This window comes from Streptomyces sp. NPDC048278 (assembly GCF_040652195.1).
GTDB lineage: Bacteria > Actinomycetota > Actinomycetes > Streptomycetales > Streptomycetaceae > Streptomyces.
Window position 1 is genome coordinate 172,368 of the sequence record NZ_JBEZLP010000005.1, and the last position, 45,350, is coordinate 217,717.

At 71.4% G+C, this 45,350-nt stretch carries 38 protein-coding genes and 2 pseudogenes (1 of these 40 only partly in view); 15 read left to right on the plus strand and 25 right to left on the minus strand.

The annotated features are described in order from the left end of the window. On the minus strand, window positions 1-647 hold the 5' end (the start) of the coding sequence (locus AB0D74_RS11540) for an ammonium transporter (protein WP_362583491.1). The gene continues 694 nt to the left of window position 1, outside the view; 647 of the gene's 1,341 nt are visible here — the first part of the coding sequence; the start codon lies at window positions 645-647; its stop codon lies off the left edge, out of view. Between the two features lie 405 nt (window positions 648-1,052). Next, complete coding sequence (locus tag AB0D74_RS11545) at window positions 1,053-2,537, minus strand: hypothetical protein (protein ID WP_362583494.1); 1,485 nt, start codon at window positions 2,535-2,537, stop codon at window positions 1,053-1,055. A gap of 457 nt (window positions 2,538-2,994) precedes the next feature. Here AB0D74_RS11545 and AB0D74_RS11550 point away from each other — a divergent pair, with 457 nt between their 5' ends. Beyond that, window positions 2,995-3,651, plus strand: a complete 657-nt coding sequence (locus AB0D74_RS11550; RefSeq protein WP_362583497.1) for a bifunctional DNA primase/polymerase — start codon at window positions 2,995-2,997, stop codon at window positions 3,649-3,651. A 104-nt stretch (window positions 3,652-3,755) separates the two neighbouring features. Here AB0D74_RS11550 and ftsY read toward each other — a convergent pair whose 3' ends face one another. Next, the gene (gene ftsY / locus AB0D74_RS11555; RefSeq protein ID WP_362583500.1) at window positions 3,756-4,958 is read right to left on the minus strand and encodes a signal recognition particle-docking protein FtsY; all 1,203 of its coding nucleotides are present in this window, start codon (window positions 4,956-4,958) and stop codon (window positions 3,756-3,758) included. Window positions 4,959-5,086: 128 nt separating this feature from the next. Here ftsY and AB0D74_RS11560 point away from each other — a divergent pair, with 128 nt between their 5' ends. Beyond that, window positions 5,087-6,559: a cytosine permease gene (locus AB0D74_RS11560; protein ID WP_362583503.1), complete on the plus strand. Its 1,473-nt coding sequence runs from the start codon at window positions 5,087-5,089 to the stop codon at window positions 6,557-6,559. A gap of 61 nt (window positions 6,560-6,620) precedes the next feature. Continuing rightward, window positions 6,621-7,592 (plus strand): LLM class flavin-dependent oxidoreductase, encoded by a 972-nt coding sequence (locus AB0D74_RS11565; RefSeq protein WP_362583506.1) that lies wholly within the window; start codon window positions 6,621-6,623, stop codon window positions 7,590-7,592. Between the two features lie 329 nt (window positions 7,593-7,921). Here AB0D74_RS11565 and AB0D74_RS11570 read toward each other — a convergent pair whose 3' ends face one another. The 4 genes from AB0D74_RS11570 to AB0D74_RS11585 all read right to left on the minus strand — a co-directional run bounded on the left by AB0D74_RS11570 (window position 7,922) and on the right by AB0D74_RS11585 (window position 14,455). Next, the gene (locus AB0D74_RS11570) at window positions 7,922-9,340 is read right to left on the minus strand and encodes a sugar porter family MFS transporter (protein WP_362583509.1); all 1,419 of its coding nucleotides are present in this window, start codon (window positions 9,338-9,340) and stop codon (window positions 7,922-7,924) included. 293 nt (window positions 9,341-9,633) lie between these two features. Then, entirely contained in the window at window positions 9,634-13,329 is a 3,696-nt protein-coding gene (locus AB0D74_RS11575) for an AAA family ATPase (RefSeq protein ID WP_362583513.1), read from the minus strand. Window positions 13,330-13,586: 257 nt separating this feature from the next. Continuing rightward, on the minus strand, window positions 13,587-13,790 hold the full coding sequence (locus tag AB0D74_RS11580; RefSeq protein ID WP_089099736.1) for a hypothetical protein: 204 nt from the start codon (window positions 13,788-13,790) through the stop codon (window positions 13,587-13,589). A gap of 383 nt (window positions 13,791-14,173) precedes the next feature. Further along, a complete protein-coding gene (locus tag AB0D74_RS11585; protein ID WP_362583518.1) occupies window positions 14,174-14,455 on the minus strand; it encodes an acylphosphatase in 282 nt (93 codons plus the stop codon). A gap of 190 nt (window positions 14,456-14,645) precedes the next feature. On the opposite strand from AB0D74_RS11585, the gene AB0D74_RS11590 reads away from it, so the two are divergent. Next, window positions 14,646-15,779, plus strand: coding sequence for a CAP domain-containing protein (locus AB0D74_RS11590; protein ID WP_362583522.1), 1,134 nt, complete (start codon window positions 14,646-14,648; stop codon window positions 15,777-15,779). 70 nt (window positions 15,780-15,849) lie between these two features. Next, window positions 15,850-16,251: a helix-turn-helix domain-containing protein gene (locus tag AB0D74_RS11595; protein WP_362583525.1), complete on the plus strand. Its 402-nt coding sequence runs from the start codon at window positions 15,850-15,852 to the stop codon at window positions 16,249-16,251. On the opposite strand, the gene mutM is transcribed toward AB0D74_RS11595, so the two are convergent. The 8 genes from mutM to AB0D74_RS11635 form a co-directional block, all read right to left on the minus strand. Beyond that, a complete protein-coding gene (gene mutM, locus AB0D74_RS11600; protein ID WP_362583528.1) occupies window positions 16,224-17,084 on the minus strand; it encodes a bifunctional DNA-formamidopyrimidine glycosylase/DNA-(apurinic or apyrimidinic site) lyase in 861 nt (286 codons plus the stop codon). The genes AB0D74_RS11595 and mutM overlap by 28 nt on opposite strands. 296 nt (window positions 17,085-17,380) lie before the next feature. Beyond that, on the minus strand, window positions 17,381-18,235 hold the full coding sequence (gene rnc, locus AB0D74_RS11605; protein WP_362583531.1) for a ribonuclease III: 855 nt from the start codon (window positions 18,233-18,235) through the stop codon (window positions 17,381-17,383). 8 nt (window positions 18,236-18,243) lie between these two features. Then, window positions 18,244-18,417: a 50S ribosomal protein L32 gene (rpmF, locus tag AB0D74_RS11610; RefSeq protein ID WP_007493396.1), complete on the minus strand. Its 174-nt coding sequence runs from the start codon at window positions 18,415-18,417 to the stop codon at window positions 18,244-18,246. Between the two features lie 2 nt (window positions 18,418-18,419). Further along, window positions 18,420-19,070: a YceD family protein gene (locus AB0D74_RS11615; protein WP_362583535.1), complete on the minus strand. Its 651-nt coding sequence runs from the start codon at window positions 19,068-19,070 to the stop codon at window positions 18,420-18,422. Between the two features lie 131 nt (window positions 19,071-19,201). Next, complete coding sequence (locus tag AB0D74_RS11620) at window positions 19,202-20,314, minus strand: ATP synthase F0 subunit B (protein WP_362583538.1); 1,113 nt, start codon at window positions 20,312-20,314, stop codon at window positions 19,202-19,204. A gap of 57 nt (window positions 20,315-20,371) precedes the next feature. Beyond that, window positions 20,372-20,851: a pantetheine-phosphate adenylyltransferase gene (gene coaD / locus AB0D74_RS11625; protein WP_362583540.1), complete on the minus strand. Its 480-nt coding sequence runs from the start codon at window positions 20,849-20,851 to the stop codon at window positions 20,372-20,374. Window positions 20,852-20,877: 26 nt separating this feature from the next. Beyond that, window positions 20,878-21,465 carry a 16S rRNA (guanine(966)-N(2))-methyltransferase RsmD gene (gene rsmD, locus AB0D74_RS11630; RefSeq protein WP_362583543.1) on the minus strand — a complete coding sequence of 196 codons (588 nt, stop codon included), beginning with the start codon at window positions 21,463-21,465 and terminating at the stop codon, window positions 20,878-20,880. A 124-nt stretch (window positions 21,466-21,589) separates the two neighbouring features. After that, window positions 21,590-24,829 (minus strand): helicase-related protein, encoded by a 3,240-nt coding sequence (locus AB0D74_RS11635; protein ID WP_362583546.1) that lies wholly within the window; start codon window positions 24,827-24,829, stop codon window positions 21,590-21,592. A 169-nt stretch (window positions 24,830-24,998) separates the two neighbouring features. On the opposite strand from AB0D74_RS11635, the gene AB0D74_RS11640 reads away from it, so the two are divergent. Both AB0D74_RS11640 and AB0D74_RS11645 read left to right on the plus strand, forming a co-directional pair. Then, on the plus strand, window positions 24,999-26,825 hold the full coding sequence (locus AB0D74_RS11640; protein WP_362583549.1) for an HSP90 family protein: 1,827 nt from the start codon (window positions 24,999-25,001) through the stop codon (window positions 26,823-26,825). Beyond that, window positions 26,822-29,731, plus strand: a complete 2,910-nt coding sequence (locus tag AB0D74_RS11645) for a tetratricopeptide repeat protein (protein ID WP_362584219.1) — start codon at window positions 26,822-26,824, stop codon at window positions 29,729-29,731. Before AB0D74_RS11640 ends, AB0D74_RS11645 begins: the two co-directional genes overlap by 4 nt. 40 nt (window positions 29,732-29,771) lie before the next feature. Here AB0D74_RS11645 and AB0D74_RS11650 read toward each other — a convergent pair whose 3' ends face one another. Continuing rightward, complete coding sequence (locus AB0D74_RS11650) at window positions 29,772-31,448, minus strand: DAK2 domain-containing protein (protein WP_362583552.1); 1,677 nt, start codon at window positions 31,446-31,448, stop codon at window positions 29,772-29,774. 258 nt (window positions 31,449-31,706) lie between these two features. Between AB0D74_RS11650 and rpmB the strand changes: the two genes are divergently transcribed. From rpmB to AB0D74_RS11665, 3 genes and pseudogenes are all read left to right on the plus strand, one after another. Continuing rightward, entirely contained in the window at window positions 31,707-31,892 is a 186-nt protein-coding gene (gene rpmB / locus AB0D74_RS11655) for a 50S ribosomal protein L28 (RefSeq protein WP_004924906.1), read from the plus strand. Window positions 31,893-32,047: 155 nt separating this feature from the next. Continuing rightward, window positions 32,048-32,758 (plus strand): annotated as a pseudogene (locus AB0D74_RS11660) (AfsR/SARP family transcriptional regulator); the annotation flags it as partial. Further along, window positions 32,759-33,856: pseudogene (locus AB0D74_RS11665) on the plus strand (FAD-dependent oxidoreductase); the annotation flags it as partial. Here the strand turns inward: AB0D74_RS11665 and thiD are convergent. Further along, window positions 33,819-34,634 (minus strand): bifunctional hydroxymethylpyrimidine kinase/phosphomethylpyrimidine kinase, encoded by an 816-nt coding sequence (gene thiD, locus AB0D74_RS11670; protein WP_362583557.1) that lies wholly within the window; start codon window positions 34,632-34,634, stop codon window positions 33,819-33,821. The pseudogene AB0D74_RS11665 and the gene thiD overlap by 38 nt on opposite strands. Continuing rightward, window positions 34,631-35,596: a thiamine-phosphate kinase gene (locus AB0D74_RS11675; RefSeq protein WP_362583560.1), complete on the minus strand. Its 966-nt coding sequence runs from the start codon at window positions 35,594-35,596 to the stop codon at window positions 34,631-34,633. The genes thiD and AB0D74_RS11675 overlap by 4 nt, the downstream gene beginning before the upstream one ends. 206 nt (window positions 35,597-35,802) lie before the next feature. Here AB0D74_RS11675 and AB0D74_RS11680 point away from each other — a divergent pair, with 206 nt between their 5' ends. Continuing rightward, window positions 35,803-36,036, plus strand: coding sequence for an Lrp/AsnC ligand binding domain-containing protein (locus AB0D74_RS11680; protein ID WP_093498875.1), 234 nt, complete (start codon window positions 35,803-35,805; stop codon window positions 36,034-36,036). A gap of 20 nt (window positions 36,037-36,056) precedes the next feature. Continuing rightward, window positions 36,057-36,545 (plus strand): DUF3515 domain-containing protein, encoded by a 489-nt coding sequence (locus AB0D74_RS11685; protein ID WP_362583564.1) that lies wholly within the window; start codon window positions 36,057-36,059, stop codon window positions 36,543-36,545. 133 nt (window positions 36,546-36,678) lie between these two features. On the opposite strand, the gene AB0D74_RS11690 is transcribed toward AB0D74_RS11685, so the two are convergent. From AB0D74_RS11690 to AB0D74_RS11700, 3 genes are read right to left on the minus strand one after another with little or no spacing between them, the layout of a single operon-like run. Next, window positions 36,679-37,836, minus strand: a complete 1,158-nt coding sequence (locus AB0D74_RS11690; protein WP_362583567.1) for a D-alanine--D-alanine ligase family protein — start codon at window positions 37,834-37,836, stop codon at window positions 36,679-36,681. A gap of 59 nt (window positions 37,837-37,895) precedes the next feature. Beyond that, the gene (locus AB0D74_RS11695; RefSeq protein WP_362583570.1) at window positions 37,896-38,906 is read right to left on the minus strand and encodes an NAD(P)H-dependent glycerol-3-phosphate dehydrogenase; all 1,011 of its coding nucleotides are present in this window, start codon (window positions 38,904-38,906) and stop codon (window positions 37,896-37,898) included. Continuing rightward, entirely contained in the window at window positions 38,903-39,667 is a 765-nt protein-coding gene (locus AB0D74_RS11700) for a 1-acyl-sn-glycerol-3-phosphate acyltransferase (RefSeq protein ID WP_362583573.1), read from the minus strand. Before AB0D74_RS11700 ends, AB0D74_RS11695 begins: the two co-directional genes overlap by 4 nt. A gap of 155 nt (window positions 39,668-39,822) precedes the next feature. Between AB0D74_RS11700 and cofC the strand changes: the two genes are divergently transcribed. Next, a complete protein-coding gene (cofC, locus tag AB0D74_RS11705) occupies window positions 39,823-40,461 on the plus strand; it encodes a 2-phospho-L-lactate guanylyltransferase (protein ID WP_362583577.1) in 639 nt (212 codons plus the stop codon). Between the two features lie 9 nt (window positions 40,462-40,470). Continuing rightward, window positions 40,471-40,674, plus strand: coding sequence for a hypothetical protein (locus AB0D74_RS11710; protein ID WP_362583580.1), 204 nt, complete (start codon window positions 40,471-40,473; stop codon window positions 40,672-40,674). 164 nt (window positions 40,675-40,838) lie between these two features. Here the strand turns inward: AB0D74_RS11710 and AB0D74_RS11715 are convergent, their stop codons facing one another. The 4 genes from AB0D74_RS11715 to leuC form a co-directional block, all read right to left on the minus strand. Further along, window positions 40,839-41,468 carry an HU family DNA-binding protein gene (locus tag AB0D74_RS11715; protein WP_362583583.1) on the minus strand — a complete coding sequence of 210 codons (630 nt, stop codon included), beginning with the start codon at window positions 41,466-41,468 and terminating at the stop codon, window positions 40,839-40,841. A 140-nt stretch (window positions 41,469-41,608) separates the two neighbouring features. Then, window positions 41,609-41,839 (minus strand): hypothetical protein, encoded by a 231-nt coding sequence (locus AB0D74_RS11720; protein ID WP_362583586.1) that lies wholly within the window; start codon window positions 41,837-41,839, stop codon window positions 41,609-41,611. Window positions 41,840-42,125: 286 nt separating this feature from the next. Beyond that, window positions 42,126-42,719: a 3-isopropylmalate dehydratase small subunit gene (leuD, locus tag AB0D74_RS11725; protein WP_362583589.1), complete on the minus strand. Its 594-nt coding sequence runs from the start codon at window positions 42,717-42,719 to the stop codon at window positions 42,126-42,128. Between the two features lie 6 nt (window positions 42,720-42,725). After that, window positions 42,726-44,156: a 3-isopropylmalate dehydratase large subunit gene (gene leuC, locus AB0D74_RS11730; RefSeq protein WP_362583592.1), complete on the minus strand. Its 1,431-nt coding sequence runs from the start codon at window positions 44,154-44,156 to the stop codon at window positions 42,726-42,728. A gap of 205 nt (window positions 44,157-44,361) precedes the next feature. Between leuC and ndgR the strand changes: the two genes are divergently transcribed. Further along, complete coding sequence (ndgR, locus tag AB0D74_RS11735) at window positions 44,362-45,078, plus strand: IclR family transcriptional regulator NdgR (protein WP_089098541.1); 717 nt, start codon at window positions 44,362-44,364, stop codon at window positions 45,076-45,078. Window positions 45,079-45,350 lie beyond the last annotated feature (272 nt).

A 45,350-nucleotide genomic window follows, 5' to 3' on the forward strand; every position in this document is an offset into this window, starting at 1 on the left:
AGCATGACCAGCGGGAGGCTGTGCGGGCGCATCGGGTCCTTCTTGAAGCCGACGCGCTTGCCGATGACCAGGATGACGCCGAGGGCGCCGGCACCGGCGTTGATGTGGACCGCGGTACCACCGGCGAAGTCGATCACGCCGAGCTTGTAGGCCCAGCCGTCGGCGCCCCAGACCCAGTGGGCGACCGGGACGTAGACGATCGTCAGCCACAGGGCGACGAAGAGCGCCCAGGCCGAGAACTTGACGCGGTCGGCGATGGCCCCGCTTATCAGGGCCGGGGTGATGACCGCGAACATCATCTGGAAGACCATGAAGACGAAGATCGGGATGGTGTAGCCGTCCCAGAGCTCCGTCAGGCCGACGTTGCTCATGCCGAGCCAGTCGGAGTTGAAGCCGATGAAGCCGTTGCTGGAGCCGAAGGCCAGGGAGAAGCCGTAGAGCACCCACAGGATGGTGACGATCCCGATGCTGACGAAGCTCATCATCAGCATGTTCAGGGTGCTCTTGACGCGGACCATGCCTCCGTAGAAGAAGGCGAGTCCCGGCGTCATGAGCAGCACCAGGGCGGAGCAGATGAGCATGAAGCCTGTGTTCGCGGAGGACAGCTTGGGTGCCTCCGCGGCAAGCGTGATGGCGGCTGGTGCCATCGGCGTCTCCTCGTCGGTTGTACGGCCCCGTGCGGGTCGGAGCGTGAGCGGTCCGGTCAAGCGGGGGGTGGGCCGGTTATGCGCCATGAGATTGGCGCAGCGCGGTTTCGGTCGTTGCCCCTCGTTGTTTCGCCGGAGTGACGAAGGCGCCGCGCGTGTTACGCCTGGATGAACTACCGGATTCCGGGCTCGCTGATCGTTATCGTGACGCAACCATTGCGAGATCAAGCGCAACCATCAATTGAGGACCCCTACGGCGACCAGCCACGTCCGCGAGAGCGGCGCCGGTTTAGGCGCAAAAAGGAGAGCCGGCCGCGGTCGGCCTTCCGATGACCTGGCGTGGGGGAGCCGAGTCGGGCAGTTCGGGAGGGCCGGCCGCGGCCGGGGTCTGGGAGGTACCGGGGATCAGACCGCCTCGGCGGTCTCCGGGAGGTCGACGGCGAGCTGTTCGGTGAGGTCGATGACCGCGGCGAGGTCGCCGTGGTCACGGACGGCCGAGTCGACCGTCTTTCGAATACGAGTGTTGACGCGCTCGGAGCGCACCTTCTTGGCGATGCCCATGGCCTCGGAGGCCAGAACCGTGCTCTGCTCGGGTTCGCCGCGCAGCAGGTGCACGGTGGCCATGCCGATGAGGTTGAGCGCGTACGACCGCTGGTGCTCGGTGTCCTTCGCGAACAGTTCGACGGCCTTCTGCATCAGCGGCTCGGCCAGCGAGGCGTAGGTCGGGCTGCGGCCCGCGACATAGGCGAGGTCGCGGAAGGAGTGGCTGTTCTCGCCGTAGAGCTCGGCCTCGGAGAAGAAGCGGATCCAGTCGGGATCCGGCTCGTCCCACTCGTCGGCCTCGGCGAAGGTGTCCTCGGCCATCCGGACCGCGCGCTTGCACTTGCCGGGCTGGCCCATGTTGGCGTAGGCGCGGGCCTCCATCGCATACAGCATCGACTGGGTGCGCGGGCTCGCGCAGTCCCGGCTGCCGTACTGGGCGAGGTGGATCAGCTCCAGGGCGTCGTCGGGCCGGCCGAGGTGGATCATCTGGCGGCTCATGCTGGAGAGGACGTACGAGCCGAGCGGCTTGTCGCCGGCCTCCTTGGCCGCGTGCAGGGCGAGCACGAAGTACTTCTGGGCGGTGGGCTGGAGACCGACGTCGTACGACATCCACCCGGCCAGCTCGGCGAGTTCGGCGGCGACCTTGAAGAGCTTGCGGGCGGTGGCCTCGGGCTGGGGCTCCTGGAGGAGGTCGGTGACCTCGTGCAGCTGGCCGACGACCGCCTTGCGGCGCAGCCCGCCGCCGCACTGGGCGTCCCACTGGCGGAACATCTCCGTGGTGGACTCCAGGAGGGCCAGCTCGGGCTGGGAGATGCGGCCCGGGCGGCGGGGGTCGGCGGCCGGCTCGGAGGCCTGCTGCGGGCCGCCCGGCGAGGGGACCAGCCAGCGCTGCATGGGTTCGATGAGGGACGGGCCCGCCGACAGCACCAGCGAGGTTCCGAGGAAGCCGCGCCGCGCCAGCATGAGGTCGCTGCGCGAGAACTCGCTGAGCAGGGCCACCGTCTGCGGGCCCGTCCAGGGCAGGTCGACGCCGGTCGCGGAGGGCGACTGGCGGGCGGCCCGCAGACCGAGGTCCTCGACCGAGACGACACAGCCGAACCGCTCGGAGAACAGCTCGGAGAGGATCCGGGGGATCGGCTCGCGCGGGTTCTCCCCGTCGAGCCAGCGGCGCACCCTGGACGTGTCCGTGGAGATGTGGTTGGCGCCCAACTGGCGTGCTCTGCGGTTCACCTGCCGCGCCAGCTCGCCCTTCGACCAGCCGCTGCGCACGAACCACGAGTTGAGCAGCTCGTTGGGGCGCTTGTCGGTACTGGTCGCGGTCGCCCCGCTTCCGCCGTTGCCGCCCACTGGAACGCCCCCATCCCTGAGACCACTTGATGCCGGATGCGCCAAGCCCTATCAGAATGCCGGTAAATACGGCTGCCCGTCCGGTAGTTCTCACCCTTCGAACGGGATCCCGAGTTGCCTCCGGCATACCCACGAGTGCAAGTGCCCCCAGGCCTCGTGCACTCAAAGTAATCCTACGATCACTGCTCCAGCCACGGCGATCCCGGAAACGCCACCATTCGCCACCCCTTCGAATGAACTCACGATGCCCTTGGCGCGATTCACTTGACATAGGACGGCCAGGAGTAGGCGGAGCGGTGTACTCAGGGGCGCACATGCCCAGGTGCACCACCCGGAGAGCTTCGGAGCGCTGCCGTGACCTTGCGGTCCGGAGGGAAGGCGGAGCCGTAGCGTCACGTTCCGTTTCCGTCTCGTTCCGTGTCGTAACCACCGGCGCGGCGGACCCGTTGGAGGGGGCATGGGCTTCACGATCGGCGGCATTCGCGAGATCCGCTCCGGCACGCGCCGGCGGGGTCGTTCATCGGACTGCACCGCCGTCGCCGAGTTCACCGGACTGTGGGGCTGGGACGTGGTCCCGGGCGCCCGGGCCGCGGCCGGGGCGTGCTCCTGCGGACACGCCGACTGTCCCGCGCCGGGAGCGCATCCGCTGGACTTCGCGCCCCAGGTGCCCGCGGGCGCCACGCTCGACGAGGTCACCAAGGCCTGGGGCGAGTTCCCCGGCGCGGCCGTGATGCTGCCGGTCGGCTCCGCGTTCGACGTGATCGAGGTCGCCGAGCCCGCCGGGCGCCGCGCCCTGGTCCGCCTGGAGCGGATGGGCCTCCCGCTCGGCCCGGTCACCGCCACCCCGGACGGCCGCGCCCAGTTCCTGGTCGCCCCCGGCGCCACCGCCGAACTCCCCGGACTGCTCTACCGCATGGGCTGGGACGACCCGACCTCCCTGGACCTGCGCGGCCTCGGCACGGGCACGCACATCACCGCCCCGCCGTCCGACCGGGGCGGCCTGGGCCCGGTGCGCTGGCTGCGCCCGCCGGCCCTGGACTCGGCGACGAGGCCGCCGGCGGCGAGGCTGCTGCTGGGGACCCTGGCCTACGTGGCCCACCGGTCGCGGGCGTAGCCGCGGCGGACCCGGACGGCCCGTACGCCGAAGCGCCCGCCCCCGGGACCGGATCCGGGGAACGGGCGCTTCTCACGAAGGCGGGTGGATCCACCCGGCTAAGGTCAGTCACCGATAAGGGCATCCACGAACGCTTCCGGCTCGAACGGCGCCAGGTCGTCCGCGCCCTCGCCCAGGCCGATCAGCTTGACCGGGACGCCCAGTTCGCGCTGGACCGCGATCACGATGCCGCCCTTGGCGGTGCCGTCCAGCTTGGTGAGGACGATGCCGGTGATGTCGACGACCTCGGCGAAGACCCGGGCCTGGACGAGGCCGTTCTGCCCGGTGGTGGCGTCGAGGACGAGCAGCACCTCGTCCAGCGGGGCGTGCTTCTCGACGACGCGCTTGACCTTGCCGAGCTCGTCCATGAGCCCGGTCTTGGTATGAAGACGCCCGGCGGTGTCGATCAGCACGACATCCACCCCCATCTCCTTGCCCTCCTTCACCGCGTCGAAGGCGACGGAGGCGGGGTCACCGGCCTCCGGGCCGCGCACGGTGTAGGCGCCGACCCGCTCGCCCCAGGTCTGGAGCTGGTCGGCGGCGGCGGCCCGGAAGGTGTCGGCGGCGCCGAGGACGACCGTACGGCCGTCGGCGACGAGGACGCGGGCGAGCTTGCCGGTGGTGGTGGTCTTGCCGGTGCCGTTGACGCCGACGACCATCACGATGCCCGGCTTGCGCTCGGCGGGCTCGGTCTTCACCTCGCGGTCGGCGTCGGTGCCGACCAGCTTGAGGAGCTCCTCCCGCAGCAGGGCGCGCAGTTCCCCGGGGGTGCGGGTGCCGAGCACCTTGACGCGCTCGCGCAGCCGGTCGACCAGCTCGGTGGTGGGCTGCACGCCGACGTCGGCGGTGAGCAGGATGTCCTCGATCTCCTCCCAGGTCTCGTCGTCGAGGTGCTCGCGCGAGAGCAGCGTGAGCAGCCCCTTGCCGAGGGCGGTCTGCGAGCGGGAGAGCCGGGCGCGCAGCCGGACCAGCCGGCCGGCGGTGGGCTCGGGGATCTCGATCTCGGGCGCTTCGACCGCGGGGGGCTCTTCGACGGCGACGGAAGCCGAGCCGTCGGGAAGGTCGACCTCCTCTATCGTCCGGCGCGGTTCGTCGCGCGGCGTCTCGGCCTCGTCGCCGACGTGCGGCTCGGCCGGGGGCGCGGTGATGTCGGGCGCGGCGGGGGGCGGCGGGGGCAGCGACTTCTTGCGCCGGCTGCCGACGACGAGCCCGCCGAGCGCACCGAGCACGACCACGGCGATGACTACAGCAAGGATGACGGTTTCCATAACCCGTCCAGTATCCATCCCTCCCCCGCGGCCGACTTTGCTCCCTCGCGCGGGAGTTTCTGGATGATCCTCCGAATACGGATGCCCCTTTTGATGGCATTAGCCGGTTTCACGTACGATGACTGCCTATGAGCACCACCGCCCACCACGACGGCCCGCTCGAACATCTCGAAGAGTCGCTGGAGCACCACGGCCTCGAAACCCGGGGCATCGAACCGGTCCCGGACTCCGAGCGCACCGGCACACCCCGCGGTCTGCTCCCCACCTGGATCGCCGCCAACATCACCGTCCTGCTGGTGACCGTGGGCGCGAGCCTCGCCGTGTCGTTCGGGCTGAACTTCTGGCAGTCCCTGGTGGTCGGCGTCGCGGCGCCGGTCGTGTCGTACGGCCTGGTCGGCCTCGTCGGCATCGCCGGGAAGCGTGGCGGCGCACCGGGCATGGCGCTCTCCCGGGCGGTCTTCGGCCAGCGCGGCAACCTGCTGCCCGGGGCGCTGATCTGGGTCGCGCGCTGGGGCTGGGAGACGATCAACGCGGTGACCGGCTCCTACGCCGCGCTGACCGTCCTCCACATCCTGTTCGGGATCGGGAGCAGCACCGCCCTGGTCGTCGTCACGCTCCTCCTCTTCGTGATCGCCACGTTCGCGATCTCCGGCATGGGCATCAGGGCGGTGCGGTACTGCAGCCGGTGGGCGACCTGGCTGTTCGGCGGCTTCTCGCTGCTGGTGCTCGGGCGCCTGGTCGCGGTGACGGACTGGGCCCGGGTGTTCGGGCAGCCCGCCGGTCCCACGGCCGCGATGGTCGCCGGGGCCGGGCTGATCGCGGCCGGCGGGATGAGCTGGGCGCCGGCCGCGCCGGACTTCACACGGTATCTGCCGGGTACGGCGTCCTCGGCGGCGATCGTACGCAACACGGTCGGCGGTGCCGGGATCGTCGTACTCCCCCTGGTCCTGACGGGCGCGGTGACGGCGTCCGGTACCCCGGACCTCGCCAGGGCGGCCGACCCGGTCTCCTTCCTCGGCGCGATCCTGCCGCTCTGGCTGGGGGTCCCCTACCTGCTCATCGCCCTGGTCGGGATGGTGCTGATCAACGCGATGTCGATGTACTCGGCGGGCTTCACCGCGCAGACGCTCGGCTTCCGGGTGCCCCGCCCCTGGGCGGTCTCCGTCAACGCGGTCATCTCGCTGGCCCTCGCGGCCGTCCTGATGCTGGCGGCCACCTCCTTCATGGCCTCCTTCACCGCCTTCCTGTCGCTGCTGGCGGTGGCGTTCTCGGCGTGGGTGGGGGTGTTCGGGACCGACATGCTCCGCCGCCGGGAGTACGACGCCGCGGCCCTCCTCGACACCACGCGCACCAGCGCCTACTGGTACCGGGCGGGCTTCTCCCCCGCCGCCGTCGCGGCCTGGGCGCTCGGCCTGGCGGCCGGGCTGCTTTGCACCACCTGCGACTGGTTCACCGGGCCGCTCGCCACGAACAACCCCGTCGGCCGGTACGGCCTCGGCTGGATCGCCACGATCGCCGTGTCGGGCCTGCTCTACGCGGTGCTGCCGAAGCCGGCGGTGGTACCGGCGGCGGCCGGGAAGCCCGCACCCCTGGCTGTCTGACGCACCGTCAGCTACTGTCCCCGCACACCCGCCCGGCCAGCCAAGGTGAAGGGGAACTCCCATGCCCGTCTCGGTCGTCCGCTTCAACCTCGTCGAGCCCGGCGCCTCCCCGGCCAGTCTGGGCGCCCGGTACCGAGCGGCCCTCGACATGGCCGCGTACGCCGACGAGCACGGGGTCACCACCGTGCAGACCGAGGAGCACCACGGCGTCGGCAACAACTGGCTGCCGTCGCCGTTCGCCTTCGCGGGCGCGGTGTTCGGGGCGACCCGGACCATCGCGGTGACCGTGTCGGCGGTGATCGGCCCGCTGCACGACCCGCTGCGGCTCGCGGAGGACATCGCGGTCCTCGACCTGCTCAGCGGGGGCCGGCTGGTGACGGTCGCCGGGATCGGCTACCGGCCCGAGGAGTACGCCCTGTTCGACGTGGACTGGAAGCGGCGCGGGCGGCTCCAGGACGAGTTCCTTGAGACGCTGCTGAAGGCGTGGACCGGGGAGGAGTTCGAGTACCGGGGCCGTACGGTACGGGTCACCCCGCGCCCGCTCACCGACCCCCACCCGCTCCTCCTGGTCGGCGGTTCCTCCAGGGCCGCCGCCCGCCGCGCCGCCCGCCTCGGCCTGCCGTTCTTCCCGAGCGCGCACCTGCCGGAGCTGGAGGCGTACTACAAGGAGCGGCTCACCGAGTACGGCACGGAGGGCTGGACGATGATGCCCACGGCCGAGACACCGCTGCTGCACATCGCCGAGGACCCGGACCGGGCGTGGGCGGAGTACGGCGAGCACTTCCTGCACGAGGCCCTGACGTACGCGTCCTGGCAGTCCGGGGAGATCCACTCGGCGGTGCGCTCGGGGGCGACGACGGTGGCGGAACTCCGCGCGGAGGGCGTCTACCGCATCCTCACGCCGGAGGAGTGCGTGTCGGCGGGGCTGGACAACCTGGTGCTGCACCCGCTGGCCGGCGGGATGCCGGTGGCCGAGGGGTGGCGGAGCCTGCGGTTGTTCGCGGAGACCGTGCTCCCGGCGCTGGCGGCGTAGCGGGGGCGAGGCGTGCCGACGGCGGGTGCGGGAGGATTCGGCACCGCCGGGCACCGCCGGACACCGCCGGGCAGCGCCGTCGCGGCCGGTCGCCGTTGCGGCGGGGAAAAAGGTGCGGCAGAGGTCAGGACCGGGGACCGGGGATTCTGCGCCGGATCGCGATGCGGGGTGCACGGCGGCCGGGTGGACCGAGGAGCGTCGGAGCCGGCGGGCGCATGCGAACCGTCGCCCCGCCCGGGCAGTGACCGGGCGGGGCGACGGAGGGTACGAGGAGAGGGGCAGCGGGGACTTGGCCCTTCTCCCCGAGTTCGGGGGGCTCCCGGTACGGGTCAGCCCATCTCCTCCAGGGACTTGCCCTTCGTCTCCTTGACGTACTTGAGGACGAACGGGATGGAGAGGGCCGCGAAGACCGTGTAGATCACGTAGGTGCCGGAGAGGTTCCAGTCGGCCAGCGACGGGAAGCTCGCGGTGATCGCCCAGTTGGCGATCCACTGCGCGGCGGCGGCCACGCCCAGGGCGGCGGCGCGGATCTTGTTCGGGAACATCTCGCCGAGCATGACCCAGACGACCACACCCCAGGACAGGGCGAAGAAGAGGACGAAGATGTGCGCGGCGATCAGGGCGGTCCAGCCCTGCGCGGACGGGAGCTTGCCGTCGACCAGGTGGTAGGAGAAGGCCCAGGCCTCCAGCGCCAGGCCGACGACCATGCCGACCGAACCGATGAGGGCCAGCGGCTTGCGGCCGATGCGGTCCACGAAGATCATCGCGATCACGGTGCCGATGATGTTGATGATCGACGTCGTGAAGGAGTAGAAGAACGAGTCCGTCGGGTCGACACCGACCGACTGCCACAGCGTCGAGGAGTAGTAGAACGCGACGTTGATGCCGACGAACTGCTGGAAGACGGAGAGGCCGATACCGACCCAGACGATCGGCTTGAAGAAGAAGGAGCCGCCGAGCAGGTCCTTGAACGTGGACTTGTGCTCGCTCTTCATGGCGTGCTCGATCTCGGCGACCCGGGCGTCCAGGTCGGCGCTCTCGCCCTCGACCTCGGCGAGGATCGCGCGGGCGCGGTCACGCTTGCCGACGGAGAGCAGGAAGCGCGGGGACTCCGGGATCGCGAGAGAGAGCAGGCCGTACAGGACGGCCGGGACCACCATGACGCCGAGCATGACCTGCCAGGCCTCCAGGCCCATCAGCTTGCCGCGCTGGTCGCCGCCGGCGGCGTTCAGCAGACCCCAGTTGACCAGCTGCGAGATGGCGATGCCGACGACGATCGCGGCCTGCTGGAAGGAGCCGAGACGGCCGCGGTAGGCCGGCGGGGCGACCTCGGCGATGTAGGCGGGGCCGATGACGGAGGCCATGCCGATGGCGAAGCCGCCGATGATCCGCCAGAAGGCGAAGTCCCAGAGGGCGAAGGGCAGCGCAGAGCCGACGGCGCTGACGGTGAACAGCACGGCGGCGATCTGCATGCAGCGGATGCGGCCGATGCGGTCGGCTATCCGGCCGGCGGTCGCGGCGCCGATGGCGCAGCCGATCAGGGCGATGGCGATGACCTGGGCGAGAGCCGCGGACCCGATGTCGTAGCGGTCCCGGATGGCCTCGACGGCACCGTTGATGACGGAGCTGTCGTAGCCGAAGAGGAAACCGCCCATCGCAGCCGCCGCCGCGATGAAGATGACATGCCCGAGGTGATCGGGGTGAGCCGTCCCGGCTCCTGACTGGGGTGCCTGCGCAGTGCTGGTCACAAGAAACTCCTCGGGCCACCGGCAACGTCGCCGGGGGTGGGGGGTGAGCCCTCCCAGGTCTAAGTGGCGCACATCCGCACACCACTCACACCTGAAGGTAAAAGCAACGTTGCAGAGACTATGCCTTCAAGTTTCGAAGTCAATAGGCGGTGGAGTGTGAAGTTGTAGATACCACGCAATGAAGATGCGTTCACTTCTTGAAGAGTAGGAGGAGATGATCTAGCCAGGGGCGCGAGGAACTGCGCGACCAGCCACGACGCACCCGCACCCGCAGATGTCGGCGGGACCCGGCGTCAGCGCAGCCGCTGGCTGATGACCTTCGACACACCGTCGCCCTGCATGGACACGCCGTACAGCGCGTCGGCGACCTCCATCGTCCGCTTCTGGTGCGTGATCACGATGAGCTGGGACGACTCCTGGAGCTCCTGCATGATGCGGATCAGCCGTTGCAGGTTGGTGTCGTCGAGGGCCGCCTCGACCTCGTCCATGACGTAGAACGGGCTGGGGCGGGCCTTGAAGATCGACACCAGCATCGCGACGGCGGTCAGCGAGCGTTCGCCACCCGACAGCAGGGAGAGCCGCTTGACCTTCTTGCCCGGCGGCCGGGCCTCGACGTCCACACCCGTGGTGAGCATGTTGTCGGGGTCGGTGAGGATCAGCCGGCCCTCGCCGCCCGGGAAGAGGCGGCTGAAGACGCCCTCGAACTCGCGGGCCGTGTCCCGGTAGGCCTCCGTGAAGACCTGCTCGACCCGCTCGTCGACCTCCTTCACGACCTGGAGCAGATCGGTGCGGGTCTTCTTCAGGTCCTCCAGCTGCTCGCTGAGGAACTTGTGCCGTTCTTCGAGGGCCGCGAACTCCTCCAGAGCCAGCGGGTTGACCTTGCCGAGCTGCTGGTAGGCCCGCTCGGCCGCCTTGAGCCGGCGCTCCTGCTCGGCCCGGTGGAAGGACTTCGGCTGGTTGCGCGGGTGCTCGGGGTCGTCCGGCAGCACCTCGCCCTCGGCGGGGGGCGAGGGCGGCACCAGCTGGTGCGGGCCGTACTCCTCGACGAGTCCCGCCGGTTCGACACCGAGCTCCTCCAGCGCCTTGGTCTCCAGCTGCTCGATCCGCAGCCGCTTCTCGGCGCCGAGTACCTCGCCCCGGTGAACTGAATCCGTGAGTTTGTCGAGTTCTGCCTTGAGGTCGCGGCCGGTGGTGCGGGCGGCGGTCAGTTCCTGCTCGCGACGGGCCTTCGCAGCCTCGGCGGCGGCGCGTTCCCGCTCCGCCCGGCCGACCGAGACCTCGACGTGCGCGAGCAGCTGCCGGGCGCCGGCGGCGACGGCCTCGGCGACCGCCGCCTCGTGGCGCAGCCGGGCGCGGCGCTGCTCGGCACGCGCGCGTGCCTCGCGTTCCGCGCGGGCGGCGCGGTCGAGGGAGTCGGCGCGGCCGGCGAGCCCCTTGACCCGCTCCTCGTGGGTACGGACCTGGAGGCGGGCCTCCATCTCGGTCTGGCGGGCGTTGGCGCCGTCGGCGGCGAGGCGGTCGCGCGCCGAGGTGTCGGGCTCCTCCTCGACGGGCATCTCCTCGGCCACGGCGAGCCGTTCGGCGAGGATCTCGACCTCTTCGAGAGCCTTGTCGAGGGAGTCCTGGGCGCGGGCGGCGGCGGCCGTGGATCGTTCCGCCTCGCCTGCCGCGCCGCGCGCCTGTCCGGCCAGGCGGCCGAGCTGCTGGGCCACGGCCGACTTCTCGCGGTCCGCGGCGCGGCGCCGTTCGCCGAGTTCCTCGACGAGGGCCGCGCACGTCTTGCGGTGCGCCTGGGCCGACTCCTGTGTGCCGGAGAGTTCCTCGCAGCGGACGGCGAGTTCCTCCAGCTCGGCGGCGGCCTCGTCGACGGAGGCCTGCACTTCCAGCAGGCTGGGGGCGCCGGCGGAGCCGCCGTGGGCGAAGTGGGCGCCGAGGAGGTCGCCTTCGGCGGTCACCGCGGTGAGGTGGGGGTGGCGGTAGACCAGGTCCTCGGCGGCTTCGAGGGTGTCGACGACGACGATGCCGGCGAGGAGGCGCCGTACGGCGGGCATCAGGTCGGCGGGGCCGCGGACGAGATCTGCGGCGAAGTTCCCTGACGGGGGGGCCGTGGGGGGTCGGCGGTCGGGTGCGGGTGCGTGGGGGCCGGCCTCTGCGCAGTTCCCCGCGCCCCTGTCGGGCGCAGCCCCGGCTTCGGCGCCTTCGACCACAGGTGCATCGTGGCTGGTCGCGCCGTTCCCCGCGCCCCTTTGGGGCGCGGCATACATCTCCGGGGATCCCGCCAGGAGTAGGGGGGCTCGGCCGCCGTCCTGTTTGCGGAGGAGGCGGATGGCGTCGGCCGCCGAAGCCGGGGTGGTCACCGCGATCGCGTCCGCGGCCGTGCCGAAGGCTGCGGCCAGGGCGATCTCGTGGCCCGGGGTCACGGTGAGGAGTTCCGCGGCCGGGCCCAGGATGCCGGTGAGGCGGTCCCGGGCGCCGAGCAGTATTCCGGTGCCGTCCTTGCGGCGCAGGCCCAGTGCCAGCGCCTCGTGCCGGGCCTGGGTCGCGGCCCGCTTGCGTTCCGCCGCCGTGACGGCCTCGCGGGCCGCGGTCAGGGCCGCCTCCGCCTCGGCGAGCCGGTGCTTGGCCTGGTCGTGCCGGCCGGCGAGTTCCTCGTCGCCTGCGTCGAGGCCGTCGACCTCCGCCTTCAGCGCCTCGTACTCCTCCTGCGCGGCGACCGCCCGTTCCTGGGCCTCGTCGCGGGCGGCGGCCAGCCGGTCGATCTCGGCCTGGGCGGACCCGGCACGGGAGCGAGCCGCGCCCACCTGGCCGTTCAGCCGGGCGAGGCTCTCGCGGCGGTCGGCGATGGAGCGGGCCACGTCCTTCAGGCGCCGCTCTTCGAGGGCCAGTTCGCGCTCCAGCTCGGCGCGGTGCGCGACGGTGTCGTCGAGGGCGTGCTGGGCCGCCTCCAGGGAGGCCTCCAGCTCGGCCTCCTGTTCACGGATGCGGTGGGCCTCGCGCTCCATGTCCTCGGGGTCACGGCCGCGCCGTTCCTCGGGGGGCGCGGAGGTGGCGCTCTTGACCCGGGCGTCGGCCAGCGAAGTGGTGCCGCGGACCCGCTCGGCGAGCTGGGAGAGCTCGTACCAGGTCTGCTGGGCCCGTTGCAGGCGCGGGGTGAGCTGCCGTACCTCGTCCTCCAGGAGCGCCTCGCGCTGGAGGGCCTTCTTCAGCTCCTGCTCGGCGGCTTCCTTGCGTTCCTTGAGGGCGGCCTCGTCGGCGACCTCGGTCTGGAGCGCGTTGCGGAGCCGTACGAGGTCGTCGGCGAGCAGGCGCAGCCGGGCGTCGCGGAGGTCCGCCTGGATGACGGCGGCCCGGCGGGCGACCGCGGCCTGGCGGCCCAGCGGCTTGAGCTGGCGGCGGAGTTCGTCGGTCAGGTCCTGCACGCGCGCGAGGTTGGCCTGCATCGCGTCCAGCTTGCGCAGCGCCTTCTCCTTGCGCTTGCGGTGCTTGAGGACGCCGGCCGCCTCCTCGATGAAGGCGCGGCGGCCCATCGGGTCGGCGTGCAGGACGGAGTCGAGCTGGCCCTGGCCGACGATGACGTGCATCTCGCGGCCGATGCCGGAGTCGGAGAGGAGTTCCTGGATGTCCAGGAGGCGACACGTGTCGCCGTTGATCTGGTACTCGCTGCCGCCGTTGCGGAACATGATCCGCGTGATGGTGACCTCGGCGTACTCGATGGGCAGCGCGCCGTCGGAGTTGTCGATGGTCAGGGACACCTCGGCGCGGCCCAGCGGCGGGCGGCCGGTGGTGCCGGCGAAGATGACGTCCTCCATCTTGCCGCCGCGCAGCGACTTGGCGCTGTGCTCGCCCATGACCCAGGTGAGCGCGTCCACCACATTGGACTTGCCCGAGCCGTTCGGACCGACGACGCACGTGATCCCCGGCTCGAACCGGAGCGTGGTCGCCGAGGCGAACGACTTGAACCCGCGGAGGGTCAGGGCCTTGAGGTGCACGCCGTCGGACTCTACCCGGCGCCGCTACCGCACTCCACGACCCCTCGCAACCTCGCGGTTTCGCGTATGAACATGCAGGGCACACCAGACGTTAAAGAAGGTGAAAGGATGCGCGGAGCTGGATCGGGGCGGGGCGCGGGGGCGCAGGGAGTACAAGAAAGAAGGGACGCCGAGGCGTCCCTTGCAAATCTTGACAACTTAAGCGGTTGAAAGGGCTGCCCAACCGCCGCATGTGCTGTTGTGGAGCGATGCAGCGATCAGGTGAGCGCAGGCTCCGCCTGGTGTGCGTCGATGCTCTCCATGATCCTGTCGGGAGAAGCGGCAGCCGTCAGCTCGTCGTTCTCGGCCTGGATCCGTACCAGCTCGGATTCGAGGTCCTGGACTCGCTGCTGGAGCCGTCGCATCTCGGCGAGGAGTCGCGGGTCGGAGCCGCCGACGTAACCGAGAAGCGCCTTTGCCATGATGGATGGTCCTCCACACTGAGTGACCGACCGAAGCGGTGTGGGTCGTGAGGGATTCGCACCCGCGGTGCTTGACACATCCGAGTGTTGCTCGACTGTTGCGCCATGCCAAACAGCTAAGGTGCGCGGGGCTTTCAGCGTCTCACCAAAAAGTTTGACGGTCAACACGATCACACCCCGTATTGGCGGGTGAACCCGTCGTCGGGCGGCCCTGGCCGGGCGGCGCTGCGACTCCCGCGGGGCCCTCGGGGCGTGGCGATCATCTGTAAGTGCGGAGCCTGCCACGACGCGCGGTTCTTGGCAACCACCAGGCCATTTCTGCTCGGGGCACATGCCGGTGGCACATCGCTCCGCTTCTTCCTGCACGGCTTTACAGAGCGGGCTCAGCGGATGGCGAAGCCGTCGTAACCGCCCCGGGGTGTGTCCCAGATCTCGGTGACACCCTCTACCCGCCCGGGCGTGTCCTCGCCCTGGAGCCAGTCGAGCAGCCCTTCGCAGCCCGCCCGGGGGCCCTCCGCGACCACCTGGACCCGGCCGTCGCCCAGATTGAGAGCAAAGCCACTCAGGTCCCCGATCTCCAGCGCCTTGGCCCGCGTGAACCAGCGGAAACCCACACCCTGCACACGTCCACGCACCCAGGCGACCAGTCGCACATCCTCGCTCATGGATGCAACCTAACCGCCCAATGTCCCACGGGACCCCTCCTCCCCCAGCAGTATGGGGTACCGTCCCCACCCAATGAATCTCATATGAAACTCACTCGATCGAGTGAGCCTGGTCGACCAGAAGGAGTCACTGGCCACGCCGGCCCCTGGTCGACCGCGACCGCGAGGACGAGGGAAGAGGGCAAGGACAATGGGACGCCACCGACGCCACGCCGCCGGCCGCGCCACCACGAGCCGCGCCACGGGGGTCACGGAGCGCGACGACTCGTACCCGGGCGGCCACGACCCGCAGGACTCGTACGCGGGCCTCCGCTACGGCACGGGCACGGCCGCCTACCTGCGCCAGGAGCAGGAACACGCGGAGTACGCAGAGTACGCAGAGTACGCGGACACCGACGCGCGCAGCTCGGCCTACCTGTTCGCGACCGAGGACGACTACGCCCGCTTCATGAACACCGCCGAGTTCCCGGCCGAGGAGTTCGCCCCGGCCGGCGGCTCCCCCTCGGGCGGCGGGCACCGGCGGCGCAAGAAGAGCGGACGGCCCGTGGCCACGGGTCTGCTCGGGGTCTCGGCGGCCGTCGCCATCGGCACGGTCGCGGTGGCCACCGGCATGGTGCCCGGCCTGGAGAACTACAAGCTCGGCGGCAACAGCAGCACGACCGGCGGCGAGCGGGTGCAGGCCGACGGCGAGCCCAGCAACACGGCCGCCGAGCAGGGCGGCACCTCGGGCAGCGCCGAGAGCCGCGACGCCGGCTCCTCGACCAGCCGTGACACCCAGCGCTCCGCCTCCCCGACGCCGTCGGCGTCCACCTCGCCCGCCCCGGCGAAGACGGCGACCGAGAAGCCGACGCCCACCGCCACGGCGTCCACGGAGCCGAAGGCCACGCCGAGCAAGACGGCCACCAAGGCGCCGGTGAAGACCGCCGCGCCGATCACCTCCTCCGAGGAGGCGGTCGTCGAGGCCGAGGTACTGAAGCTGGTGAACGAGGAGCGGGCCAAGGTCGGCTGCAGTGCCCTCTCGGCGAACTCCTCGCTGACCAAGCTGGCCACGGCGTTCAGCGACGACATGGCCGCGCGGGACTTCTTCGACCACACCGACCCGGACGGCAGGACGCCGTGGGACCGGGCCGCGGCGGCCGGCATAGCCAATCTCGGCGGCGAGAACATAGCCCGCGGCCAGGCCACCGCGCAGGCCGTCATGGACGCCTGGATGAACAGCGAGGGCCATCGCGCCAACATCCTGAACTGCGACTTCAAGACCCTCGGGGTCGGCGTGCACTTCGGCGAGGGCGGGCCGTGGTGGACGCAGGACTTCGGCTACTGACCCGACCAGCCCACTAACCACTGGTTAGCGCACCCTGTCGGTTAGCGCTGCGCTCCCGTACGCTTGACGCATGACCATCACCCAGGACGGCGCCGTGGAGCAGCAGCCTCCGTACGACGTCTTCGCCCGGGCCTGTCCCTCGCGCACCACCCTTGAGCACGTCATGGGCCGCTGGGGCGGGCTCACCCTGAGCGCGCTGTACGACGGGTCGTTCCGGTTCAACGAGCTGCGCCGGCGCGTGGACGGCGTCAGCGAGAAGATGCTCTCCCAGACGCTCCAGGCCCTGGAGCGGGACGGCCTGGTGCACCGCGAGGCCCAGCCGACCAACCCGCCGCGCGTCGACTACGAACTGACCCCGCTCGGCCGCGGGGTCGCCGAGCGCCTGCTGGCCGTCGTCCACTTCGTGGAGGGCCGGATGGACGAGGTACTGACCGCCCGCCGGCGCTACGACGAGACCCGCGGCACCCGCTGACACTGCGGGCAGAAGTAGCTGGACCGGTTCATCCAGGGCCGCCTGCGCATCGGCGTACCGCACCGCCGGCAGGGCAGCCCCTCTCTGCCGTAGGCGTCCAGCGAGCGGTCGAAGTACCCCGACTCGCCGTTGACGTTGACGTACAGGCTGTCGAAGCTGGTGCCGCCGACGGCGAGGGCCGCGTTCATCACGTCCCGTACGTGGCCGAGGAGTTCGGCGGTGCGCGGGCGGGTGAAGCCGGCCGTCGGCCGCTCGTAGTGGACGCGGGCGCGCCAGAGGGCCTCGTCCGCGTAGATGTTGCCGACTCCGCTGATCAGCGACTGGTCGAGCAGCGCCCGCTTGATGGTGGTCCGCTTCCGGCGCAGCGCCTGGTGGAAGGCCTCGTCGTCGAAGAGCGGGTCGAGGGGGTCGCGGGCGATGTGCGCGATGACGTCGGGGAGCCCGTCGGGCGTGTTGTCGTGCAGCGACAGTCCGCCGAAGGTGCGCTGGTCGACGAAGCGGAGCTCGGTGTCGACCTCGTCCGCGAACCTGACACGGATGCGCAGGTGCTTCTCGTCCGGTGCCTCGTGCGGCTGGACCAGCAGCTGGCCGCTCATGCCGAGGTGCGCGAGGACCGACTGGCCGGTGTCCTCCAGCGGCAGCCACAGGTACTTGCCGCGCCGGCTCGGGGTGCCGACGCGCTGGCCCTTGAGCCGGTGCGTGAAGTCGTCGGCGCCGGTGAGGTGCCGTCGTACCGCACGCGGGTGCAGGACCTCGGCCTCGGCCACGACCCGATGGGCGACCCACCGCTCCAGGCCGCGCCGTACGACCTCCACCTCGGGCAGTTCAGGCACTTCTCTCCTTCGCTCGCTTTCCGGGTCCGGGCATCGCCGCCGGATCCGGGAACGGTTACCGGCAGCCTAGTCCGGTCCTGGGGTCAGTCCGCCGGGGCGTCGGGCACCGCCCGGCCGTCGGCCGTGAGTCCCCTGGTCAACAGCGCCTCGGCCTCCTCCGCACGGCCCTGGGCACGGAGGACGTCGACGAGGTCCCACAGTGCGTGGTGGACGGCCGCGCGAGCGCGCAGTGCGTCTGCATACCCGCGCGCCCCGGTCTCATGGGTGTGAGACCGGGGCGCGGGCTGCTCTGTTCGTCAGGCGGAGGCGGCGGACGACGGGGGGCCGTCGTCCTCCTCGGCTTCGGCTCGGGCGGCCTGCTCGGCCGCCTTGGCCTCGGCGCGTTCGTCCGCCGCGGCGCGGATGGCGCGCCAGGCGGATTCGGCGGCCTGCTGCTCCGCCTCCTTCTTGCTGCGGCCGGTGCCGGTGCCGTACGAGACGCCTCCGACGCGGGCGGCAGCAGTGAAGGTCTTCTCGTGGTCGGGGCCGGTCTCCGTGACGAGGTACTCGGGCACGCCGAGGCTCTCCGTCGCGGTGAGCTCCTGGAGACTGGTCTTCCAGTCCAGGCCGGCTCCGAGGTTCGAGGACTTCTCGATCAGCGGGTCGAAGAGCCGGTGCACCAGCTCGGACGCCGAGTCGAGGCCCTGGTCGAGATAGACCGCGCCGATCACCGCTTCCAGGGTGTCGGCGAGGATGGACGCCTTGTCCCGGCCGCCCGTGCCCTCTTCACCGCGGCCGAGCCGGATGAAGGAGCCCAGGTCGAGACCGCGGCCCACTTCCGCGAGCGCACGCGAGTTCACCACCGCGGCCCGGAGCTTGGCCAGCTGGCCCTCGGGCAGGTCGGGGTGGGTGGTGTACAGCGTGTCCGTGACGACGAGACCGAGGACGGAGTCACCGAGGAACTCCAGCCGCTCGTTCGTCGGCAGGCCGCCGTTCTCGTACGCGTAGGAACGGTGGGTCAGCGCACGCACCAGAAGGGCGGACTCGAGCTTGTACCCGAGCCGCCCTTCCAGAAGCGTGTGGGACGAGGCCGTGCTGTCCGTCTTCTTCTTGGCGGTTGGGTCCGCCTTGGGCTCATCGCCCTTCTTGGGACTGGACACAGTGCCTCTCACCTGGCCGCTCAGACTTCGAGGACCTGGCGCTTGTTGTAGGTGCCGCAAGACGGGCACGCGATGTGCTGCAGCTTGGGCTCGTGGCAGCGCTCGCACGCAACCAGGGTGGGGACCGCAGCCTTCCACTGCGACCGGCGGTGGCGCGTGTTGCTGCGCGACATCTTCCGCTTCGGAACAGCCACGGCTACTTCTCCTGCTTCTCGTCGACGCCCGCTTCCGCGTCAGCGCCGGACATCTCGTCCTTCTCGCCGTCCTTGGTGGAACCGGCGAGTCCCTGCAAAGCCGCCCAACGGATGTCGACGGCGTCATGGTGGTGGTCCGGGTCGTCCGCGAGCCGGGCTCCGCACTCGGAGCACAGACCCAGGCAGTCGTCCTGGCACACCGGCTGCATCGGCAGTGCGAGCACCACCGCATCACGCAGCACTGGTTCGAGGTCGAACAGGCCGTCCTCGATGAAGAACCTGTCCTCGTCGTCCTCGGCGTCGTCGCCCGGTTCCGCGATCACGCGGCCCCGGTCGTCGGCGTCAGGGTACGAGAACAGTTCCTGGAAGTCCGCTTCGAGCTCCTGCCCGACCGGCTCCAGACACCTTACGCACTCCCCCTCGGCCTGTGCACGGGCGGTGCCGGTGACGAGCACACCTTCCATGACCGACTCGAGCCGGAGTTCGAGCTCCACCGGGGCGCCCTGCGGCACTCCGATGACCCCCTTGATCCCGAAGTCCTCGGGAGCGTCGATCGTGCGGGTCAGGCGCTGCAGGGCACCAGGACGCCGGCCCAGCTCGTGTGTGTCGAACACGAACGGGTTGCGGTGGTCGAGGCGCGCGTGAGGAGCCATTCCTGCTTTCGATCTTCGAGTTCAGAGGGACGCCGTCCGGAGATCCCCCGGGCAGCGTTGATCGCGGACGTAGACGCGACCGAAGAGCCAGGATACTGGACCTTTCGCTGTCGGCCCAATCCGGCCGGTTGCTACAGGCCCCGGCCCTGCTCGTAGGCCCGCAGCTGCTCCGGCGTGATCATGCTGGTGTCGAAGAGGCTGGTCTCGTCGAGGGCGTACGACTGGTGCTGCTGATGCTGCTGCTGGGCCGCCTGCTGGGGGTCGTAGACGGGCTGCTGGCCGGTGTCGTAGCCCTGGTAGGCGGCGGCGTACGGATCGGCCTGCTGGTAGCCGTAGGGGTCCTGCTGGTAGCCGTACGCGTCCTGCTGGGCGTAGACGGGCTGCTGCTGGGGGTAACCGTACGGATCCTGCGCCACCGGCTGCTGCATGGGCTGCTGGTCGTACTGCGGCTGCTGCTGGGGCTGGGCGGCGGCGGGCTGCTCGGCCTGGGCCGCCTGGGCGGCCCGTTCGTCCTGGTCGGCGAGGGCCGCGAGGTCGGCCAGGTAGTCGGCGTCGCTGGAGTGCTGGAACGTCGTGTTGTCGTCGGCCAGGGCGCCGAGGGCGTCGGAGGCGATCCGGCCGTGCAGCTTGGCGCGGCCCTTGCCGACCGCCTCCAGGGTCTTGGCGAGCACCGCCTCGAAGGCGCCGAGCTTGACGTCCACGTAGGCGTCGGCGTCCCGGCGCAGGGTCTCGGGGTCGTGGCTGCGCTCGGGGGCGTCGTCCTCCTCCGGGTCCACATACCCCTGCTCGTCCGGGCCGGGGCCGGTGCCGAGCAGCTTCTCCCGGCCGCGGCCGACCGAGCCGAGGGTCTTGGTGAGGACGACCTCGAAGTTGGCGAGCTTGGAGTCGACGTAGTCGTCGGCGTCGGCGCGGACCTCCTCGGCCTCCTGCCGGGCCTCGGTGAGGATCCGGTCGGCCTCGGCCTGCGAACGGCGGGCCACCTCGGTGTCGGAGATCAGCGAGCCGCGCTCGGCGTGCGCGGTCTCGATGATCCGCTCGGCCTCCATGCGGGCCTGCTCGACCATCTGGTCCCGGCCGCCGATCAGCTCCTCGGCCTGCGCGAGCGAGCCGGGCAGCGCCTGGCGCAGCTCTTCGAGCATCGCGAGCAGTTCGGCACGGTTGACCACGCACGACGCCGACATCGGCATGGACCGGGCGCCGGAGACCGTGCCCACGATCTCGTCGAGCTTCTTCTGCACGTCCACCTGTGCTCGCCACTCTCTACAGCTGGGTTGGAGACGGACGGGACGACTGTAGCCCCATCAGTCCTTGCCGAGGCGCTTGTTGAGGGCCTCCAGAACGGCCGGCGGCACCAGGTGGGCGATGTCGCCGCCCCACTGGGCCACCTCCTTGACCAGCGAGGAGGAGAGGAAACTGTAGGTCGGGTTGGTCGGCACGAACAGCGTCTCGACACCCGACAGACCGTTGTTCATCTGGGCCATCTGCAACTCGTAGTCGAAGTCGCTGACCGCCCGGAGGCCCTTGACGATGGCCGGGATGTCGCGCTGCTTGCAGAAGTCGACGAGAAGGCCGTGAAACGCCTCGACCCGGACGTTGCCGTAGTCGGCGGTGACCGTGCGGATCAGGTCGATCCGCTCGTCGATCTCGAAGAGGCCCTTCTTGGACTTGTTGATCATCACCGCGACGTAGACCTCGTCGTAGAGACGGGACGCACGGGAAATGATGTCGAGGTGTCCGTTGGTGATCGGGTCGAACGACCCGGGACAGACGGCGCGGCGCACTTGAGATCCCTCGCTCTCCGGTCCGGTCATCGTGCGTCTTCGCACGTAGCGGCGGCGCGACCGTACCAAAACGTTCCCTCGCCGTAGCGACGGGACCGGAGGCCTTCGAAGCCGGTCGGCCAGTTGAAAACGCCACCTCTGGTGCTGCGCTCCACGGTGACGAGAGCGTCCGGCGCGAGCCAGCCCTGCGAGTGGAGTGTGAGGAGAATCTCCCGAAGATCGTGATCTGTGACCGCGTAGGGCGGGTCGAGGAAGACGATGTCGTACGGCTGGGCGGGGGCCGGTGACTGGATGATCTGCTCGGCCCTGCCGGCTCTCACCTCGGCGCCGGGCAGACCCAGGCTCTTCACGTTGTCCCGTACGACGCGGGCGGCTCTGGCGTCGGCCTCCACGAGGAGGGTGTGGCCGGCACCGCGGGAGAGCGCCTCCAGGCCCACGGCGCCCGAACCGGCGTAGAGGTCGAGGACGCGTTCGCCGTCCAGGGGGCCGCCGAGGAGGGACTGCCAGGTGGAGAAGAGGCCTTCGCGTGCGCGGTCGGAGGTGGGCCGGGTTCCTGTGCCGGGCGGCACGGAGAGGCGCCGTCCGCCTGCCTGGCCGGCGATCACGCGGGTCATGTTGAATCCTCGGTCCGGGGTGGTTACGGATTCAGTCTGGCAGTAGGTGCGTGGGGGCTGCTCGCGCCCGCGCGGCGGAGCCGCACATGGACACAGCCCCGCGCCTCTGACGGGGCGCTTCCGCTCAGCCCTTTTCCAGGTACTGCTCTCTCTCCTCGTCCAGGAGGGCGTCCAGGGCCGTTCGCAGACCCGGGAGGTCGGTCAGCTCGGGGTCCTTGGCCACCAGGGCCGTCGCCTCCTCTCTCGCCTCCGCGATGATCTCCTCGTCCTCGATCACGGCGAGGACGCGGAGGCTGGAGCGGGCGCCCGACTGGGCCTGGCCCAGTACGTCGCCCTCTCTGCGCTGCTCCAGATCGATCCTCGACAGCTCGAAGCCGTCCAGGGTCGAGGCCACGGCCGTGAGGCGCTGGCGGGCCGCGCTCGCCTCCGGCATCTCCGTGACCAGGAGGCAGAGGCCGGGGGCGGAGCCTCGGCCCACCCGGCCGCGCAGCTGGTGGAGCTGGGAGACGCCGAAGCGGTCGGCGTCCATGATCACCATGGCGGTGGCGTTGGGGACGTTGACGCCGACCTCGATGACGGTCGTGGCGACCAGGACGTCCGTGTCGCCCGCGGCGAAGCGGCGCATCACCGCGTCCTTGTCGTCGGGGTGCATACGGCCGTGCAGGACCTCCACCCGGAGGCCGCTCAGGGGGCCCTTGGCGAGGTGGTCGGCCACGTCGAGGACGGCCAGCGGGGGGCGTTTCTCCGCCTCGTCCTCGGCGGACTTCTTCGCCTTCTTCGGGTCGGCCGCCTCGTCGGCGTCGTCGCCGATGCGGGGGCAGACGACGTAGGCCTGGTGGCCGTTGCCGACTTCCTCCCGGACCCGTTCCCAGGCGCGGGCGAGGAAGTGGGGCTTGTCGGCGGCGGGGACGACGTGGGTGGCGATCGGGGAGCGGCCGGCCGGGAGCTGGTCCAGGACCGAGGTCTCCAGGTCGCCGAAGACGGTCATCGCGACCGTGCGCGGGATGGGGGTGGCGGTCATGACGAGGAGGTGCGGGGGCTGCTTGCCCTTGCCGCGGAGGGCGTCGCGCTGTTCCACCCCGAAGCGGTGCTGTTCGTCCACCACGACCAGGCCGAGGTCGTGGAACTGGACCTTGTCCTCGATCAGCGCGTGCGTGCCGATGACGATGCCCGCGTCGCCGGTGACCAGGTCCAGCATCGCCTGGCGGCGGGCCGCCGTGCCCATCGAGCCCGTGAGGAGGACGACCTTGGTGGCATGGTCCGCGCCGCCGAGCATGCCGCCCTCGGCCAGCTCGCCCATCATCTCGGTGATCGAGCGGTGGTGCTGCTGGGCGAGCACCTCGGTGGGGGCGAGCATCGCCGCCTGGCCGCCCGCGTCGACCACGGCGAGCATCGCGCGCAGGGCGACCATGGTGTTGTGCGTGACGGTGAAGTTGTCGGTGACGTACGCGTGGCTCGCGTGAGCAACGCTGATGCACTGGACCGGTTTCCGTCCCACGTGTTCCACGGTGCGGATGCCGCGACGGAAGGTGCGGGACTTCGCACGGGGACGTACGCGCTCGGCCTTGCGGGTGAGCCTAAACGGCAGGAAGTCGTCGGGTAGCGCCACCGAGACGTTGAAAGCCGCCTTCTTGGGCAGAACACGCGCCCGGCCCCCCAGGGAGCGGACGAGCCAGGCCACGTCGTCCGCCAACACCGGCGATGCCGAGCACAGGGAAATGCTCATGCCGTTCTGGTCAACCGTACCGTCGGTGTCCATGAGCCCCTGCAGAAGGGCGAGGCGGTTCTTGATCGACGTGTTCTTGAATTCGGCGGGAATGAACTTGCCATGCGACGTCCGTCCCCAAAGGCCGAGGTCACGCAGGATCTGGATGACCGGGTTACGGATCCCACCCGAGCGTTGGGTCAGCTGAACGGTGTAGTCGCACCGAGAACCGGTCACCGGGACGAGCCGACAGTCCGGAGCCACCGCCGCCCCCAAGGCATCGCGGATCTCCGCGTCGGCGGTGGAGAACCGCAGGTTGTGCCGGAACGAGCCGCCGCCCAACAGGAGCCCGAAAAGGTAGGGGTCCAGGGGAAGACCGGAGTCGTCGCCGAGGTCCACGGGGGTCGCCGCCGGGATGTACCACTTGGACGACCCGTTGGCTTTGAACAGGTCGTGACGGATTTCCCGGGTGGTCATCACCTTGGGGGACTGACCACGGTCCCAGCCGCAACTCGTGCCGACGATCCAGAGGTGTTCGTCATCGCATTCCACCGAGCTCCCATCGGAGAGCACGACGCGCCACACGTCCCGCTCCCCTTGTGGAAAGACCCCGTCGACCAGAGCGATCTCTCCTGCGGGCACAACGACCTCGTCGCCCACCTCCAGGTCACCCATCCGACGGAAACCGCGGGGTGTGAGCACAAGCGAGTCCAGGGGTTGAGCTTTCCCGGAACCCACCTCGCCCTGGAGGAGGCGGTGCATCGGGTGTTCGGTGGCGAGGTCGTCGAAGATCTCCTTGGAGACCTTCTGCTGGCCGTCGGTGAGGGTGAAGGGGAGGCGGTCGTCGAAGGCGGTGAGGAGGCCGTCGGGGGACGGTCGGCGGGCGACGGCCGGGAGTTGGGCGTCGGCGTGGCGGCGGCGGGCCAGGGCCACCTGGAGGACGAAGGCCTCGTCCCACTTGAGGCGGTCGCGGGCCGCCGCGATGTCCGCCTTGGTGTGCGGGCGGTGGATCCTGAGGAGGGCCTCGGGGAGGGGGAGCAGGCCGCGGCCCTCGCGGAGGGTCGGGGGGAGGGGGTCGAGGGCCTCCTGGGCACTGGGGAGGACGGTCTGGACCGCCTTGCCGATCTTCCAGGACTCCAGTTTGGCGGTGGCCGGGTAGAGCGGGATGAGGGCTCCTGCCCAGGTCTCGACGGATTCGGACGGGTCCTCGCCGTGGATCAACTCGTAGGCCGGGTGTGCCAGTTGGAGGCGGCGGTTGAAGACCGAGACCTTGCCGGCGAACATCGCGCGAGTGCCCGGCAGGAGTTCCTTGTGCGGTTTGTGCACGCCGGCGCCGAAGAAGACCAGTTGGAGCCGGCCGCTGCCGTCGGTGATCGTGACCTCCAGGCGCTGGCCCTTGCCGCGGGGCGCCTTGGCGGAGGCGAACGTGTGCAGGCGGGCGTCCGCGACCATGGCGACCACCGTGACGTGCTCGTCCATGGGCAGGTCGGCGAGGTGGGTGAGCTGGCCGCGCTCCTCGTATCTGCGCGGGTAGTGGTGCAGGAGGTCGCCGACGGTGTGCAGGCCGAGATGCTCGGCCATCACCTTTGCGGTGGCGGGGCCGAGCACTGACTTCAGCGGTTGTTTCAGTGGTTCTTCCAGTGCGGGCACGAGATCCATTGCACACCACACCACTGACAATGCCGTATATGTCTCGGGAAACCCCTGGTCAGACGGCCGTTTTGAGTCATAGGATGGCGCGCTCCGGCCATCCTTCCGCGGTCACCGCCCCACCAGGGACCGCCCGACCCCGCGCCGACCACGTCTTCCCCCCTCCGGCGCAGCGACGATGGACTCCCAGACCTCACAGTCATCCCAGGCATCACAGTCACCTCATACGTTCCAGGTCGACCTGCGTGGTTTGGTGGACCTGCTCTCCCATCACCTGTACTCCAGCCCCAAGGTCTACCTGCGCGAGCTGCTGCAGAACGCCGTGGACGCGATCACCGCGAGACGGGCCGAGCAGCCCGACGCCCCGGCGCGGGTGCGGCTGTACGCGGACGGCAGCTCCCTCCGGGTGGAGGACAGCGGCGTCGGGCTCACCGAGTCGGACGTGCACAGCCTGCTCGCCACGATCGGGCGCAGCTCCAAGCGGGGGGACGGGCTGCAGGAGGCCCGTTCCGACTTCCTGGGCCAGTTCGGCATCGGGCTGCTGGCCTGTTTCGTGGTCGCCGAGCGGATCCGGGTGGTCAGCCGCAGCGCCCGGACGCCGGACGCGCTGCCCGTGGAGTGGACGGCCCGGGACGACGGGTCGTACACCGTACGGACATTGCCGCCCGAGGCCCGGCCCGAGCCCGGTACCACCGTGCATCTGGTGGCGCGGGCGGGTGCGGCGGAGTGGCTGGACGAGCGGCGGGTGCTCGCGCTGGCGCGGGACTTCGGTTCGCTGCTGCCCTACGACGTCCGGGTGGGCGACGAGGCGGTCACCGACCTGCCGGCGCCCTGGGACCGGCCGTACCCCTCCCCCAGCACCCGGCGGGTGGCGCTGGCCCGGCACTGTCACGAGCTGTTCGGGTTCACGCCGTTGGACTCGATCGCGCTGGACGTGCCGCTGGCCGGGATCCGGGGGGTGGCGTACGTGCTGCCGTCCGCGGTGAGTCCGGCGCAGCGGGCCACGCACCGGGTGCATCTGAAGGGCATGCTGCTCACCGAGCGGGCCGAACAGCTGCTGCCGGACTGGGCGTTCTTCGTACGCTGCGTCCTGGACACGGACAGCCTGCGGCCGACGGCCTCGCGCGAGTCGCTGTACGAGGACGAGACGCTTGCGGCCGTAAGGGAGGCGCTGGGCGAAAGGATTCGGTCCTGGCTGACCGGGCTCGCGGCGGGCGATCCGGAACGGCTCTCCGCGTTCCTGTCCGTGCACCACCTGGGCGTGAAGTCGCTGGCCCGGCACGACAGCGAGATGCTGCGGACGATGCTGCCGTGGCTGCCGTTCGAGACCACCGACGGGCAGCTGTCCCTGGAGGAGTTCGCGCAGCGGCACCCGGTGGTGCACTTCACGCGGACGGTCGAGGAGTACCGGCAGGTCGCGCCGATCGCCTCCGCGCAGGGCGTCGGTGTGGTCAACGGCGGTTACACGTACGACAGCGAGCTGGTCGAGGCGCTGCCGTCGGTGCGGCCAGGGTCGGTGGTCGCGGAGCTGGACGCGGACACCGTGACCGCGCATCTGGACGCGGTGGACCCGGCGGAGGAGCTGGCGGTGGCGGGGTTCCTGGCGGTGGCGCGGGCCAGGCTGGACCCACTGCAATGTGACATCGTGCTGAGGGCCTTCCACCCCCTCTCGGTCCCCGCCCTCCACCTCGACGACCGCGCCGCCCGCCACGAACAGGCCCGTGCCGAGGCCGAGGAGCAGGCCGACGACCTGTGGGCGGGCATCCTCGGCTCGCTGCGCGGCAGCGCGCCCCGGGCCCGGCTGGTGCTCAACCACCTCAACCCGCTGATCCGGCGGATCAGTGCCCTCCGGGATCCGGAGCTGATCGGCACCGCGACCGAGTCGCTCTACGGTCAGGCGCTGCTGATGGCCCAGCGCCCGCTGCGGCCGGCCGACTCGGCGCTGCTCAACCGCTCGTTCATCGGCCTCCTGGAATGGGCCACGCATGGGGAAGACGATCGCTGATGGAGATTGCTGACTTCGACTCGCTGCGCCGGGCGATGGCGGAGAACTCCGAGGAGCCGGAGGGTCCCGCCCGCAACGCGCGCGCGGAGCAGCTGCTGGCGGAGGCCGAGAAGCTGAACGTCCCGCTCGCCGTGGTCGAGGCGCTCGGGCACCAGCTGAAGGTCTACAACTACAGCTCCGAGAAGGACAAGATGTTCGTCCCGTTCGCGCGGCTGCTGCGGATGTGGGACGAGCGGCCCGAGGACTTCGACGAGTACGAGACGCATTCGCTGCACTGGGTCTTCAAGTGGATGACGGCCGGCATGCTCGACCAGCCGCACGTCCCGCTCGCCTCGATCGAGAAGTGGCTGGGCGAGATGGAGCACCGCTACCGGCTGGCCGGGCACTCCGAGCGGGCGGTGCGCAGCGCGGAGTTCAGTGTCGCCGGGCACATAGGTGATCTGCCGCGCGCGGAGCGGGCGTACGCGGCCTGGCTGGCGGCGGACCGGGACCGGATGGCCGACTGCCACGCGTGCGAGCTGCACGGGCAGGGCGGCTGGCAGCTGAAGAACGGCCGGGACGAGGCGGCCCTTGAGCTGTGGGGGCCGGTGCTGGACGGCGAGTACAGCTGTGCCCACGAGCCGCACACCGTGCTCGCCTCCTCCCTGGTCCCGCTGCTGCGCCTTGGCCGGGTCGACGAGGCCCGGGCGCACCATCTGCGCGGTTTCCGGCTGGTGCGCCCCATGGAGAGCATGCGGGGCGCCTACGCGGACCATGTGGAGTTCTGCGCGCTGACCGGCAACGAGGCGCGCGGTCTCGAGCTGCTGGCGGAACGTCCCGCCTACTTCACGGACACCGGTCAGCCGCGCAGCCGGATGGACTTCCTCGCGGTGGTGGCGCTGCTGATGGACCGGCTGACCGGGCTGGGGCTTGGCGGGCAGCGGGTGCCGGGGCCCGCCGGGCGGACGTGGACCGCAGGGGGGCTCGCCGGGCACGCGCGCGCGGAGGCCCTGGAGCTGGCCGCGCGGTTCGACGCCCGTAACGGCACCTCCTACGTCGGCGACCAGCTGCGCGAGCGGATGGCGCAGCAGCCGCTGGTGGACCGGCTGCCGCTGGGCGTGCGGGCGGTGCGGACGGCGCCCGCCGGGCCCCTCGCGCCGGTCGCGCCGGCGCCCGTGCCGGAGCAGGCCGGGCAGCCGTCGTTCCCCGCGCTGCTGGCCGAGGCGCGCCGGCTGTCGGACACGCTCCGGCCGCACGCCCTGGAGGCCTGGGCGGCGGTCGCGGAGGCCGCCGAGGAGACCGAGGTGGACACGTACGTGCGCGCGGAGATCGCCGACCACACGGCGATGGGGCGCGGCCCGGAGGGGGTCGAGCTGTTCGAGCGGGCGGCGGAGCTGTACGCGGAGGCGGGCGACGAGGGCGAGGCGATCGCCGCACGCGCGCGTGCGGCCTACGTCCGCGCGCTCTCCGGGGAGCTGGACGAGGCGCTGGCCGCGCTCGACGAGCCGTACGACCGGATCCTCGCCCTCTACGCGGACGACGCGACCGGGGTGCGGCAGACGGCGTCCGTGCTGATGAGCCGGGCGCGGATCCTGATGCGCCAGGTGCACGAGCGGTCCACGGGCGCCGGGGACGCCGAGCAGGCGGTACGGGAGCTGCTGGCGCTGGTCGGCGGGCGCGGCGGGTCCGACCTGCGGCTGGTGTCCCGGGCGGCCGAGGGGCGGGCGATGCTCGCGGAGCTGGCCGAGCACGCGGGGGACGGGGAGCGGGCGGGCGAGCTGTTCCGGCAGGCGACGGCGCAGTTCGTCGGCGCGGAGCTGCCGTGGTTCGCGGTCGAGTACGAGGTGCGGGTGGCCGCGCTCGCCCATGAGCAGGGCGATCTGGCCGAGGCGGAGCGGGCGCTGCGGGCGGCGCTGGAGCACGGCGGGCCGTACGTGGAGCCGGTCGGGCGGGCGCAGCTGCATCTGCAGCTCGCCGAGGTCCTCGGCGGCCGGGGCGCCGCCGAGGAGGCCGCCGAGCACGCCCTGGAGGCGGCGCACTGGGCCGACGAGGCCGGGCAGAGCGGCACGCTGGGCGCCTGGGCCCGGCACCAGCTGGGCGGCTTCCTGCTGCGGCAGGAGCGGTTCGCGGAGGCCGCCGAGGTGCTGGAGTCGGCGCTGGCCGACCTGAGCGCCGAGACGCACGGCGACGGCGCGGTCGTCCAGACCCAGTGGTGGCTCGGGGACTGCCTGAGCGAGCTGGGCGAGCACCACGCGGCGGCGGAACGGCGGCTGCAGGCGGCCGAGATCGCCCGGCACTGGCCCGAGCAGCACGACCACGCCACCCTCGCCCACCTGGCCGCCGAGTCGCTGGGCAACGCGGGGCTGCCCGCGGAGGCGGACCAGGCCTACGCGCGCGCGGGCGAGTTGTGGCGGGCGATGGGCAACGTGCACTTCCTGGTGCGCTCGCTGCGGGCCCGGGCCTGGCTGGCGTTGCGGACGGAGGCGGGGCCGGAGGGCGCGCGGAAGCTGATGGCGGACGCGGTCCGGGAGTGCGAGGTGGCGCTCGATGCCGTCGGGGACCCGGCCGCGACGGAGCGCCTCGCCGGCGAACTCGGGCACACCCACCGGCAGTTCGGTGACCTGCTGGCCCGTTCCGTGCCGGAGGACGCCGACGATCCGGCGATCCAGGAGGCGTTCGAGGCGGCGCTCGCGCAGATGAAGGCGGCGATCTCGGTGTTCGCCGGGCTGGGCGAGGACGGGCTGCACAGCCGTACCGCCGCGGAGCTGGCCGCGGGCTGGCTGGAGGCCGACCTCAGCAGGCCGGCCGCGGCGGCGGCACGCGCGCGTGCGGTGCTGGACGCCTACGAGGGCGCCGACCCGGCCGACGAGACGGTCCGGGCCCGGCGGGCGGAGGCCCGGCAGCTGCTGGAGCCCACCGAGGAGTGACGGCGGAACGACTAAGGAGTGCGGGTGGCCGGAGCGGCGCTCACTCGACGCCGATGAGGAGGGGCGCCCCCTGCCGGCCGCCCCGGTAGACCACCGTGTCGACGGCGAGGTACGCCTCGCGCACGCGTGCCTCCAGGCGGTCGGCGACGCCGTCGGGGGCCTCGTCGCCGAGGACGAGGGTGACCAGCTCGCCGCCGGCCTGGAGCATGCGGTCCAGGACGGTCTCGGCGGTGGCCGTCACGTCCGAGCCGATCACCGCGACGTCCCCGTCTATGAGCCCCAGTACGTCCCCGGCCTGGCAGATGCCGGCCATGGTCCAGGACTGCCGCTCCGCGACCACGACCTCGGCGTAGCGGGTGGCACCGGCCGCCGAGGTCATCTGGACGACGTCCTCGTCGAAGCGGCGGTCCGGCTGGTGCACCGCGAGCGCGGAGATGCCCTGGACCGCCGAGCGGGTCGGGATGAGGGCGACCCGGATGCCCTCCGCGCGGGCCTGCTCGGCCGCGGCGGCGGCCGTGTGCCGCAGGTCGGCGTCGTTGGGCAGCAGCACCACCTCGCGCGCGTTGGCGCGGCGCACGGCGTCCACCAGTTCCCCGCTGGCCAGCGGCTCCCCCGGGCGCGCGAGCACGGTGGTCGCGCCGGCCTCGGTGTACAGCCCCGCCAGGCCCTCCCCCGGCACGACGGCCACCACGGCCCGCTGCACCCGCTCGCGCGGCGGCCGTGCCCCGCCGGCGTGCACGTCCCCGGCGCCGAAGTGCGTGATCCGGATCCGGTGCGGGCGTCCGGCCTCCACGCCCGCCTCGACGGCGGCACCGGCGTCGTCGACGTGCACGTGGACGTTCCACAGACCGTCGCCGCCGACCACCACCAGGGAGTCGCCGAGGGCGTCGAGCCGGACCCGCAGCCGGTCCACGGCGGTGTCCTCGGCCTCCAGGAGGTAGACGACCTCGAACGCGGGCCCGGCGGCGCGCTCTCCGCGGTTCTCGGCCCGGGCGCCCGAGACGGCGTCCACGCGCGCGTGGCCGACCGGTCCTTCCACGCGCGCGTGCAGGTCGAAAGCGGTGGGCGTCTCCCCCGTGAACGCCTCGACGAGCGCCCCGAGCACCGCGACGAGGCCCCGCCCGCCGGCGTCCACCACGCCGGCCCGCTCCAGCGCGGCCAGCTGTCCCGGAGTCGCCGCGAGCGCCTTGCAGGCTCCTTCGTAGGCGGCCCGCGCGACCGCCCCGCAGTCGCCCTCGGCCGCGTCGGCGGCGTCCGCGGCGGCCGTCGCGACCGACAGCACCGTGCCCTCCACCGGGTGGGCGACGGCCCGGCGGGCGGCGTCGGCGGCGTGCCGCAGGGCGAGCCGCAGCCGGTCCGCGTCGATGTGAGTCGCCTCATCCTCGGTGAGGACGTGGGCCATGCCACGCAGCAACTGCGCCAGGATCGTGCCGGAGTTGCCGCGCGCGCCTATGAGGGCGCCGTGCGCCATCGCGCGGACGGCGTCGGCCAGGGTCGGCACCTCCTCGCCCAGCTCGTAGCCGGCGAAGACGGCCTCCACGGCCCCCGCGGCCGACTCCACCGTCATGTACAGGTTCGTGCCGGTGTCGCCGTCCGCCACCGGGTAGACGTTGATCGCGTCGATCTCCTCGCGCGCCCGCCCGAGCGCCCCGAGCGACAGTCCGCACCAGGTGCGTACCGCGAGAGCATCGAAGAATGTCTGCGGCACCTGCGCCACCTGCGCCTCCTTGAGCCGGCCGAACGTGGACGCAGCGTAGACCCCGGAAGGGTGTCCGCCGGAAGAGGGCCGGGGGCGGGCCCCTGAGCTGCCATGCTAGTTTCGTCTAACGGACGCAGCCGTTGTATGCTGCTCCGGTTGCCCGATCCGATCGGGCCATTCCCTGGCAACGCCACTCAAGATCTCTGATCCCCAGAATCTCGATCCCGGCACGCCGGGATTCAACCGTAAGTGCATCTGAAGTCTTTGGAGTGACCCGTGGCTGCCAACTGCGACGTCTGTGGCAAGGGGCCGGGCTTCGGCAACAACATCTCGCACTCGCACCGCCGTACGCCCCGTCGCTGGAACCCGAACATCCAGCGTGTGCGTACCGTGGTCGGCGGGACGCCGAAGCGCGTGAACGCTTGCACCTCGTGCATCAAGGCCGGCAAGGTCTCGCGCTGACGCACTGTCGCTGAGCGCGCGGCCACCGCTGGTTCGCTGCACAGAGCCGGTCCACCTCCGGGTGGACCGGCTTTTTGCCATGCCCGCGCGCGACCGTGCCGGGCTGTGCCGGAAATTCCGGACCCCGGCAAACCGTGCCCTGACAAGCTGATCCCATGCGCTTCGGCATCCTGGGCCCCCTGGACGTACGCACCGGCGACGGCACCCCCCTCGACCCCGGCGGCCCCCGCCCCCGCGCACTGCTCACCCTGCTGCTCCTGGACGCCGGCCGGCCGGTCTCCGTCCAGCGCCTCACCGACGGTCTGTACGGCGCCGAGCCGCCCGCCGGGGCCGCCAACGCGCTCCAGTCGCAGATCTCCCGGCTGCGCGGGCGGCTGGCCCCGCACGCGGAGATCGAGGCCACCGCCACCGGGTACCGGGTCGTGGTCGCCCCCGACACCGTGGACGCGCACCGGTTCGAAACCGCCTCCGCGGCCGGGCGCGCCGCCCTCGCCGCCGGCGACCACCCGACCGCCGCCGCCCGGTTCCGCGAGGCCCTCGCCCTGTGGCGCGGCCCCGCGCTGCCCGACCTCCCGGACGCCGAGGCCGAGGCCGCGCGCCTCGAAGAGCTGCGGCTGGCCGCCGTACAGGACCGGATCGAGGCGGACCTGGCGCTCGGCGGCGGCGCGGAGCTGGTGCCGGAGCTGCGGGCACTGCTGGCCGCCCGGCCGCTGGGCGAGCGGCTGTACGGGCAGCTGATGCGGGCCCTGCACGCGGCCGGGCGCCCCGCCGAGGCCCTCACGGTGTACGAGGAGGCCCGCCGCACCCTCGCCGACCGGCTGGGCGCCGACCCCTCCCCCGAGCTGTCCGCGCTCCACCTGGAGCTGCAGGCGGCCGGGCTGCGCGGCGGCGGCTTCGCGGTCGACTTCCGCGGCCATGTGCACCGCACGGTCCTCACCGCCATGGGCATCTGGGACGAGATCCACGCCCGCCAGACCCACATGGGCCGCCAGACGGTCGTCGGCGCCGACGGCGGCCCGCGCGTCGACCTGCCCGCCGAGCTGATGAGCGGCGACGTGGAGATCTTCCGCGGCGACCTCGCGCAGCTCATGTACGAACGCACGAGGGACGACGTCGAGTACGTCTTCGGTGACTCGATCGCCTCCCTCGCGGAGGACGCCGGCGGTGTCGACGTCACCTTCGAGAAGGGCGCGCCCCGCCGCTTCGACCTGGTCGTCGGGGCCGACGGGCTGCACTCCGACACCCGTCGCCTGGTCTTCGGTGACGAGTCCCGCTACCTGCGTTTCTTCGGCCACTACGTGGCCGGCTTCGACGTCCCCAACCACCTGGGCCTGGACCGCACCGGCCGGGCCTACAGCGAGCCGGGCCGCGGGATCGTCATGGGCAACTACGACGGCGACCCGGACCGCGCGGGCGCGCTGCTGGTCTTCCGGTCCGAGGAGCTGTCGTACGACCGCAGGGACGTCGCGGCGATCAAGCGGATCCTCGCGGACCGCTTCGCCGGGATGGGCTGGGAGACCCCGGCCGTCCTCAGGGCCCTGGCGGACGCCGACGAGGTGTACTTCGACGCGATCGCCCAGATCCACGTCGACCGGCTCGTCGAGGGGCGGGTGGCGCTGCTCGGGGACGCCGGGTACGGGGCGACGACGGGCGGGATGGGGACGGGGGTCGCGATCGTCGGCGCGTATGTCCTCGCCGGTGAACTGGCGCTCGCGGGCGGTGACTTCCGTACCGCCTTCGCGGAGTACGAGTCCCGGATCCGGGGTTTCGCCAAGGGCTGCCAGAAGATCTCCGGGAACGCGGGCCCGTTCTTCGCCCCGCCGACCGAGCGGCGCATCCGCAGCCGGGACCGGATGTACCGGGTGCTCGCCTCCCGTCCGCCGGCCCGGTTCTTCAAGAGGCTGACCGAGAAGGCGGCCACCGACATCAGGCTGCGGGAGTACCCGGCCCTGGCCGCGTCCTGAGGGTCCAGCCGTGGTCCACGGGACCGATCCCGGCGCCAAGCGCGAACCCGGCCGCGATCGCCCCGGTGACGTACTCCTTGGCCGCCGCCACCGCCTCCGGCACGGACTGCCCCTTCGCGAGCTGCGACGCGATCGCGGACGCGAGGGTGCAGCCGGTGCCGTGGGTGTGCCGGTTGTCGTGCCGGGGTGCGCGCAGCAGGAGTTCGTCGGTGCCGTCGGTGAGCAGGTCGACGGCCTCGCCGGGCAGGTGCCCGCCCTTGATCAGCACCCAGGTCGGGCCGTACGACAGCACGGCCGCCGCGGCCCGGCGCAGATCGGCCTCCGACTCGACGTGTACGCCGGTGAGTTGGGCCACCTCGTCGAGGTTCGGGGTGGCGACGGTGGCCAGCGGGAGGAGCCTGGTGCGGACCGAGTCGAGGGCGGAGGCGGCGAGGAGCGGGTCGCCGTGCTTGGAGACGCCGACCGGGTCCACGACCACGGGTGCGTCGGTCCCGGCGAGCAACTCGGCGACCGTCTCCACGAGTTCGGCGGAGACGAGCATCCCGGTCTTCACCGCGTCGACCCCGATGTCGTCCACCACGCTCCGGAACTGGGCGCGGACGGCAGCCACCGGCAGCTCCCAAGCCCCCTGTACGCCCAGGGAGTTCTGCGCGGTCACCGCGGTGAGCACGCTCATGCCGTGCACGCCCAGCGCGAGCATCGTCTTCAGGTCGGCCTGGATCCCGGCCCCGCCGCCGGAGTCGGAACCGGCGACCGTCAGCACGCGCGGCGGGGTCACGACTCGATGTCCCCGAAGTGGTCCCAGCCGCCCTTGCTGGTCCAGGGCGCGCCGTCGACGGTCACCTGGGGCAGCGCGGACGGGTTGAGGACCTCGCCGATGACCTTCCAGCGGGCGGGCAGCTTCACGTCCGGCGGGAAGGTCGCCACGATCGCGTGGTCCTCGCCGCCGGTGAGCACCCACTGGATGGGGTCGACGCCGACGGCCTGGCCGATGTCGTTCATCTGGGTCGGGATGTCGATCGCGCCGGAGCGGATGTCGATCCGCACCTTGCTGGCCTCGGCGATGTGCCCGAGGTCGGCGATCAGCCCGTCGCTCACGTCGCACATCGCGGTCGCGCCCAGGGCGGCGGCGGCCGGGCCCGCGTGGTACGGCGGCTCGGGGCGGCGGTGCGCCTCCACGAACGCCCGGGGCGAGCGGAAGCCGCGGGAGAGCACCGCGTAACCGGCCGCGGACCAGCCCAGCCAGCCCGTGACCGCGATCAGGTCGCCGGGCTGTGCGCCGCCCCGGGTGACCGGCTCCTGGTTGCGCAGGTCGCCGAGGGCGGTGATGGACACCATGATCGTGTCGCCGCGGACCACGTCGCCGCCGACCACCGAGGCACCGGCCACCTGGCACTCGTCCCGGATGCCGTCCATCAGCTCGCTGGGCCAGGTCACCGGGAGTTCGGCGGGCACCACCAGGCCGAGCAGCAGTGCGGTCGGCACCGCGCCCATGGCGGCGATGTCCGCGAGGTTCTGCGCGGCGGCCTTGCGGCCGACGTCGTAGGCGGTGGACCAGTCGCGGCGGAAGTGCCGGCCCTCAAGGAGGATGTCGGTGCTCGCCACCACCCGGCGGTCGGGCGCGGCGACCACCGCGGCGTCGTCGCCGGGGCCGACCCGGACCGCCGGAGTGGTGGTGAGACGGGAGGTGAGCTCCCTGATGAGCCCGAACTCCCCCAGCTCACCAACAGTGCCCTTCATTGCCCTTTCGCCCCTTCTCTGCCGTGCCGTGCCCGCTCGCGCGTCACCGTCGTCCTGGATACGGTCGAGGTGACCGTCAACATCTGTCCTGCCTGCACCCCGGCGCGCAAGCCCCTGTCCGCGCAGGTCTCCCCGCGGTGAGCGGCGACGCGATACCGTGGCGTTCCTTTTCCCCACATGATCCTCGTGGCCGCCCTGGAGGTTCCGTGGTACAGGCGTACATCCTGATCCAGACGGAGGTCGGCAAAGCGTCGACCGTCGCCGAGATCATCAGCAAGATCCCTGGAGTCATCCAGGCCGAGGACGTGACAGGACCGTACGACGTCATCGTGCGCGCGCAAGCGGAGACCGTCGACGAGCTGGGTCGGCTGGTGGTCGCGAGAGTCCAGCAAGTGGACGGCATCACGCGTACCCTGACCTGCCCGGTGGTCCATCTGTAGCCCCCGTCTACCCTTGGCCGGTGAACTTCTTCCGTCACCGGCCATTCGGTCTGCCCGCGTTCGCCGCGCTGATGATCGGAGCAGCGGGCTGCTCATCAGCAGACGACGCCCCGTCGGCGGCGGTTCCCAGTCCGGGCGGGGCGGTTGCGACGCTCTGCGATCGCCTGGACCGGGTGCTGCCGACGAAGGTCGACAAGCTGGGCCGACGGGATCCCGAACCGGCCTCCCCGCTGACCGCCGGCTGGGGCGGCGACCCGGCGATCATACTGCGCTGCGGTGTGGAACGGCCTGCGAAGATGGCTGACGCCGAGGCCGACGGGGTCGAGGTGAACGGGGTCGGGTGGCTGCTGGAACAGGAGTCCGACAAATCGTTTCGGTTCACCACGACGCTGCGGAAGGCGTATGTCGAGGTGACGATTCCCGCGGGGCGGACCGGGGACGGCATGGCGCCCCTGGTGAGCTTGGCGCCTGCCATCAAGAAGGCGATTCCGGAGGGGATCGCCGACTAGGCGCCGCGCGTGGAGCCGGTGCGTGTCGGGTGCCGTTGCGTGTCGGGTGCCGGTGCGTGGTGGCTGATCGCGCAGTTCCCCGCGCCCCTTTCGGGGCGCTTCAGCTCGGGGCGTTCTCAGCTCGGGGCGTTTTCTAGCGGAGCCCTGTTGAACGGTTCAGGGCGGCCTGGATCAGGCGGTCGATCAGTTCGGGGTAGGGGACGCCGGTCGCCTGCCACATCTGCGGGTACATGGAGATCGGGGTGAAGCCCGGCATCGTGTTGATCTCGTTGATGACGAAGTCGCCGTCCTCCGTGAGGAAGAAGTCGGCGCGGACCAGGCCCTCGCAGGAGGCGGCCTCGAAGGCGTCCACCGCGAGCGCGCGGACCTGGGCGGTCTCCTCCGGGGTGAGAGGGGCCGGGACGATGCCGGGGGTGGAGTCGATGTACTTGGCCTCGAAGTCGTAGTACGCGTGCTCCGACGGCGGCGGGATCTCCGCCGGGACCGAGGCGCGCGGGCCGTCCTCGAACTCCAGGACGCCGACCTCGATCTCACGGCCGCGGATGGCCGCCTCGACCAGGATCTTCGGGTCGTGGGACTGGGCCTCGGCGATCGCCTCGTCGAGACCTGCGAGGCCGTCGACCTTGGTGATACCGATCGACGAACCCGCGCGCGCGGGCTTCACGAACAGCGGCCAGCCGTGCTCGCCCGCGAAGTCGACGATCCTCTTGCGGGCGGCGGACTCGTCCTGCTGCCACTCACGGGGGCGGATCACCAGGTACGGGCCGACGCCGAGCCCGAAGGAGGCGAACACCCGCTTCATGTACTCCTTGTCCTGGCCGACGGCCGAGGCGAGCACGCCCGAGCCGACATACGGGACGCCGGACAGCTCCAGGAGACCCTGGAGCGTGCCGTCCTCGCCGTACGGGCCGTGCAGCATCGGGAAGACGACGTCGACTTCGCCGAGCGCCTTGGGCACCGAGCCGGGCTCGCTGTAGACGACCTCGCGGTTGGCCGGGTCGACGGGGAGCACCACGCCGCCCTCGACGGACTCCGCGAGGTCGGCGACCTCGGGGGTACGGCGTTCGCTGATCGCCATGCGTTCGGGTTCGTCGGCCGTGAGCACCCAGCGGCCTTCCCGGGTGATGCCGATCGGCAGGACGTCGTACCTGGTCCGGTCGATGGCGCTCAGCACGGCTCCGGCGGTGACCATGGAGATCCCGTGCTCGGAGCTCCGGCCGCCGAAGACGACGGCCACGCGCGGCTTGCGAGCGGGCTGCTCAGGGCTCTGGGGGAGGTTCTCGGTGCTCATATCGCGTTGAGAGTACCCGGTGGTAGGGCCCCGAGACAGCGTCGGCAGGGCGGGGTGGCTCAGCGTCGCTCGGGCTTCGCGCTGCGCGACATCAGCTCCTTGAGGGCGACCACCGGGGGCTTGCCCTCGTGCACGATGTCGACGACCGTCTCGGTGATCGGCATCTCCACGCCGTGCCGGCGGGCCAGATCGGCCACCGACTCGCAGGACTTGACGCCCTCGGCGGTCTGCCGGGTGACCGCGATGGTCTCCTCCAGGGTCATGCCCTTGCCGAGGTTGGTGCCGAAGGTGTGGTTGCGGGAGAGCGGGGAGGAGCAGGTGGCCACCAGGTCGCCGAGCCCGGCGAGTCCCGAGAAGGTCAGCGGGTCGGCGCCGAGGGCGAGGCCGAGCCGCGCGGTCTCCGCGAGACCGCGCGTGATGAGCGAACCCTTGGCGTTGTCGCCGAGCCCCATGCCGTCGGCGATGCCCACGGCGAGGCCGATCACGTTCTTCACCGCGCCGCCCAGCTCGCACCCGACCACGTCGGTCTCGGTGTACGGCCGGAAGTACGGCGTGTGGCAGGCCGCCTGCAGCCGCCGGGCGACCGTCTCGTCGGTGCAGGCGACCACGGCGGCGGCCGGCATCCGGGCCGCGATCTCGCGGGCGAGGTTGGGGCCGGTGACAACGGCGATCCGGTCCGCGCCGACCTTGGTGACGTCCTCGATGACCTCGCTCATCCGCATGGCGGTGCCGAGTTCGACCCCCTTCATGAGGGACACCAGGACCGTCTCGGGGGCGAGCAGCGGCGTCCACTCGGCGAGGTTGGCCCGCATGGTCTGGGACGGCACCGACAGGAACGTGAAGTCGGCTCCGGCGGCGGCCTCGGCGGGGTCGGTGGTGGCCCGCAGGTTCCCGGGGAGTTCCACACCGGGCAGGTAGTCCGGGTTGGTGCGGCCGGAGTTGATCGCCTCCACCACCTCCGCCCGCCGCCCCCACAGGGTGACGTCGCACCCCGCGTCGGCGAGCACCATCCCGAAGGCCGTACCCCACGAACCCGCGCTGAAGACCGCCGCCTTGGCAGGCTTGCTCACTTGCCGCTCTCCTCTTCCGGACCGCTCTGCGCGCGCGTGCGGCGCCGCTGCTCGATCCGCACCTGGCGAGGATCGTAGGGGGTCTCGGGAGCCTTCTCGCCGCGGATCTCCTCCAGCTGGCGGGTGATGGCCGCCATGATGACCTCGGTCGCCTCCTTGAGGACGTCCTGGGTCATCTCCTTGCCGTAGAAGCGCGTGAGGTCGACGGGCGGGCCCGCGAGGACGTGGTGCGTCTTGCGGGGCAGCAGGTCGGGCTTCTTCGCGTACGGCGGGAGGAGTTCGTTGGCGCCCCACTGGGCGACCGGGATCACCGGGCACTTGGTCTGCAGCGCGACCCTGGCGGCACCGGTCTTGGCGGCCATGGGCCACTGGTCGGGGTCGCGGGTGATCGTTCCCTCTGGGTAGAAGGCGACGCACTCGCCGCGTTCCACGGCGTCGATCGCGGCCCGGAAGGCGCTGAGCGCGTCGGTGGACTCGCGGTAGACGGGGATCTGGCCGGTGCCCCGCATGGCGGCGCCGACGAATCCCTTCTTGAAAAGCCCGCTCTTCGCGAGGAATCGCGGAACACGGCCGGTGTTGTACTGATAGTGGGCGTAGGCGAAGGGGTCGATGTGGGAATTGTGGTTCACCGCGGTGATAAAACCGCCCTCGGCCGGAATGTTCTCCATTCCACGCCAGTCCCGCTTGATCAGAACCACCAGCGGAGGTTTGCAGAGCACCGCAGCGAAGCGGTACCAGAAGCCGATTCTCCGGCGGGGCACGCGGACACCTTCCTCTAGGACTTCTTCCCGGCCTGGGATCGGGAAGAAGTGTGGCCCCGGCCCGCCGGCCTGTCGAGAACACCGTACGCCTCGGTGTCGCGGCCACCCCGTGGGCCCGGGTGACAATGAGGCAACAAGGGAGGGACGGTACGACTGTGCAGTGGACCTTGGTCATCCCGCTCAAACCTCTGGCCCGTGCCAAGAGCAGGCTCGCGGACACCGCGGCGGACGGTGTGCGTCCGTCACTGGCCCTCGCCTTCGCCCAGGACACGGTGGCGGCGGCCCTGGCCTGCCAGTCGGTGAAGGATGTGGCGGTCGTCACGGACGACACGCTGGCCGGGCGCGAGCTGTCGGCGCTGGGTGCGCGCATCGTCCCGGACACGCCGGGCAGCGGCCTGAACGCGGCGCTGCGGCACGGGGCGGCGGCCGTCCGGGCATCGCGACCGGAAAGCCCCGTGGCGGCCCTGAACGCCGATCTCCCGGCCGTCCGCCCGCTGGAATTGGCCCGGGTGCTGGACGCCGCCGCCGAATTCCCGCGCGCTTTTCTCCCGGACGCCGCGGCAATCGGCACGACCCTGCTGGCGGCGGTCCCCGGCCAGGAATTGGCGCCCGCATTCGGCCCGGATTCCCGCGCCCGGCACACCGCCTCGGGCGCCGCGGAACTGCGCCTGGTGGGCGTGGATTCGGTACGCCAGGACGTGGACACCGGCGCCGACCTGCGCGCGGCCCTCGCCCTGGGCGTCGGCCCCCGCACCGCCGCGGTGGCGGCGCGCCTGCTGATCCCGGACCAGTAGGCTGCGCTCATGCAGGCGACCGCATACACGTACGACCCCGAGACCCGCAGCGGCCAGGTACTCCTGGACGACGGCACTCCGGTGCCGTTCGACGGCCCGGCCTTCGAGGCGGGCGGCTTGCGGCTGCTGCGGCCGGGACAACGGGTGCGCATTGAAACGGAGGGGGCCGGAGCCGACCTCCGCGTCACTCTGGTCACCTTGCAGACGTTCTGAGGCGTAGCAAACCGGGGGCGCGGGGAACTGCGCGACAAGCCCCCACCGCGCCGCACCCGAAACCCAACGCAACTCGGTCACCGAACACACCGCGGGCCGGACTCCCCAAGGGAATCCGGCCCGTCGCGTGAGTGTCCCAACCCTGCCCTGAAGCGGGCCCCGGCTCAGCGAGCCGCGGCCTTCTTGGCGACAGCCTTGCGCGCCGCCGACTTCTTGGCCGGCGCCTTCTTGGCGGTGACCTTCTTGGCCGGCGCCTTCTTCGCGGCCGTCTTCTTCGCCGTCGCCGTGGTCTTCTTGGCGGTGGTCTTCTTCGCGGTCGCCGTGGTCTTCTTCGCGGCAGCGGCCGTGGTCTTCTTGGCCACCGTCTTCTTCGCGGTGGTCTTCTTCGCCGCCGCCGTCGCCTTCTTGGCGGTGGTGGTCTTCTTCGCCGCCGCCTTCTTCACCGTCGCCGAAGCGCCGCCGGTCAGGCTGCCCTTGGGCGCCTTCTTGACCGCGACCTCACCGCCGCGCGGCAGCTTCTTGGAGCCGCTCACCAGGTCCTTGAAGCCCTGGCCGGCACGGAAGCGCGGCACGGAGGTCTTCTTGACCCGAACCCGCTCGCCCGTCTGCGGGTTGCGGGCGTAGCGGGCGGGGCGGTCCACCTTCTCGAAGGACCCGAAGCCGGTGACCGAGACCCGCTCACCTGCGACGACCGCGCGGACGATGGCGTCCAGGACATGGTCGACAGCCTCGGCGGCCTGCTGACGGCCGCCCATCTTGTCGGCAATCGCTTCTACGAGCTGCGCCTTGTTCACGTCTTCCCCTTCGGAGACATCGCCAGAACGAATGTGTTCAAGCTTTTTCGCACGTTAGGCAGATATATACCGCAAATCAAACACGAAACGGGCTTATCACCCTTGTGCCGCAACGGACTCGGCCGGCTCGTACGGTCCGGTCAGCGGTCCTCTTCGGGGATTCGACCCGCGTCGAGGTCCGCGTTGAACCGTTCGAGCCGCCGTGCCGCGTCGGCGACGTCGTGTTTGGCCGCGGCCGTAATGACCAGCAGCTTCCGGGTCAGCGCCATCCGTACGCCCTCCGGGACTTGCAGTGCACGCACTTTTGTGTGCGCTTCCTTGAGTTGGTCCGCGACTGCCGCATAGAGCTGGAGTTGGCCGTCGTGTTCCATGCACAGATTGTGCCATCTGGGGCGAGTTGTCGCCTGCGCAGGGTGCAACTGGCGCCTCGAATGGCCTTCCAGGCACTTGCGGAAGCCACGGACACAGCACTCACTTACCCCGACAACATCCGCCCTAACGTGGGAAGTTGGCAAGACCTGCGACAACGCGAGCGCCCGTTCGGGTGCAGACATGGCTGTACCCCCAATCGTGGCGATCGGGGGTACAGGCGGGGTGTTGCGGTGGCTGAAACCAGCCGTATTCAGATGTGCGGGTTCACGCCGAAGCGGCTTCGGCTCAGACCTGGAGCGTCCGCGGCTTGTACGACGGCCGCTTGGCCTCGTAGGCCGCGATGTCGGGCTCGCTCTGGAGGGTGATGGAGATGTCGTCCAGGCCGTTCAGCAGCCGCCAGCGGGAGTTCTCGTCCAGGTCGAAGGAGGCGGTGACGCCCTCGGCGCGCACCTCGCGGTTCTCCAGGTCGACGGTGATCTCGGCCTCGGGGTCGTTCTCGGTGAGCTCCTGCAGCGCTTCCACGATCTTCTGGTCCAGGACCACCGTGAGCAGGCCGTTCTTCAGCGAGTTGCCGCGGAAGATGTCGGCGAAGCGGGAGGAGATCACGGTCTTGAAGCCGTAGTTCTGCAGCGCCCAGACGGCGTGCTCACGGGAGGAGCCGGTGCCGAAGTCGGGTCCGGCGACCAGAACCGTGGCCCCCCGCCGCTCGGGGCGGTTGAGGATGAAGTTCTCGTCCTTGCGCCAGGCCTCGAAGAGCCCGTCCTCGAAGCCGTCCCTGGTGACCTTCTTGAGCCAGTGAGCAGGGATGATCTGGTCGGTGTCGACGTTGGAGCGGCGCAGCGGGACGGCCCGGCCGGTGTGCGTGGTGAATGCTTCCATGGCTGATCAGACTCCAGCGGGCGTGCGAACGTCGGCGTCGGACAGGTCGGCGGGCGAGGCCAGGTGGCCCAGGACGGCGGTGGCCGCCGCGACCTGCGGCGACACCAGGTGGGTACGGCCGCCCTTGCCCTGCCGGCCCTCGAAGTTGCGGTTCGAGGTGGACGCGGAGCGCTCACCGGGGGCCAGCTGGTCGGGGTTCATGCCGAGGCACATCGAGCAGCCCGCGTGCCGCCATTCGGCGCCGGCGTCCTTGAAGACGACGTCCAGGCCCTCGGAGACGGCCTGCAGACCGACCCGGGCGGAGCCGGGGACGACCAGCATCCGTACGCCGTCGGCGACTTTGCGGCTCCGGAGGATCTCGGCGGCGGCGCGCAGGTCCTCGATCCGGCCGTTGGTGCAGGAGCCTACGAAGACGGTGTCCACGTTGATCGAGCGCAGCGGCTGGCCGGCCTCCAACCCCATGTACTCCAGGGCCTTTTCGGCGGCGAAGCGCTCCGAAGCGTCTTCGTACGAAGCCGGGTCGGGGACGTCGGCCGAAAGCGGCGCACCCTGCCCCGGGTTGGTGCCCCAGGTGACGAACGGCGAGAGCGCGGCGGCGTCGATGTGCACCTCGGCGTCGAATTCGGCGTCCGCGTCGGTCTTCAGCGTCTTCCAGTACGCGACGGCGGCGTCCCAGTCCTCGCCCTCGGGCGCGTGGGCGCGGCCCTTGAGGTAGGCGAAGGTGGTCTCGTCGGGGGCGATCATGCCCGCGCGGGCGCCGGCCTCGATCGACATGTTGCAGATGGTCATCCGGGCCTCCATCGAGAGCTTCTCGATGGCGGAGCCGCGGTACTCCAGGATGTAGCCCTGGCCGCCGCCGGTGCCGATCTTCGCGATGATCGCCAGGATCAGGTCCTTGGCGGTGACGCCCTCGGGCAGCTCGCCGTCGACCGTGATGGCCATGGTCCTGGGGCGGGCCAGCGGCAGCGTCTGGGTGGCCAGCACGTGCTCCACCTGGGAGGTGCCGATGCCGAACGCGAGGGCGCCGAAGGCACCGTGCGTGGAGGTGTGCGAGTCGCCGCAGACCACGGTCGTGCCGGGCTGGGTCAGGCCCAGCTGCGGGCCGACGACGTGCACGACGCCCTGCTCGACGTCGCCCAGCGGGTGCAGGCGCACCCCGAACTCGGCGCAGTTCTTGCGCAGGGTCTCCAGCTGGGCGCGGGAGACGGGGTCCGCGATGGGCTTGTCGATGTCGAGGGTCGGGGTGTTGTGGTCCTCGGTCGCGATGGTGAGGTCGAGGCGGCGCACCGGGCGGCCGTTCTGGCGCAGTCCGTCGAAGGCCTGCGGGCTGGTCACCTCGTGCAGCAGGTGCAGATCGATGAAGAGGAGGTCGGGCTCGCCCTCGGCGCGCCGGACGACGTGGTCGTCCCAGACCTTCTCCGCGAGTGTCCTACCCATCGCTTTCCCTCCGGCCGGCAGACGTGCACCGGCCCAACTAGAGATCTTGAGGAGGCGGCTGCCCGTGTTCCGGGCCCCTGAAGTCGTGGTTCCGGGCGTCCGCCGCCGGGCCCGTTGGTCTGCGGGCCACTGTGTGATTCCAGGGTGGCGCGTTCCACGGAAAATTGAACTTGCGTTTCACAGAGTGAGACGTGAGTATCGTTGCATGGACAACAGTAGCGGCGTCGGCGTGCTGGACAAGGCGGCCCTTGTCCTGAGCGCCCTGGAGTCCGGTCCGGCCACCCTCGCGGGTCTGGTCGGGGCCACCGGACTGGCACGACCCACGGCCCACCGGCTGGCCGTGGCCCTGGAACACCACCGCATGGTGGCACGCGACATGCAGGGCCGTTTCATTCTCGGCCCGCGACTCGCGGAACTGGCCGCGGCGGCCGGCGAGGACCGCCTGCTCGCTACGGCGGGCCCGGTGCTGACGCACCTCCGTGACATCACCGGAGAGAGCGCGCAGCTCTATCGCCGCCAGGGCGACATGCGGATCTGCGTAGCCGCCGCGGAACGCCTGTCCGGTCTCCGGGACACGGTCCCGGTCGGCTCGACCCTCACGATGAAGGCCGGGTCCTCGGCGCAGATCCTCATGGCCTGGGAGGAGCCGGAGCGGCTGCACCGCGGACTCCAGGGCGCCCGCTTCACGGCGACGGCCCTCTCGGGTGTCCGCCGCCGCGGCTGGGCCCAGTCCATCGGCGAGCGGGAGCCGGGCGTCGCGTCGGTGTCGGCGCCGGTCCGCGGCCCCTCCAACCGTGTGGTGGCCGCCGTCTCCGTCTCCGGCCCCATCGAGCGCCTGACCCGCCACCCCGGCCGCATGCACGCCCAAGCCGTCATCGACGCGGCAGCCCGCCTCTCCGAGGCCCTGCGCCGCACAGGCTGACACCCCCCGCAGGGAGGGCCCGGCCCCAACGCCGCGGCAGGCCTCTCCCCACGCGAGCGCCCGCCCCGTCAGGGGCGCGGGGAGCTGCGCGACCAGCCCCGCGCAACCCGCACCCACCCGGTGACCGCCGCCCCCACGGCGCAGAATGTGCCACCCCAGACCGCCACCCGTCCGCAACACCGTCGCGGCTCGTCGCGCAGTTCCCCGCGCCCCTTACGGGGCCCCGCACCCAAGCCCGATCGACAGGCAAAGCGACCCTTCGCTCCGCCAAC

What these genes read in the sequence shown, in the direction of transcription:
- AB0D74_RS11595 (WP_362583525.1), top strand. Translation starts at nt 15,850, where the DNA reads ATGACCATCACCCAGGACGGCGCCGTGGAGCAGCAGCCTCCGTACGAC.
- AB0D74_RS11560 (WP_362583503.1), top strand. Translation starts at nt 5,087, where the DNA reads ATGAGCACCACCGCCCACCACGACGGCCCGCTCGAACATCTCGAAGAG.
- AB0D74_RS11615 (WP_362583535.1), bottom strand. Translation starts at nt 19,070, where the DNA reads ATGGCTCCTCACGCGCGCCTCGACCACCGCAACCCGTTCGTGTTCGAC.
- AB0D74_RS11690 (WP_362583567.1), bottom strand. Translation starts at nt 37,836, where the DNA reads ATGAGCACCGAGAACCTCCCCCAGAGCCCTGAGCAGCCCGCTCGCAAG.
- AB0D74_RS11710 (WP_362583580.1), top strand. Translation starts at nt 40,471, where the DNA reads ATGCAGGCGACCGCATACACGTACGACCCCGAGACCCGCAGCGGCCAG.
- AB0D74_RS11580 (WP_089099736.1), bottom strand. Translation starts at nt 13,790, where the DNA reads ATGGCAAAGGCGCTTCTCGGTTACGTCGGCGGCTCCGACCCGCGACTC.
- leuD (WP_362583589.1), bottom strand. Translation starts at nt 42,719, where the DNA reads ATGGAAGCATTCACCACGCACACCGGCCGGGCCGTCCCGCTGCGCCGC.
- rsmD (WP_362583543.1), bottom strand. Translation starts at nt 21,465, where the DNA reads ATGACCCGCGTGATCGCCGGCCAGGCAGGCGGACGGCGCCTCTCCGTG.
- ndgR (WP_089098541.1), top strand. Translation starts at nt 44,362, where the DNA reads ATGGACAACAGTAGCGGCGTCGGCGTGCTGGACAAGGCGGCCCTTGTC.
- AB0D74_RS11640 (WP_362583549.1), top strand. Translation starts at nt 24,999, where the DNA reads ATGGACTCCCAGACCTCACAGTCATCCCAGGCATCACAGTCACCTCAT.
- AB0D74_RS11590 (WP_362583522.1), top strand. Translation starts at nt 14,646, where the DNA reads ATGGGACGCCACCGACGCCACGCCGCCGGCCGCGCCACCACGAGCCGC.
- leuC (WP_362583592.1), bottom strand. Translation starts at nt 44,156, where the DNA reads ATGGGTAGGACACTCGCGGAGAAGGTCTGGGACGACCACGTCGTCCGG.
- AB0D74_RS11720 (WP_362583586.1), bottom strand. Translation starts at nt 41,839, where the DNA reads ATGGAACACGACGGCCAACTCCAGCTCTATGCGGCAGTCGCGGACCAA.
- AB0D74_RS11675 (WP_362583560.1), bottom strand. Translation starts at nt 35,596, where the DNA reads ATGAAGGGCACTGTTGGTGAGCTGGGGGAGTTCGGGCTCATCAGGGAG.
- AB0D74_RS11585 (WP_362583518.1), bottom strand. Translation starts at nt 14,455, where the DNA reads ATGAGCGAGGATGTGCGACTGGTCGCCTGGGTGCGTGGACGTGTGCAG.
- AB0D74_RS11635 (WP_362583546.1), bottom strand. Translation starts at nt 24,829, where the DNA reads ATGGATCTCGTGCCCGCACTGGAAGAACCACTGAAACAACCGCTGAAG.
- ftsY (WP_362583500.1), bottom strand. Translation starts at nt 4,958, where the DNA reads ATGGAAACCGTCATCCTTGCTGTAGTCATCGCCGTGGTCGTGCTCGGT.
- AB0D74_RS11550 (WP_362583497.1), top strand. Translation starts at nt 2,995, where the DNA reads ATGGGCTTCACGATCGGCGGCATTCGCGAGATCCGCTCCGGCACGCGC.
- AB0D74_RS11565 (WP_362583506.1), top strand. Translation starts at nt 6,621, where the DNA reads ATGCCCGTCTCGGTCGTCCGCTTCAACCTCGTCGAGCCCGGCGCCTCC.